At 58.3% G+C, this 57671-nt stretch carries 51 protein-coding genes and 2 pseudogenes (2 of these 53 running past the window's edge); 27 read left to right on the top strand and 26 right to left on the bottom strand.

Going from position 1 to position 57671, the window contains the following annotated elements; genetic code table 11:
- The 11 genes from CWE01_RS25130 to CWE01_RS25080 all read left to right on the top strand — a co-directional run.
- Nucleotides 1-423, top strand: partial view of a DUF2946 domain-containing protein gene (locus CWE01_RS25130; protein WP_100943241.1) — the 3' portion only. Its footprint begins 42 nt before the window's first position; 423 of the gene's 465 nt are visible here — the last part of the coding sequence; its start codon lies beyond the left edge, outside the window; its stop codon occupies nucleotides 421-423.
- An 84-nt stretch (nucleotides 424-507) separates the two neighbouring features.
- Nucleotides 508-1533: a hypothetical protein gene (locus tag CWE01_RS25125; protein ID WP_100943240.1), complete on the top strand. Its 1026-nt coding sequence runs from the start codon at nucleotides 508-510 to the stop codon at nucleotides 1531-1533.
- 50 nt (nucleotides 1534-1583) lie between these two features.
- Nucleotides 1584-2063: a peroxiredoxin gene (locus CWE01_RS25120; RefSeq protein ID WP_256579409.1), complete on the top strand. Its 480-nt coding sequence runs from the start codon at nucleotides 1584-1586 to the stop codon at nucleotides 2061-2063.
- A 339-nt stretch (nucleotides 2064-2402) separates the two neighbouring features.
- Nucleotides 2403-3887: a carbohydrate porin gene (locus CWE01_RS25115; RefSeq protein WP_218176802.1), complete on the top strand. Its 1485-nt coding sequence runs from the start codon at nucleotides 2403-2405 to the stop codon at nucleotides 3885-3887.
- 110 nt (nucleotides 3888-3997) lie between these two features.
- Nucleotides 3998-5137 carry a hypothetical protein gene (locus CWE01_RS25110; RefSeq protein ID WP_100943237.1) on the top strand — a complete coding sequence of 380 codons (1140 nt, stop codon included), beginning with the start codon at nucleotides 3998-4000 and terminating at the stop codon, nucleotides 5135-5137.
- Complete coding sequence (gene efeB / locus CWE01_RS25105) at nucleotides 5134-6438, top strand: iron uptake transporter deferrochelatase/peroxidase subunit (protein WP_100943236.1); 1305 nt, start codon at nucleotides 5134-5136, stop codon at nucleotides 6436-6438. The genes CWE01_RS25110 and efeB overlap by 4 nt, the downstream gene beginning before the upstream one ends.
- A 78-nt stretch (nucleotides 6439-6516) precedes the next feature.
- Entirely contained in the window at nucleotides 6517-7542 is a 1026-nt protein-coding gene (locus CWE01_RS25100) for an iron ABC transporter substrate-binding protein (RefSeq protein WP_100943235.1), read from the top strand.
- Entirely contained in the window at nucleotides 7543-9123 is a 1581-nt protein-coding gene (locus tag CWE01_RS25095; RefSeq protein WP_100943234.1) for an iron ABC transporter permease, read from the top strand.
- Nucleotides 9124-9131: 8 nt separating this feature from the next.
- The gene (locus CWE01_RS25090) at nucleotides 9132-10202 is read left to right on the top strand and encodes an ABC transporter ATP-binding protein (protein ID WP_100943233.1); all 1071 of its coding nucleotides are present in this window, start codon (nucleotides 9132-9134) and stop codon (nucleotides 10200-10202) included.
- A gap of 70 nt (nucleotides 10203-10272) precedes the next feature.
- Nucleotides 10273-10734, top strand: coding sequence for a lysylphosphatidylglycerol synthase transmembrane domain-containing protein (locus CWE01_RS25085; RefSeq protein ID WP_256346610.1), 462 nt, complete (start codon nucleotides 10273-10275; stop codon nucleotides 10732-10734).
- Nucleotides 10735-11115: 381 nt separating this feature from the next.
- Nucleotides 11116-11742: a dienelactone hydrolase family protein gene (locus CWE01_RS25080; protein ID WP_100943232.1), complete on the top strand. Its 627-nt coding sequence runs from the start codon at nucleotides 11116-11118 to the stop codon at nucleotides 11740-11742.
- 47 nt (nucleotides 11743-11789) lie between these two features.
- Here the strand turns inward: CWE01_RS25080 and CWE01_RS25075 are convergent, their stop codons facing one another.
- Nucleotides 11790-12776, bottom strand: a complete 987-nt coding sequence (locus CWE01_RS25075; protein WP_100943231.1) for an alpha/beta fold hydrolase — start codon at nucleotides 12774-12776, stop codon at nucleotides 11790-11792.
- A gap of 388 nt (nucleotides 12777-13164) precedes the next feature.
- Here CWE01_RS25075 and CWE01_RS25070 point away from each other — a divergent pair, with 388 nt between their 5' ends.
- A complete protein-coding gene (locus tag CWE01_RS25070; protein WP_100943230.1) occupies nucleotides 13165-14133 on the top strand; it encodes an isopenicillin N synthase family oxygenase in 969 nt (322 codons plus the stop codon).
- A 63-nt stretch (nucleotides 14134-14196) separates the two neighbouring features.
- On the opposite strand, the gene CWE01_RS25065 is transcribed toward CWE01_RS25070, so the two are convergent.
- From CWE01_RS25065 to tkt, 6 genes are all read right to left on the bottom strand, one after another.
- Entirely contained in the window at nucleotides 14197-14967 is a 771-nt protein-coding gene (locus tag CWE01_RS25065) for an ABC transporter substrate-binding protein (RefSeq protein ID WP_100943229.1), read from the bottom strand.
- A gap of 153 nt (nucleotides 14968-15120) precedes the next feature.
- Complete coding sequence (locus CWE01_RS25060) at nucleotides 15121-16509, bottom strand: heavy metal sensor histidine kinase (protein WP_100943228.1); 1389 nt, start codon at nucleotides 16507-16509, stop codon at nucleotides 15121-15123.
- The gene (locus CWE01_RS25055; RefSeq protein ID WP_100943227.1) at nucleotides 16506-17177 is read right to left on the bottom strand and encodes a heavy metal response regulator transcription factor; all 672 of its coding nucleotides are present in this window, start codon (nucleotides 17175-17177) and stop codon (nucleotides 16506-16508) included. Before CWE01_RS25055 ends, CWE01_RS25060 begins: the two co-directional genes overlap by 4 nt.
- Before the next feature lie 145 nt (nucleotides 17178-17322).
- Entirely contained in the window at nucleotides 17323-17577 is a 255-nt protein-coding gene (locus tag CWE01_RS25050; protein WP_100943226.1) for a DUF2790 domain-containing protein, read from the bottom strand.
- A 184-nt stretch (nucleotides 17578-17761) separates the two neighbouring features.
- Nucleotides 17762-17995, bottom strand: coding sequence for a hypothetical protein (locus tag CWE01_RS25045; protein ID WP_100943225.1), 234 nt, complete (start codon nucleotides 17993-17995; stop codon nucleotides 17762-17764).
- A gap of 34 nt (nucleotides 17996-18029) precedes the next feature.
- Nucleotides 18030-20081: a transketolase gene (tkt, locus tag CWE01_RS25040; protein ID WP_100943224.1), complete on the bottom strand. Its 2052-nt coding sequence runs from the start codon at nucleotides 20079-20081 to the stop codon at nucleotides 18030-18032.
- Nucleotides 20082-20473: 392 nt separating this feature from the next.
- Between tkt and CWE01_RS25035 the strand changes: the two genes are divergently transcribed.
- From CWE01_RS25035 to CWE01_RS33965, 10 genes are all read left to right on the top strand, one after another.
- Nucleotides 20474-23128 carry a glycosyltransferase gene (locus CWE01_RS25035; RefSeq protein WP_100943286.1) on the top strand — a complete coding sequence of 885 codons (2655 nt, stop codon included), beginning with the start codon at nucleotides 20474-20476 and terminating at the stop codon, nucleotides 23126-23128.
- Nucleotides 23128-24567, top strand: coding sequence for a radical SAM protein (locus CWE01_RS25030; protein ID WP_100943223.1), 1440 nt, complete (start codon nucleotides 23128-23130; stop codon nucleotides 24565-24567). The genes CWE01_RS25035 and CWE01_RS25030 overlap by 1 nt, the downstream gene beginning before the upstream one ends.
- 12 nt (nucleotides 24568-24579) lie before the next feature.
- Complete coding sequence (locus CWE01_RS25025) at nucleotides 24580-25383, top strand: hypothetical protein (protein ID WP_100943222.1); 804 nt, start codon at nucleotides 24580-24582, stop codon at nucleotides 25381-25383.
- Nucleotides 25380-26543 carry an MFS transporter gene (locus CWE01_RS25020; protein WP_100943221.1) on the top strand — a complete coding sequence of 388 codons (1164 nt, stop codon included), beginning with the start codon at nucleotides 25380-25382 and terminating at the stop codon, nucleotides 26541-26543. The genes CWE01_RS25025 and CWE01_RS25020 overlap by 4 nt, the downstream gene beginning before the upstream one ends.
- Nucleotides 26544-26588: 45 nt before the next feature.
- Complete coding sequence (locus CWE01_RS25015; RefSeq protein ID WP_100943220.1) at nucleotides 26589-27386, top strand: hypothetical protein; 798 nt, start codon at nucleotides 26589-26591, stop codon at nucleotides 27384-27386.
- 210 nt (nucleotides 27387-27596) lie between these two features.
- Nucleotides 27597-28343: a substrate-binding domain-containing protein gene (locus CWE01_RS25010; protein ID WP_100943219.1), complete on the top strand. Its 747-nt coding sequence runs from the start codon at nucleotides 27597-27599 to the stop codon at nucleotides 28341-28343.
- Between the two features lie 5 nt (nucleotides 28344-28348).
- Nucleotides 28349-28639 (top strand): hypothetical protein, encoded by a 291-nt coding sequence (locus tag CWE01_RS33390; protein ID WP_157815274.1) that lies wholly within the window; start codon nucleotides 28349-28351, stop codon nucleotides 28637-28639.
- A 116-nt stretch (nucleotides 28640-28755) separates the two neighbouring features.
- Complete coding sequence (locus CWE01_RS25000; RefSeq protein ID WP_100943217.1) at nucleotides 28756-29538, top strand: SDR family NAD(P)-dependent oxidoreductase; 783 nt, start codon at nucleotides 28756-28758, stop codon at nucleotides 29536-29538.
- A 656-nt stretch (nucleotides 29539-30194) separates the two neighbouring features.
- Nucleotides 30195-30527 (top strand): DUF4427 domain-containing protein, encoded by a 333-nt coding sequence (locus CWE01_RS33385; protein ID WP_157815273.1) that lies wholly within the window; start codon nucleotides 30195-30197, stop codon nucleotides 30525-30527.
- Nucleotides 30528-30707: 180 nt separating this feature from the next.
- On the top strand, nucleotides 30708-32390 hold the full coding sequence (locus tag CWE01_RS33965; RefSeq protein ID WP_100943216.1) for a hypothetical protein: 1683 nt from the start codon (nucleotides 30708-30710) through the stop codon (nucleotides 32388-32390).
- Nucleotides 32391-32898: 508 nt separating this feature from the next.
- On the opposite strand, the gene CWE01_RS33380 is transcribed toward CWE01_RS33965, so the two are convergent.
- Complete coding sequence (locus tag CWE01_RS33380) at nucleotides 32899-33081, bottom strand: hypothetical protein (RefSeq protein ID WP_157815272.1); 183 nt, start codon at nucleotides 33079-33081, stop codon at nucleotides 32899-32901.
- Between the two features lie 557 nt (nucleotides 33082-33638).
- On the opposite strand from CWE01_RS33380, the pseudogene CWE01_RS24985 reads away from it, so the two are divergent.
- Together CWE01_RS24985 and CWE01_RS24980 are read left to right on the top strand one after the other, a co-directional pair.
- Nucleotides 33639-33764 (top strand): annotated as a pseudogene (locus CWE01_RS24985) (AAA family ATPase); the annotation flags it as partial.
- Nucleotides 33765-33946: 182 nt separating this feature from the next.
- On the top strand, nucleotides 33947-36985 hold the full coding sequence (locus CWE01_RS24980) for an SIR2 family protein (protein ID WP_100943214.1): 3039 nt from the start codon (nucleotides 33947-33949) through the stop codon (nucleotides 36983-36985).
- A gap of 609 nt (nucleotides 36986-37594) precedes the next feature.
- Here CWE01_RS24980 and CWE01_RS24975 read toward each other — a convergent pair.
- Nucleotides 37595-37945 (bottom strand): hypothetical protein, encoded by a 351-nt coding sequence (locus tag CWE01_RS24975; protein WP_100943213.1) that lies wholly within the window; start codon nucleotides 37943-37945, stop codon nucleotides 37595-37597.
- A gap of 218 nt (nucleotides 37946-38163) precedes the next feature.
- Entirely contained in the window at nucleotides 38164-38835 is a 672-nt protein-coding gene (locus CWE01_RS24970; protein ID WP_177410512.1) for a hypothetical protein, read from the bottom strand.
- A gap of 342 nt (nucleotides 38836-39177) precedes the next feature.
- Between CWE01_RS24970 and CWE01_RS24965 the strand changes: the two genes are divergently transcribed.
- Both CWE01_RS24965 and CWE01_RS24960 read left to right on the top strand, forming a co-directional pair.
- Nucleotides 39178-40074 (top strand): MFS transporter, encoded by an 897-nt coding sequence (locus CWE01_RS24965; protein ID WP_371917160.1) that lies wholly within the window; start codon nucleotides 39178-39180, stop codon nucleotides 40072-40074.
- A 144-nt stretch (nucleotides 40075-40218) separates the two neighbouring features.
- Entirely contained in the window at nucleotides 40219-41013 is a 795-nt protein-coding gene (locus CWE01_RS24960; protein ID WP_100943212.1) for a nitrilase-related carbon-nitrogen hydrolase, read from the top strand.
- A gap of 147 nt (nucleotides 41014-41160) precedes the next feature.
- Here CWE01_RS24960 and CWE01_RS24955 read toward each other — a convergent pair whose 3' ends face one another.
- From CWE01_RS24955 to CWE01_RS34380, 3 genes and pseudogenes are all read right to left on the bottom strand, one after another.
- Nucleotides 41161-42081: a substrate-binding domain-containing protein gene (locus CWE01_RS24955; protein WP_100943211.1), complete on the bottom strand. Its 921-nt coding sequence runs from the start codon at nucleotides 42079-42081 to the stop codon at nucleotides 41161-41163.
- Between the two features lie 17 nt (nucleotides 42082-42098).
- Entirely contained in the window at nucleotides 42099-42854 is a 756-nt protein-coding gene (locus CWE01_RS34385; protein ID WP_370868275.1) for a methyl-accepting chemotaxis protein, read from the bottom strand.
- 102 nt (nucleotides 42855-42956) lie between these two features.
- Nucleotides 42957-43376, bottom strand: a pseudogene (locus tag CWE01_RS34380) (HAMP domain-containing protein); the annotation flags it as partial.
- A gap of 926 nt (nucleotides 43377-44302) precedes the next feature.
- Here CWE01_RS34380 and CWE01_RS24945 point away from each other — a divergent pair.
- Nucleotides 44303-44929, top strand: coding sequence for a class I SAM-dependent methyltransferase (locus CWE01_RS24945; protein WP_100943209.1), 627 nt, complete (start codon nucleotides 44303-44305; stop codon nucleotides 44927-44929).
- Between the two features lie 29 nt (nucleotides 44930-44958).
- On the opposite strand, the gene CWE01_RS24940 is transcribed toward CWE01_RS24945, so the two are convergent.
- From CWE01_RS24940 to CWE01_RS24880, 13 genes are all read right to left on the bottom strand, one after another.
- A complete protein-coding gene (locus CWE01_RS24940; protein WP_100943208.1) occupies nucleotides 44959-45765 on the bottom strand; it encodes a PRC-barrel domain-containing protein in 807 nt (268 codons plus the stop codon).
- A 169-nt stretch (nucleotides 45766-45934) separates the two neighbouring features.
- Complete coding sequence (locus CWE01_RS24935; RefSeq protein ID WP_100943207.1) at nucleotides 45935-46813, bottom strand: F0F1 ATP synthase subunit gamma; 879 nt, start codon at nucleotides 46811-46813, stop codon at nucleotides 45935-45937.
- On the bottom strand, nucleotides 46810-48357 hold the full coding sequence (locus tag CWE01_RS24930; RefSeq protein WP_100943206.1) for an alternate F1F0 ATPase, F1 subunit alpha: 1548 nt from the start codon (nucleotides 48355-48357) through the stop codon (nucleotides 46810-46812). Before CWE01_RS24930 ends, CWE01_RS24935 begins: the two co-directional genes overlap by 4 nt.
- Nucleotides 48347-49153 (bottom strand): F0F1 ATP synthase subunit delta, encoded by an 807-nt coding sequence (locus CWE01_RS24925; RefSeq protein ID WP_100943205.1) that lies wholly within the window; start codon nucleotides 49151-49153, stop codon nucleotides 48347-48349. Before CWE01_RS24925 ends, CWE01_RS24930 begins: the two co-directional genes overlap by 11 nt.
- Before the next feature lie 3 nt (nucleotides 49154-49156).
- Nucleotides 49157-49438, bottom strand: a complete 282-nt coding sequence (locus CWE01_RS24920; RefSeq protein WP_100943204.1) for a F0F1 ATP synthase subunit C — start codon at nucleotides 49436-49438, stop codon at nucleotides 49157-49159.
- Nucleotides 49439-49440: 2 nt separating this feature from the next.
- Nucleotides 49441-50157: a F0F1 ATP synthase subunit A gene (locus tag CWE01_RS24915; protein ID WP_100943203.1), complete on the bottom strand. Its 717-nt coding sequence runs from the start codon at nucleotides 50155-50157 to the stop codon at nucleotides 49441-49443.
- Entirely contained in the window at nucleotides 50147-50446 is a 300-nt protein-coding gene (locus CWE01_RS24910) for an ATP synthase subunit I (protein WP_100943202.1), read from the bottom strand. The genes CWE01_RS24915 and CWE01_RS24910 overlap by 11 nt, the downstream gene beginning before the upstream one ends.
- On the bottom strand, nucleotides 50436-50771 hold the full coding sequence (locus tag CWE01_RS24905; RefSeq protein WP_100943201.1) for an AtpZ/AtpI family protein: 336 nt from the start codon (nucleotides 50769-50771) through the stop codon (nucleotides 50436-50438). The genes CWE01_RS24910 and CWE01_RS24905 overlap by 11 nt, the downstream gene beginning before the upstream one ends.
- Nucleotides 50764-51168, bottom strand: coding sequence for a F0F1 ATP synthase subunit epsilon (locus CWE01_RS24900; RefSeq protein WP_100943200.1), 405 nt, complete (start codon nucleotides 51166-51168; stop codon nucleotides 50764-50766). The genes CWE01_RS24905 and CWE01_RS24900 overlap by 8 nt, the downstream gene beginning before the upstream one ends.
- Nucleotides 51143-52570 (bottom strand): F0F1 ATP synthase subunit beta, encoded by a 1428-nt coding sequence (gene atpD, locus CWE01_RS24895; RefSeq protein ID WP_100943199.1) that lies wholly within the window; start codon nucleotides 52568-52570, stop codon nucleotides 51143-51145. The genes CWE01_RS24900 and atpD overlap by 26 nt, the downstream gene beginning before the upstream one ends.
- Nucleotides 52571-52766: 196 nt before the next feature.
- On the bottom strand, nucleotides 52767-53984 hold the full coding sequence (locus CWE01_RS24890) for an acetate/propionate family kinase (protein ID WP_100943198.1): 1218 nt from the start codon (nucleotides 53982-53984) through the stop codon (nucleotides 52767-52769).
- Nucleotides 53972-56338: a phosphoketolase gene (locus CWE01_RS24885; protein WP_100943197.1), complete on the bottom strand. Its 2367-nt coding sequence runs from the start codon at nucleotides 56336-56338 to the stop codon at nucleotides 53972-53974. Before CWE01_RS24885 ends, CWE01_RS24890 begins: the two co-directional genes overlap by 13 nt.
- A gap of 24 nt (nucleotides 56339-56362) precedes the next feature.
- A protein-coding gene (locus tag CWE01_RS24880; protein WP_100943196.1) for an NAD(P)H-hydrate dehydratase crosses the window boundary here: on the bottom strand, nucleotides 56363-57671 show its 3' portion. 179 nt of this gene lie beyond the right edge of the window; the window shows 1309 of its 1488 coding nt (coding positions 180-1488); its start codon lies beyond the right edge, outside the window; its stop codon occupies nucleotides 56363-56365.

The raw sequence follows: 57671 nt of genomic DNA, 5'->3' as shown, positions 1-57671 counted from the left end.
TTGTCACCCTTGGCGCCAATAACCATCAGCGACGTCACTTTCGTGTCCATGCCCCGGTTTTCCCACTCATTGCGTCAGCTTGCCATTTGCCTGGCCATGCTTGCGGCGTTGCTGCCGAGCGTGATGCTGTTGCTGCCGGCTGCCCATGGGCAGCCGATGATGATGGGCGAGCATTGCAACATGGTTGGCATGACCGGACACGACACGTCCTCCGGCAGCCGCGATCCCTCGCCAGACCAGTATCACGAATGCCATTGCCTGCTGTGTGTCGTCCATGCGGTCGATATCGGTTTACCCCCCAGCGTCGTTCAATGGCAGCTTTCCGGCCGCGCTGACGTTGTGCTGGTGCAAGCGATCCTGCCACCCTATGTCAGCGCAGTCTGGCTGATCTCCAAGCCGCGCGGCCCCCCCGTGTTTTCCTGATTTCCTTGCGATGGCAAATCCTCCCCAGCCTGTTTGGGAGGTTTGCCCCTATGCGTTGCAACTTAATCCAGGAATGCCAACCCCATGGTCATGCCATCACTGCGCCGTACCCGTCGAAGCCTATTGCCGTTCGCGGCCTTGTCTGTCACCGCTTTATTCCCACACCTCGCGCTGGCCTGTGCCAGCTGCGGCTGCACCCTCAGCTCCGATTGGGACAATCTGGGCATCAGCAGCTCGTCGGGGTTGAAACTGGACCTGCGTTACGACTATCTGAACCAGAACCAATTGCGTAGTGGTAGCCACAGTATTTCTCCAGGCGCCGCGAGCCAGATCTCCAACAACGGCAACCCACAGGAAGTGGAGAAGTACACGCGCAATGATTACCTGACCATGGGCCTGGACTACAGCTTCAATGCGAGCTGGGGCGTGGATCTGCAGGTGCCGTATATCTTTCGCAGCCATAACACCCTGGGCACGGCATCGGATGGTGTTACCCCAGGCGATGGCGGTGGCCAGTACAGCTCCAGAACATCCAGCCTTGGTGACGTCAAGGTCATCGGTCGTTATCAGGGGTTCACTCCGCAGCACAACCTGGGGCTGTTGTTCGGCTTGAAACTGCCCACCGGGGCACATGATGATACCGCCGCGTCGACCGACCCGACCGCTCCAGGCCCGGTCGCGATAGATCGTGGCCTGCAGCCTGGAACCGGGACCACCGATGGCATCCTGGGTGTCTATTACATGGATACCCTGAACAAGAACTGGGACTACTTCGGCCAGGCCCTGCTGCAAAAGGCGCTTGATTCAAGTGATCACTATCGCCCTGGCGACGGCGTCAATCTGAATGTCGGCCTGCGCTACATGGGCAATGCCTACGCCATGCCGCAGCTCCAGTTGAATGTGCGACATGTCGAGCGCGATGTCGGGGCCAATGCCGACACCGTCAGTACCGGTGGCACCCTGGCTTACCTCAGCCCGGGCGTGACGGTGCCGGTCGGCAGGAAAACCTCCCTCTACAGTTTCGTGCAAGTGCCGGTGTACCAGAATGTCAACGGTGTGCAGCTTGCTCCGCGCTATACCGCGACCATCGGCGCCCGATACTCGTTCTAGTGATCCATGACACGGAGAGAAAGTAGATGTGCGCAAAAAGACTACTGCCATTGTTCGCGCTCTGTTGCAGCCTGGTGTGTCTGCCCGCATGGGCGATTGATGTGGGTGAGCACGCGCCGAATCTGACGGCGAAAACCCTGGATGGCGAGACCTTTGACCTGCGCAAACAGGCAGGCCAGGTGGTCATTGTGAATTTCTGGGCTTCCTGGTGCGAGCCGTGCCGGGCAGAAATGCCGGCCATGGAAGCCTATTACCAACAGCACAAAGGTGAAGGGCTGAAGATTATTGCGATCAGCATGGATGAGCCGGAAGACGACGCCATGGTGCACAAAGTCATGGCCGCCTACAGCTATCCCGCGGCGCTCCAGCGGGATGCCGATTTCAAGGAATTTGGCCGGGTCTGGCGCATGCCCATGACCTATGTCATCGATAGGCAGGGCGTAGTGCGCAAGGATGGCAGCGTGGGCGATCCGAAAATTGATCGGCCGCTGCTGGATCGGTTGGTGAACCCATTACTGGCGGCGCATTAGCACCGGCAGCCTGAAAACCGCCGAGTGCTCCGGCACTCGGACCGGCCTTATCCCGCTATAGCGAACCTTGTTCTGGGAATAACCTCATGTTTTTTCCGGCCCGTGCCGGGGAGGGTGGCTATTTGTCGCCCTGGGAGGCCCGGGCCAGAGCCTGGGGAAAAAGTTTCATGTTCGGGAGGTGAAGTTTCATCTGAAACAAATTGTATTAAAAAAAAGTCGGGCCTACCATGCGCACAATTCGAGACGGGTTCTCATTTAGATTCTCATTTTGGTCCTTTTGCTGCGGGTTGAGCGTGTTTTCCGCGTTGCAACAAGGATCAAGTCCTTATGGAGTCATCGATGCGCGCAATGTCGTACCACCGATCCACCCAGCGTGTTGTTCTGTCGACCGCACTGGCTTGTTCTGTCGCCTGGCTATGGATTACTCCCGCCAGCGCGGCACAAGCCGCACCGACTGCTAATCCCTCTGTAGCAGCCGACGACGTCAACCCCGCGGATCTGCCTGAAGCCGACCTGGCGATCAAGGCCGAGCCTGCTGGTCAGTGGACCGGTTTCCTGACGCGCCAGAACATGCTTGGCGATATCGGCGGGCTGCGCTCCAGCCTCGCAGCGTACGGTGTGACCCTGGGTCTGACGGAAACCAGCGAATACCTGAACAATGCCAAGGGCGGCTTGAATCGCGGCGGGGACTATGACGGTCTCACTACCGCGACCCTGAAGCTCGACACCCTCAAGCTCTTCGGCCTGGCCGGCGGTACCCTGAACATCAGCGCCTTGAGCGTTCACGGGAAAAACCTCAGTGCCGACAAGCTGGGCACCCTGCAGACCGCCAGCGGTATCGAAGCGGACACCGGGACCCGCCTGTGGGAAGCCTGGTACCAGCAGAAGTTCTTCGATGAGGCCCTGGACTTCCGGGTAGGCCAGCAAAGCATCGACCAGGAGTTCATGGTCAGCCAGTACGCCAGTACCCTCGTCAATACCATGTTCGGCTGGCCGGCAGTGCCGTCCTACGACATGCCGGCCGGTGGCCCGGCCTATCCGTTGTCGGCCCTGGGTATCCGTGTTCGGGTCCACCCGACCGATGCGATCACCGTACTCGCGGGCGTCTATGACGGTAACCCGGCCGGCACCAACGACGGTGACCCGCAACGGCAGAACGCCCACGGCACCAACTTCGACCTGCACACCGGCGCGCTGTACATCTCCGAACTGCAGTACGCCGTCAACCCGGCCTCGCTGGGTCAGACGGAGACCGCCAACCCTGGTCTGCCGGGCCTCTACAAACTCGGCGCCTGGTACAACACGCAGAACTTTGCCGACCAGCGCTACGGCACCGACGGGCTGTCGCTCGGCGATCCAAACAGCAATGGCACCGCGCTCGAGCATTCGGGCAACTACAGCGTCTACGCCGTGGCCGACCAGATGATCTGGCGCCAGGCCCCGGACAGCATGCGTTCGGTCGGTGTGTTCACCCGCCTGATGGGTGCACCGGGCGATCGTAACCTGATCAGCTTCAGTGCCAACGCCGGTGTAACCCTGGCCGCGCCTTTCGAAGGTCGCGATGCCGATACGGTCAGCCTGGCACTGGGCTACGTCAAGGTCGGCAGTGGCGCCGCGGGTCTGGATCTCGACAGCGGCAACCGCGTGCGCAATGGCGAGACCTTTCTTGAAGCGACCTACCAGTATCAGCTGACCCCTTGGCTGCAACTGCAACCGGACATTCAGTACACGCTCAATCCAGGGGCGGGCCAGAACCCGAACGATCCGACGCTGAGAATGGGCGACACGCTGGTCTGGGGCCTGCGCACCAACATCACCCTCTAGACCGGATGCTGGCCGGGCGCTTGTCGCCCGCCGAAGCGCACCGATCCGCTTTGTTTGATTTCGGCCCTGCCTGACAGGGCCTGTCGACTTCGAGAAATCAGGAGTATTGCATGACGTATTCGAGCCTGCCGCGTCTGGGCAAAGGCCTTGTGGCCCTGGCCACGCTATTGACCTTCAACGTCGCCCTGCCGGCACACGCGGATGACGCCCAGGGTTTTCTGACGGGCATTCACAAGCACCAGCCCCTGACGTCCACGGTCCCGGAGAATGGCGACCAGAACCCGTACGCCATTGCCGTGGCGCCGGTGTCCGCCGGGAAAATCCAGAAGGATGACGTGCTGGTCGACAACTTCAACAACGCCGCCAACCTGCAGGGCGTCGGTACGACCATTGTCGATTACAACCCGACCACCAAGCAGCTGTCGTTGTTTGCCCAATTGCCCCATGACCTGCCGCAGTGCCCGGGTGGCGTCGGCCTCAGCACCGCGATGACCATGCTCAAGAGTGGCTGGGTGATCGTCGGCAGCACCCCGAGCAATGACGGGACCACCGACACCAAGGGCGCCGGTTGCCTGGTGGTGCTCGACCCGAACGGCAAGGTCGTCGATGTCTGGTCCGGTCCGAATATCAACGACCCGTGGGGCAACATGGCGGTGATCGACAACGGTTCCACCGCGACCTTGTTTGTCAGCAACGCCGGCTTTGGTATCGGCAGCGCCAAGGGCACGCCACCGGTGGTGATCCAGTCCACGGTACTGCGCCTTGACCTGAAGATCCCGGAAGGCAAGCCACCGGTGATCGCCAACCAGACCGTGGTCGGCAGCGGCTTCAGCGCCCAGGCTGACAAAGGTGTATTCCTCGTTGGCCCGACTGGCCTGGCGATGGGCAAGGACGACAAGCTCTATGTCTCCGATACCCTGGCCAACCGCATCAGCGAAATCTGGGATGCCACCACCCGTACCACCAGCGCCGGTGTCGGCCGCACGCTGACCAAAGATGGCATGTTGCTGCGTCCGCTGGCGCTGACCACCGCACCTAATGGTCACCTGCTGACCACCAACGGTTTGAACGGCAAGGTCGTGGAAATCGACCCGGAAACCGGCAAGCAGCTCTTTGCCCAGTGGATCGACGCCAACAAGGCCCAGACACCGCCGGGTAACGGCGACCTGTTCGGCCTGGTCATGACCCCCAGCGGTGACGGTTTCTACTACGTCGAAGACGACGTGAACATGCTGGTCCTGGCCAAATGAGTACGCACGACGACAGCGCCCCGGGCCTGTCCCGTCGTCGTTTCCTTGGCGCAGCCGGCAGCCTGGCTGTTGCTGCGGGCGTGATCGGTTCGGGCGGTGTTGCCGCCGCCGAGAGCCTGGCAAAGCCCAAGGCTGGCCAGGCGCTGCCCGCGGTCGAGCCGTTCTTTGGCTTGCACCAGGGCGGTATCGTCACGCCGCAGCAGACCCACTCTCTGTTTGCCGCGTTCGATCTGGAAGCCACTGCACGGGCGGACGTGATCGCGCTGCTCAAGCGCTGGACCGTCGCGGCCAATCGCATGAGCCATGGCGAGACCGCACAGCCGCTGGCGGTGCCCAAGGATGCCGCGCCTCTGGACGGCGGTTCGGCCGAGGGGCTCAGGCCGTCCCGTCTGACCGTGACTTTCGGCTTCGGTCCGGGCTTGTTTGTCAGCAGCGATGGCAAGGACCGTTATGGCCTGGCATCACGGCGCCCTGAGGCGCTGGTCGATCTGCCGAAATTCAACGGTGACCAACTGGTACCGGAGAAGTGCGGCGGCGACCTGAGCATCCAGGTCTGTGCCGATGATCCGCAGGTGGCTTTCCATGCCCTGCGCGAGCTGCTTGCCCTGGCGGATGGCGTGGCCCTGATCAAGTGGATGCAGTCCGGTTTTACCAGCCCCCCGGCTGGCGGTGGCACCACCCGTAACCTGATGGGCTTCAAGGACGGCACCAACAATCCATCGACTCGCGACAGCAAGATGATGGACCAGGTGGTCTGGGTCGGCGATGAAGGCGGCTGGATGAAGGCGGGCTCCTATGTCGTGGTGCGGCGCATCCGTATCGCGCTGGAGCACTGGGACAGGACGGAGCTGGGCTTCCAGGAAGAAGTGGTCGGCCGTGACAAGGCCAGCGGCGCGCCGCTGGGCCAAGCCCACGAAACCGACCCGCTGGATCTTGACGCGCAGGACAAGGACGGCAACTCGGTCATCCCGGACAACGCCCATGCGCGCTTGTCCGCCGCCGCGGAAAACGACGGTGCGCAGATCCTGCGCCGTGCCTATTCCTACAACGACGGCGTGGGTTTTTATGCCGAGCGTTGGCCGCCATGGCGCCAGGGCATGATGCTCGATGCCGGGTTGTTCTTCGTGGCTTACCAGCGCGACCCGCGTAGCGGCTTTATCAAGATCAACAAGAAACTGGCCACCCAGGACATCATGAACCAGTTCACCACCCATGTGGGGAGTGGCATCTTTGCCTGCCCACCGGGTGCCAGCGAAGGTTCGTTCATCGGTGCCGGGTTGTTCGAAGGGCTCGAAAGCTAAGAGCTGTCGGGCAGGGTGCAGCCATTATCGGCCTGCGCCCCTTTGGCTGTAATCATCGCTGTATTGGGAGTATTTCGAATGTCTTTCAAGGTTTTCAACAACACGCTGCCGCGCGCTTTCCAACTCGCCTGCCTGGCAGCCGCGATGCTGACTTGCGGTGTCTCTCAGGCGGCTTCGCTGACCCTGTACAGTGCCCAGCATGAGCAGACCGTCAATCAGCTGGTCAAGGATTTCGAAAAGCAGACCGGCATCTCGGTAAAAGTGCGCACCGGTGAAGGTCCGGAACTGGCGGCGCAACTGTTGGCCGAAGGCAGTGCTTCGCCTGCCGACGTGTACTTCACCGAAAACTCTCCCGAGTTGATGTTGCTGGAAGAGAAGGGCCTGTTGGCACCTGTGCAACCCGCCACCTTGTCGACTATCCCGGCGCGCTACAGCTCGCCGAGCGGCGATTGGGTCGGTGTGTTGGCCCGTGAGAACGTGCTGGCTTACAACACCAAGCTGGTCAACCCGGCTGAATTGCCAGCCTCGCTGCTCGACCTGGCCGAGCCGGCCTGGAAAGGCAAGGTGGCCATTGCTCCCGCCGATGCCGACTTCCTGCCCCTGGTCAGCGCGATGCTGGCGCTCAAGGGCGAAGCCACCACCTTGCAGTGGCTCAAGGGCCTGCGCACCAACTCGCAGATTTTCAACGATGACGAAGGCGTTACCGCTGCCGTCAACCGTGGCGGTGTTGCCGTCGGTGTGATCAACAGCTACTACTGGGCACGCCTGCACACCGAAGTCGGTGACAAAGGGACCCACAGTGCGCTTTATCACTTTGCTCACGCGGATGTCGGTGCGTTGATCAACGTGTCGGGCGTCGCGGTCCTGAAAACCGCCCGCAATCAGGAAGCGGCGAACAAGTTCGTCGCTTACCTGACCAGCGAAGGCGCACAGCAACTGATGGCCAGCAACAAGGTGACCTACGAGTACCCGCTGCGTGCCGGCGTCGCTCCCGATCCTCTGCTGATGCCATTCAACCAACTGACGCCGCCCGCGCTGGATATGAAAACCCTGGGTGACGATAGCCACGCGGTCAAGTTGCTGCGCCAGGCCGGCCTGCTGTAAATGGCCAATGCGACCATCGCGGTCAAGTCCGAACGGCGTACGCCCTTCGGACTTTTGCTTGTCTGTGTGGCCGTGGCACTGCTGGTGCTGGCGCCGCTGGCCTTCACCCTGAAGCAGGCAACGAGCTTCAGCTTCGATGATGCGGTCGAGTTGCTGTTCCGGCCAATCGTCGGCGAGCTGGCGGTCAATACCTTGCTGATTGTCGTGGCGGCGACGTTCGCCTCGGCCCTGATCGGTACGGCGGTGGCCTGGTTCGTCGAGCGCACCCATCTGCCGGGTCGAGGTGCCTGGGCGGTGCTCGCGGCGGTGCCGCTGGCCATGCCACCCTTTATCACCAGCTATGCGTGGGTCTCCTTGAGCCTGTCGTTGCAGGATTTCTCCGGTGCCTTGCTGGTGGTCACCACCGCCTACTTTCCACTGGTCTACCTTCCGGTTTCCGCTGCGCTCAGGGGCATGGACCCGGCGCTGGAGGAAACCGCCCGTTCCCTCGGGCTGGGGCCGTGGCGCTGCTTCTTTCGCGTAGTGCTGCCGCAACTCAAGCCGGCATTGCTGGGCGGGGTACTGCTGGTTGCCCTCAGCGTGCTGTCCGAGTTTGGCGCGTTCGCGCTGCTGCGTTTTCGGACCTTTACCACCGAGATCTACGCCGAATATCGTGCCAGCTTCGACGGTGCCGGCGCGGCCCTGCTGGCCTGCGTCCTGGTGCTGCTGTGCCTGATCTGCCTGGTGGCGGAGTTCAAGGTGCGCGGCCTTGCGCGTTATGACCGGCTCGACCGTGGTACACGCCGATCGGCCACCCGCTACGAACTGGGCCGGGCGAAATGGCTGGTATGGATCGGGTTTGCCGGTTTGACCGTGACCACCCTGGGCGTTCCCCTCGGGATGATCGGCTACTGGCTGCTGCAGCACAGTGAGGCCGCTGTGACGCCCGCCGAGTTCTCGATGGAGCAATTGATCAGCACGACCTGTGCATCCTTGGGCTTTGGCCTGGCCGGGGCGCTGCTCACCACCTTGCTCGCGTTGCCCCTGGGCTTTTTGCTGGCGCGCTTTCCGGGCCGTATCAGTACTTTGCTGGAGCGTATTTCCTATCTGGGGCAGGGCGTACCGGGTATCGTCATCGCCCTGGCGGTGATTTCGATCTCGATCCGCTTCATCCAGCCGCTTTACCAGAGTGCGGCGCTGTTGGTCCTGACCTATTCGATCCTGTTCCTGCCACTGGCCCTGGTCGGTGTGCACGCCACGCTGGTGCAGATCGAACCCCGTCTTGAAGACACGGCCCGCTCGTTGGGCCTGCGTTGGTGGCAAACGGCATGGCGGGTGATCCTGCCGCTGGCCGGACCGGGTATCGGGGCCGCGGCCTCGATGGTGTTTATCACCATCGTCACGGAGCTGACCGCCACCTTGTTGCTGTCGCCCATCGGCACCCACACGCTCGCCACGCAAGTCTGGGTCGATACCTCGGCGATGGCCTTTGCCGCTGCCGCGCCGTATGCCGCCATGCTGGTCGGTATTTCACTGTTTTCCACCTGGCTGCTGATGTCGCTGTTCGGCAAATCGGCAGTGCTGGGTAGCTTCCAATCATAGGGATCGACATGGCTGATGTAGAAATTCGCGGCCTGCGCAAGACGTTTGGCCACACCCCTGTATTGCGTGGCGTCGATTTGTCGGTGGCGTCCGGCAGCCTGGTGGCGATTCTTGGCCCGTCCGGCAGCGGCAAGACCACGTTGTTGCGGCTGCTCTGTGGCTTCGAGCGCGGTGATGCGGGGACGATCCAGATCAATGGCCAGCGGGTCAGCGGCCCCGGGGTGTTTGTTCCGTCCGAGAAGCGCCATATCGGTTATGTGCCACAGGAAGGCGCGTTGTTCCCGCACCTGTCGGTGGCTGAAAACATCGTCTTTGGCCTTTCACGGCAGCTGCGCAAGAGCCGTCACCGCGTCGCCGAGTTGCTCGAGCTGGTCGGCTTGCCCGGGGACTTTGCCAACCGCTCGCCGCATTCGTTGTCCGGTGGGCAGCAGCAACGGGTAGCGCTGGCACGGGCACTCGCACCCGCGCCGGCCCTGGTCCTGCTCGATGAGCCGTTTTCTTCGCTGGATGCCGCGTTGCGCGTGGAAACCCGGCAAGCGGTGGCGCAGGCCTTGTCGGCGGCCGGCGCCACGGCGTTGCTGGTCACCCACGATCAGTCCGAGGCCTTGTCGATGGGCAGCCAGGTCGCAGTGTTGTGGAAGGGGGAACTGGTGCAAGTGGCGAGCCCCGAGCAGTTGTACCGGATGCCGGTGAGCCCTGAGCTGGCCCGTTTTGTCGGCGATGCCATGCTGTTGCCGGGCATCGTCAAGGGCGCTGGTGTCCTGTGCGCCCTCGGCTCCTTGCGTCTGATGGCGGCACTGCCCGACGGACCGGCGCAGGTATTACTGCGGCCAGAGCAGATCAGGCTTTCACCGCTACTTGACAGCCAGGACAGCGGCGCCGCCCGGGCGCGGGGCAGGGTGCTGAAAGTGGACTACTACGGGCACGATGCCTGTGTGCACCTGAGTCTCTCGGATGATACGGCCGTATCGACCACGCTGATTGCGCGGTTGCCCGGTCATCTATGCCCGCGGCCGGGTGATGAGGTGGCCATCAGCGTCGAGGGGGAGGTGCTGGCCTATGGCGTTTTTCGTGATTGATATGGGTCAAGCAAACTCGTCAATACTGGGCCAGAATCAAGCCATCCGCTGAACTGCCCAGGGGCATGGCATGTCTGTTGAACCGCCCACACCAGCTATCTCCCCGCCGCAAGAGAAAGCAGCTGGTCAGCATTACAGTCGCCTTGCCCTGTGGCTGACCTGGCTGCTGGGCGCGGCGATGCTGGCGACAGTCATTGCGGTTGCACTGCGGTTCGCTGAAGTCGAATCCTTCGCGCGATTGCTGACTCAGGCGCAACCGTTATGGCTTGTCGCTGCCTTCGCTCTTCAAGCCCTGACCTATGTGGCGCAGGGGCAGACTTTTCGTGTGGTGCTCAAGGCCGGCGGGCAGCACCTGTCACTCTGGGATGCGGGCAAGCTCAGCCTGATGAAGCTGTTCGTCGACCAGGCCCTGCCATCCTCGGTAGTCAGCGGGGCCTTTGCGGTGGTCGCCTCCTTTGTGCGACTTGGATTCGCCAAGCCGGTGGTTCTGGCCTGCCTGGTGCTGGATCTGTCCGCCTACATCGTGCCGTGAGCCTGGAACCTTGTCCATGAAAGCTGCGCAATGTCGTGTCTTTTTGTTGATCCAGGTCAACGTTGCCGCTGTCATTCCATAGAGACTGCAAGGGCATATCCGTTGCCGATCCAATCAGGGGAGCAACCTGATGCTGTCTCGGTTGCCAGTCTCCTGCTGACCGAATTAATCATGACCGACATTCCGGAAAAGGAACCTCCTGGATACGAACCGACCAGCGTAATCGCTTGAGGAGGTTTTCCAGTGCCCCAGAGTCTTTCATCGCAAACTTCCAAAACCTCGGATGCTGAGGTCGTGATCTGTTGCCACGGAGCTGGCGGCGAGCATCCGTTCGCGGCAGACGCATCGGGGCCAGAGCCTCAATCTCGAACGCTGGACCTGATGGATGTCGAGTTATCAGCCGACTTGCTGCTGCCGATGAATGCCATCGGCCTGGTGGTCTTCGTCCATGGCAGCGGTCGTACCTGCCCACCTAATCGGCTGGTTGCACAGGCCCTTGCCAGGCGGGGACTGGGGACATTGCTGCTCGATCTGCTCACGGAGACAGAACAACGCCTGGACAACCTGACCCGTGAACTGCGTTTCGATATCGCCTTGCTGGGTAGCCGACTGGTAGAGGTGGTCGACTGGGTCGACCGGGACCTGGCGTTGCATTCTTTACGGATCGGTCTGTTTGGCGCCAGTACTGGCGCCGCCGCGGCACTGTTGGCGGCGGCGGAACGCCCTGATCGGATACACGCAGTGGTCAGTCGGGGAGGACGGACCGACCTGGCAACAGTGGTGCTGCCTCGTGTGAAGGCCCCGACCTTGCAGATCGTCGGAGCACAGGATCCCCTGGTATTCAGCCTGAACTTCCAAAGCAGTTACGTCCTGCGCTGTGAACAGCGCCTGGAGGTCGTCGCGGGGGCGACGCATCTTTTTGAAGAAGCCGGTGCCCTTGGGGAAGTCGCCAGGCTCGCTGGCGAGTGGTTCGAGAAGTATTTGCAGATGGAGTTGGTCACCCTTTGACGGGTTTTGAACACCCAACCCAGGGGCGGCCTCCCTTCAAATAGCTTTCAAAGATGATCGGCATCGATAATGGCCTTGGCAAAGGCCTGTGGATCTTCCTGCGGCAGGTTGTGGCCGATCCCACCCTGGATAAACCGGTACTCATATTTGCCGGTGAAGCGCTTGGCATAGTCCTCGGCGGCGGGATGCGGCGCGCCGTTGGCGTCGCCCTCAAGGGTGATGGTCGGCACGCCGATGGAGGGGGCCTTGGCCAATTTCTGCTCCAGAGGATCGTATTGGGTTTCGCCCTGAATCAGGCCTAAACGCCAGCGATAGTTGAAGATCGTAATGGCGACATGGTCTGGGTTATCCAGGGCGGCGGCGCTGCGATTGAAAGTCGCGTCGTCGAAGGCCCATTTCGGCGAAGCCGTTTGCCAGATCAGCTTGGCGAAGTCGTGGGTGTTCTTTTCATAGCCGGCACGACCCCGTTCCGTGGCGAAGTAGTACTGGTACCACCATTGCAGCTCGGCCTTGGGTGGCAGCGGGGTCTTGCCGGCTTCCTGGTTACCGATCAGATAACCGCTGACCGAGACCAGCACCTTGACCCGCTCCGGCCAGAGCGCCGAGACGATGTCCGCCGAGCGCGCACCCCAATCGTAGCCGCCGAGCACGGCCTGCTTGATCTTCGGGGCGTCCATGAAGTCGATGACATCACTGGCCAGCGCGGCGGGTTGGCCGTTGCGAACGGTGTTGGCGGAGAGGAAGTGCGTATCGCCGTAGCCCCGTGCGTAGGGCATGAGTACCCGGTAACCCTTTGCCGCCAGTAACGGCGCGACTTTGTCATAGCTGTGAATGTCGTAGGGCCAGCCGTGCAGGAGAATGACCACCGGCCCCTCGGCAGGGCCTGTTTCGGCGTAGGCCACGTCCAGTAATCCGGCGTTGATATGCTTGAGCGGGCCGAACGGGGAGGAGGGGGCTACGCTGCTACTCGCATCTGTTGCGGTCTTGCTGTCGTTGGTTTGCGCGTTGGCCAGGCCGAGGACACCGAACTGCATCACCGTGACCTTGAGACACGCTGTGATACACAACGGCTTCTGCTCCCGACGGGTATCCACGGTTGCGTGCTGCCTATACAGGGAAGGGAGAAACGCTTAAAAAAATCCTGGGAACGTCAAGCAATGACATTTCGGAAGCCCGGATGTGTAACCGAAAACCGCACCAGATACGCGCTCGCTGCACGCTGTTGGGGCGTATGGAAACCAATGATCACGGGGTTATTAACCGGATCAAGGGTCTTTGGCAGCAGGCGGGCGCTTTGGCATGGGGGGCGCTGGGGGAGCAAGGGGGAGCGGCACGGTAAATGCTTTTAGCTGTATATACAGGGTCGCAGCTCTTGCGCCGCGCCCCCAACCGTGACCCAGCACCATGGCCCCAGGAGTGAATATGTCTTCCAGTATCCGTCTGCCGCTGATCGATATGTCCGGTGTTCGTGAAGGTGACAAGGCGAGTATTCGTCGAGCCGCCGAGGCCATCCAGACCGCCTGCTGCGATATCGGCTTCTTCTACATCATCAATCACGGTGTACCGCAGCCGGTGATCGACAGGGCGATGTCAGCCGCCGCGGAGTTCTTTGCCTATCCGACCGAGGTCAAGCGCGAGGCGGCGGTCAATAAGCGCCATCGTGGCTGGCACGCATTGGGCGGGGCAACCATGTACGAAGCCAGCAAACCCGACCACAAGGAGTTTTTCAGTATCGGGCTTGAGCTGGCCGAAGAGGATCCCAGCGTACTCGCCGGCGAGGCGCTGCGCGGACCGAACCAGTGGCCGGCATTTATGCCGTCGTTGCGCGAGGTCCTGGCCGAGTACTATCAGGAAATCGGCAAGGCCGGGGCAGACCTGTTGAGGGTGGTGGCGGTCGGGTTGGGGATTGACGAACATTTCTTCATCGACAAATACACCAAGCCTTTGCAGCGCACCCAGATGGTTTATTACCCGCCGCAACCGGCCCAGGCCGAGGCCGATCAATTCGGGGTTGCGCCTCACACCGATTACGGCTGCATCACCTTGCTGTATCAGGACAACAGCGGCGGTTTGCAGGTCCGCGAGCTGGGCTCCAACAGCTGGATCGATGCCACGCCGATTCCGGGCAGCCTGGTGGTGAATGTCGGCGATCTGTTGGCGCGCTGGTCCAACAATCGCTTTCGTTCGACCTTGCACCGGGTGATCAATCGCTCAGGCCATGAGCGCTACTCCATCGCGACCTTCTATGACCCGACCTATGGCGCCCTGGTCGACCCCTGTGAGCTGGGCATCGACTCGGCGTTGAGTCTGTATCCACCAGTGGCGGCGGGGGACTACATACTCAAGAGAATCGATGACTCGATGGCGTATCGCAAGGGCAAGGCGCCATGAGTTGAGTGAATGCCGTGAGCGGTGGGGAAGATGGTACGTACAAAAGGGGTTACCCTTCGCGATTCACTGTTGCGACAGGTACTCCTTTTGTATCCGTGCCAGAGTCCCGTCACGGCGCAGCGCTTCAATCGCTTCGCGCAAGGCGTGGACCTGTTCGGCGGAGCATTGCTTCGAGCAGGCCAGATAGAGGTCTATCGTGCTCAGGGCGGGGCTCATAAGCAGCTTACGGCTAGATACCCTGGACCAGATGTACTGGCTCTCGGGGACGCCGTTGAACCAGGCATCGATACGACCTTTCAAAAGCATTTGCGCGGGATTTTCACCAATGGTCAACGGGTGGATCTGTTTGTCGCTGAAACCTTGGGCGCGGAGGATTTCCTCTTGTGCGCTGCCCAGGCCTACACCGATCACATGGTAGATCCTCTTGGCTTCGGCGAAACTGCTCACCCGGTGCTCAAGGCTGAAAAAAGCGCGGCCCATGCTCATGATGGGCGCGATCCAGGTGAAGTGATCTTCGCGCTCGGGCGTACGTGACAAGGGGGCAATCAAGAGGTCCTGCTTCTCACTGACGTATTTTTGCGATCTGGCCCAAGGCAGCACCTGTATATGAGCGGCATAGCCGGCTTTGGCAATGGCCATCAGCGCGGCATCTCCGAGGATGCCATGACCCTTGGCGTCGTCGACAAGCGTCAGCGGAGGGGCGTCGATGATAAACAGGTCGATTGGTAACGGGGCAGCCCACGCGTGATAGCTCAGCAGCAGGCACGCCGCCAGACAGAGCCTGGCAAGCGCCTGGGTACGAGTTTTATGGGCTACGCATGTGATCTGGCTCATGACTTGATCTCTCAAGTACGGCAGGCAGCTCCCGGAAATGCCCGGAGAAATCATGGCGACCGCAGACTTAGCGTAGCGCGGATTTTAGAGAAGGCTGAAGTCGGGCGCCAAAGTCGCCAAGGGCGAAATGAAGGGTGATCGACTCCCGCCGATTTATTGCTCGCGCATCGGGAAGAACAGCTCGAAGCAGGTCAGGCCATCCTTGCTGGTGACTTGGTAGAGACCGCTGTGCAGTTGCATGATGGTCGCTACGATCGACAGGCCCAAACCGTTGGAATGGGCCGAGCGCTCACGCGATTGATCAACCCGGTAGAAACGCTCGAACAGTCTTGGCAGATGTTCCGCCGGGATGGTTGGGCCGTGGTTGTGCACACGCAGATGGATACCGGTTGCGGCCGGTATGGCCTGGATCAACAGTTCGGAATGCGGCGCTCCGTACTTGATCGCGTTGGCACACAGATTCGCCAGGGCGCGGCGCAGCAGGACGGGCTCAGCCCAGATAATCCCTTCGCCCTCTGCACGGATGGTGATGTCGGCATCGGCCGCCAGACCTTCAAAATAGTCAGCCATGCGTTCCACTTCTTCAGCGGCGTCCAACTCCTCGCGCTGCTGGCGGGCACTGCTGGGGTCGGTGCGCGCGAGGAAGAGCATGTTGTCGAGCATGCGCGCCAAGCGTTCCAGCTCTTCTACATTGGAGGCCAGTAGCTGCTGATAATGTTCAACGCTGCGGTCCTGCTGCATGGCGACCTGGGTTTCACCCAGCAGGTTGTTGATGGGGGTGCGCAGTTCATGGGCCATGTCCGTGGAAACCTGGGCCAGTTGCTCAAAGCCCTTGCCCAGGCGCTCGAGCATGGTATTGAAAGAGTCGATCATCGGTAACAGCTCCTTCGGGGCACCCTGGCTGTCGAGTCGTTCAGTCAGGTTGCCGATACCGATACCATGGGCGTGCTGCGCCAGGCGCCTCAACGGCAGCAAACCACGGTAAACCATCAGCCAGCCAGCCAGGGCCAGGACAATCGCCGCCAGGCTGGCGAGGATATAGACACTGAGACGGTAGCTGGCCAGCACCGCGGTACGTTCGGTCATCAAGCGGCCAATGGTCAATTGCAGCTTGCCCGAGTCGATACTCGCAGACACCGCGGCGAACGGCGCACCATCGACTTCCGCCACTTTATGGACATCGCTCAGCTCCAGGGTCTGCTCCATCGCGACCGGAACCAACTGGGGAATATCAAGATTTCCGGGGTTGACCACGAGTAATGGAGGCCCCCCTGGAGCACCGATACTGAGTACGGATTCACGATTGCCCATCATGTTCTGAAACAGCGCGGGCTTGGTCCTGATCAGATCCCGGGTATTGCTGTCATTGAGCAGGTTACGTAACTGATTGACGCGGAAGACGAGGGCGGCTTCGTCACGGTGTATCAGCTCGCTCTCCAGTTCGCGGTACAGCTCGACCCCCATGGTCGCCAGCAGGGCAAAGGCCAGCAAGGCAAATACCACGGCCAGGCGCAGCGTCAGGGAATAATGACGACGCTTCATGGTTGTGTATCGAAGCGGTAGCCAATGCCACGCACGCTGTGGATCAGCTTGAGCTGGAAAGGATCGTCGATTTTCAGGCGCAGGCGGCGCACTGCCACGTCCACCACGTTGGTGTCACTGTCAAAATTCATGTCCCAGACGCGGGAGGCGATCAGTGAGCGAGAAAGCACCTGGCCCTGATGCGTGGCAAACAGGTGGAGCAGGGCAAACTCCTTGTTGGTCAGCGTTACTCGCACGCCGGCGCGGGTGACGCGGCGTTTGATGACATCGATCTGCAGGTCGTCGATCTGCAGTTGCTCTTCTTCCCGGGTCGGACCGCGTCGGGTCAGCGTGCGCAGGCGGGCGACCAGCTCGGCGAAAGAGAAGGGCTTGATCAGGTAGTCGTCGGCACCCAGCTCCAGGCCTTTGATACGGTCGGCGATATCGTCCCGTGCGGTCAGGAACAGGACCGGCGTGTCGGCCTCCTTGCGCAGGCGGCGCAGCACTTCCCAGCCGTCCATCTTCGGCATCATCACGTCCAGCACGATGACGTCGAAGGACGTTTCCAGGGCCTGGTGCAAACCGTCCACGCCATCGCGGGCCAGGCTGACGGAGTAACCTTGCTCCTGCAGGCCATTGAGCAAATAGTTACCCGCCTTGGGTTCGTCTTCCACTACCAGGATATTCATGGGTATTACCTTGGTTCAGTTTCGATATTCGACTCACGAAAGCGGACCAGAACGCCGCGAGCAGGTGGCGCGAGTATAGCCCGATCATCAGCTGATACCGCGTATGGCCCCTGCTCCTTGTCAGTCATGTTGGTCAAACTCCCCATCAGTTTTCGTTCGAGCAGTTCCCTTGAACCTGATAGTCCAACACATGTTCGCGACCCTGGTGATCCAGGTAATCGAACTTCGCCGGAATCACACCGCATTGATCCGAGAGGTCGGTGGTGGACAGGACTTTCGCCACGTCCATCTGGACGAAAAAACCAGCCTTGTCATGAATCGCCGCTGGACTGTCGGTGGTGCTGGCGAAGGCTGAACCGGTGGCGAGGAGGGCGGCGAATCCGAGCATAAGAAGTTTCATGGCATTGTCTCTCTGTCTGAGTGGGCTGCCTGTTGTCTGGCAGTGGGTTCACAATAACGAGGCCACTCAAACAGCCGACGAACAAAACAATGACAAAGTTGTAATGCAAGCTCGTCCGAGACCAGTGCCTGTGAGCACCGGTTCGGATCGAGACGAAGGGGGGAGGGGTTGGCTGTAAGAGCCTTTACCTGACGGGATGCGCTGCTGCTTTGCATTCCGCCAGGAAAGCCCTTCCCATGGGTGTCATTTGAGCAGCGCTGTAAGCCAACTGCGGATGGCTGACGTCGGCCACCGCTTGCGCGTAGTTGAAGCTGATCAAGCGTTCCAGCGTATCGACCTCGGCAGGATCCCTGATCTCACTTTTGCCCTGGGCGATTTCATTCAGGAGACTGTAGAAGGCGGTGTCTTGTTTGTTCACGATCGAGCCTCTTTTACGGGGTTGTTCCTGCTGATTACGGCCGTGCCAGTAGCGCCTTGGCACGGGCGCAGACATTGTCGAGGGTGAAGCCGTATTCGCGCAGCAGGACATCGGCCGGTGCCGAGGCGCCGAAACGTTCCACCCCTAACATGTCGCCATTACTACCAATATAGCGCTCCCAGCCTTGCCGCACGCCCAATTCGACCGCCAGCCGCGCGCCGACCGAAGGCGGCAGTACGGCGTCGCGCTCGGCCTGGGGCAGGGCCTCGAACAACTCCCAACTCGGCATCGAGACACAACGCACGGCGATGCCTTCACCCTCCAGGCGTTCGCCCGCCGCCAGGATCAAGGCGACTTCCGAGCCGCTGGCGATCAGGATCAGTTCGGGTTCGCGGCTCGCCTTGTCGTTCAGCACATAGGCGCCGCGCCGTAACCCATCGGCCGCGGCGTAGCGGTTGCGGTCCAGGGTGGGCAACGCTTGCCGGGTCAGGACCAGCAGGACAGGGCGGTCACGGGTGGTCATGGCAACCTGCCAGGCCACTGCGGTTTCATTGGCGTCGGCGGGGCGGATCAACAGCAGGTTCGGGATGGCGCGCAGGCTCGCCAGGTGTTCGACCGGCTGATGGGTCGGGCCGTCCTCGCCGAGGGCCAGGCTGTCGTGGGTGAACACATGCACCACGTGCAGGCCCATCAGTGCCGCCAGGCGCACGGGCGGGCGCATGTAGTCGGAGAAGACCAGGAAGGTCGCGCCATAGGCGATGTAACCGCCATGGGCGGCCAGGCCGTTGACGATGGCGCCCATCGCGTGCTCGCGTACACCGAAGTGCAGGTTGCGACCGACCTGGCTCCAGCCGCTGGCGTCGGAGCCTTGTTGATCCGTGCCCGACATTGGCGCCGGGTTGAAGTCACCGAGGCCCTTGAGCGCTGTTTTCGTCGAGGGGTCGAGGTCGGCGGAACCTCCGATCAGCGCCGGCAGCCGTGGCGCGATGGCGTTCATCACCTTGGCGCCGGCGTCGCGTGTGGCCAGGCCCTTGGCATCGGTGGGAAACACTGGAATGTCCGCCTCCCAGCCTGGCGGCAGTTCACCGCTCAGACGCTGCTGCAGTTCATGGGAGAGTTCTGCAAAGGCCTGGGTGTAGGCGTCCATGCGCGCACGCCAGTCGGCTTCATTACGTGCCCCGCGTTCCACGGCATGGCGAAAGTGCGCCAAGGCGGCGTCGGGTACCAGGAAGTCCGGTTCGGTGGGCCAGCCGAGTTTTTCCTTGGTCTTGCGCACGGCGTCCACGCCGAGGGGCGAGCCATGGGCTTTGAAAGTGTCTTGCTCGGGTGAGCCGTAGCCGATATGGGTACGTACCAGAATCAACGACGGCCGCGTCGTTTGTTCCCGAGCCGCCTGCAAGGCGGTCTCTATTGCGACGAGATCGTTGCCATCCTCCACCGACACCGTGTGCCAGCCGTAGGCCTCGAAGCGCGCCGCGCGATTTTCCGAGAACGTCATGGCGGTGCCGGCGGCGAGGGTGACGGCGTTGTCGTCGTAGAGGCAGGTGAGCTTGCTCAGCCCCAGGTGGCCGGCGAGTGAGGCGGCCTCGCTGGCCACGCCCTCCATCAGGTCGCCATCGCCGACAAGCGCGTAGGTATGGTGATCGACGACCGTGTGACCGGGACGGTTGTAGGTCGCCGCCAGTTGCGCCTCGGCCATCGCCATGCCGACCGCGTTGGCCAGGCCCTGGCCCAGCGGCCCGGTGGTGGTTTCCACGCCGGGCGTGTGCCCGCGCTCGGGATGTCCCGGTGTCTTGCTGCCCCATTGGCGGAACTGCTTGATGTCGTCCAGCGTCAGCTCGTAGCCGCTGAGGTGCAGCAGGCTGTAGAGCAGTGCCGAACCGTGCCCGGCGCTGAGCACGAAACGATCGCGGTCAGGCCATTGTGGGTTGTGCGGGTTGAACCTGAGCCAGCGGGTCCACAACACATAGGCCATCGGCGCGGCGCCGAGGGGCAAACCGGGATGGCCGCTGTCGGCTTTTTGCACCATGTCCACCGAGAGGAAACGCAGAGTGTCGATGCATTGCTGGTCGAGTTCGCTGGTCATGAGGGTCTCTCGATAAGGTGAGGAATAGAGGGGGTAACTGTAGATCGCTTATCAGTGGATCAACCGGGTGCCGAAGGGTTTCATTTATTTCAGGCCCGTTGGGCCATTACGGGGAGGGCAGGGGCCTCGTGACAGGCGGTCTTTTGCGCGGATGCCGGTGTTGTCCTGGAGATTGGAAATACCCTGTCCCCCTTTCCCGGGTCATGAATAAATAAAACCAAATACTCGTCTGTATGAGTTGTTGATTCAACTCGTACAGACGAGTATTTTAATTTCGAGAGGCCACTTATGGCGCTCTCATAAAACAAAAAACGGATAAAAGCATGATCTAAGGCTAGCAGTTTCGAGTGCGTGGTAATCAATGACTTCCTATTGGTTTGAGGGGTATGAGCATGCATGCTGGAGCCATATTTATATCATTTGATGCTGTCGCGGTATCGGGCATTACGGTCGAAGCGTTAAAGATGGCCAAGTGCCTTGAGCAGAGTGAGATTACTTCCTATCTTGACCTGGGCTATGACATCAAGATCGACAAAGGCAATTTCAACAAGCCTTATGATCACGAAAAAAACACCTATCAAGGGGTGTTTACCCTGGTTCGTATCGAAGACATAGAGACTGTCCCGCATTACAGCCGGGATTTCATAGAGCACTCCCACAGTGTGTTGATCGGTCAAAAGACTTCGGCTTCTGTGCAAGAACAGGAACAGCTTCTAATCGCCATTCGCGAGTCGTCACAGGCACTGGCCCAGCGAATGGTTGAGTTCTGGGAAACCCTGAACATTCGTTATGTGATTGTTGAAAACGGCACGCTGCCGGAAAACATCATTTATACCCAAGCCTTGTACCTGGCCATCGAAGCCTATGGGGAAAAGCATGGCATGGGGAATTTCGTCATCTGGCGCGATCATGACCTGATGTGGAACAGTGAAAAGACCGTGATGAAATACGGCCCGGAGCCGTACCCCCACGCCGTCAAGCCGGTTCAATCCCGCTACATCACCTATGTGACCCTCAATCATCATCTGAAGCACAAACTCGAGGAATGGTGCGATCACGCCGTCGACGTCAAGGTCAGGAAGAACACCTATGACTTCAGCGGGCAGGGGACCTGTACGAACATCAAGGAGAGCCTGGATATCCGCGCCAGCGATGTCCTGATTGCCCGCACGACCCGTATCATTCCGCAAAAACGACAGGACAGGGATATCTACCTGGTCCACCGGCTGAACGCGCTTTTTGCTCGTAACGGTAGCCGTCGAAGGGTGTATCTCGCGGTCGCTGGCGATCCCCATGAACATCCCGGTTACTTTGAAGCATTGAATAAGCTGGCCAGGGAACTACAGGTCGAGGCCTTTATCAAGTTTGTCGGGGCGTTGCCCCATGACTATATGCCGACGAAGGAGAAGTCCACGACCATTGAGGACTTGTATTACTCCTGTGACCTGGTTTCCTTTCTCACTTCCTGGGGATATGACAGCTACGGCAATCCCGTGGGGGAGGCGATCAGCAGCCAACGCTGCTACATCACGACCCGCTACGAATATTATCAGGAGGTCTATGGCCAGCACGGCTTTGAAGCGCCGGTCATGTCTATATCGGAAGCGCAGGATGGCCTGCCTGATGATGCTTTTATTGACGAGGTCTATCAGTTACTGAATAACAAGGCGCTGATGGCAGAGGTGGCTGATAAAAACTTCTCCATTGGTCAGCAGGTGCTCTCCAATAACGTGATTGGCATGCTGGACTTGAGTCCTACTGGAGGAAATATGCGTGAGGCTGTCTTTGTGTCGGTCGTGCTGCCGGTTTATAACGAAAGTGACCGCATTGATAGTGTATTGGACTCGCTGTTCAATCAGAAAACCCAGGGTGGCCTGATCACTCACGCCACCTATGAACTGATCTTCGTGGATAACAATTCCACGGATGACTCAGTGGAGAAAATCAACGCCTTCAAGGCTGAAAATCCATCCCTGGATATTCACGTTATCCGGGAGACCATCCAGGGTGTTTCGTCCGCCAGAAAACGCGGCATGGATTATGCCTCTTTGCGTTCAAAACAGCGCGATATCCGCCTGGGTGTCGAAAACAAGCACTACATTGCTTCCGCCGATGCGGACTGCACCGTGGACCCTTACTGGTTGCACGCGCTGATTGAAAAAATGGTCGAGGAAAACGGCGATCTGGGCACCTGTAATTACTATTACAACGAAGCGTCCTTTCGCCAACGACCGAACCTGCTCAACGAGATCCAGAAGACCCTGCGCTGCCGCGAGATGTCGTTTTCACTGTTTGGCGGCTTTCCGGACGGCAAGGGGTTTGCCGTCGAACGGGGCCTCTACGACAAAGTCGGCGGCATCGAGATTTTCTACCAGTTGAACAACGGCCGCTTTGTCGAACACCTCTCCGATGACTGGGATTTCGGCATTCGGGTGATCGCCTGGGGCGGCAAGCCGGTCTACGCCCATGATTCGCGTATCGAGATCAACAGCCGTCGGGTGGATACCATTCTCGATGAGGTGATTACCGGCAACGCCTATGGGCAGGACGGAATCATCATCATGAAGGACGTACGCCCCGACGTCGAAGAGCAAACGCCAACGCTGCGTGACACCACGCCTGTGCAGTCACAACAGGCCTGGGATTACTCGATCAAAGACTATGTGCCCAAAAACATCGTGCTGCCGGCGCTGCTCAACCCGCAGATTTTGCTGGAAAGCCCGGCGGTCCGTGAGTTCTTCAGCGGGCCGGTGGCTGATCGTTTGTATCAGCGTATCCATGAAATAAAACAGGGCTCCCGGGTCATCGATTTCAAACCGATTCACGCCTACAAGACCCCGTCCTACCGCCTCTATTTCGAGTTCCGCGAAGAGATTTTCAGTGCCCTGCGCCGTGCCGTTGGCGAGGACATCGGCTTCCCGCCGCCATTGCCAGCCTGCTTCGATGGGGTCAAACCGGAAGATTTCGAACGCTTTGCCTACTACTTCTCCGAAGACCGTGAATCCGGTGAAGCCCATAACTACTTTGCGAACGGAGGGGTATTTTGATGAATGGCGAAGCTCTGGGCTCACTGAACGATATCGACCCGAACTATCCAACACCGCGGGTCTACGAGTTTCTCTCGCGTCCCGATAACAGCGCCTTTCTGGAGTACGTGTTCAACGACCCGTTCGGCTGCCATGTTTTCCCCGGCGATATCCCCGACTATCCGCTGTCCTCTTTTTTCGCCGACATGGATCGCGACATCAAACAGGCCAAGCAGATCCACCTGTGGGCCTATATTCCCACCTGCCGCTACCGTTGCCATTTCTGCCAGTACCCGACGGTTATCTTGAACCCCAAGGCCGCCTCGTCGCAGCAGGTGTTCCGGGATCTGGTGGATTACAACATCAAAGAGGCCACGATGTGGCTTCAGAAAGTCCCTGGCCTGGCTCAGGCGGAAGTGGGCGAATTCAACATCTTCGGCGGTACGCCGTCGCTGCTGCCAGAGGCGGAACTGCGTCGTCTGATGGCGTTCTACCGGAGCCATTTCAACTTCTCGGCTTCCACCCTGCGCTTTGAGGGCGAGCCGGGCACCCTGAACAAACCCTATCTGTCGCTCTTGAAGGAGCTGGGTTTCAGCAAGATCAGCTTCGGCACCCAGTCCTTCAATGACCGCATCATTTCGGCCTGCGGACGCATGCACTCCGCTGATGAGTGCGTGGAAACCATCCATCACGCCCGTGAAATCGGTCTGGACTGGGTCAGCGTCGACCTTATCTACGGCATGCTCGGCCAGAGCGTGGATGATGTGAAATACGACATGGAGAAGTCCCTCGAGCTCGAGCTTTCCCATGTGGTCATCAGCAAGCTGCACATGGAAGAGTTCATGAAGACCCGCACGGGGGTGTCCGGGGAGAAAGAAAGCCATTGGCAGAGAAAAGGGCTGATCAGCGTCAACGACATGACCTTCCCGGGCCTTGGCAAGCAGTATCAGATGCGCGAGCTGGTGGAGCAGCACCTGTCAGCCGGTTATCGCGAGCACCCGACCATGTACTTCCACCAGAACCATCGGCAGCCGGAGAAATGGAAAGGGCTTATCACCGATCTCGATAAACAGTACCCGGAAGTGGCAATCGGCCTCGGTGGCAGCTCGAAATGCACGGGCTCTGAAGCCATCAACATCACCGGCTACAACAAGTACAAGCAAGCGCTTGATGAAGGCCGTTTGCCGATTGATGAAAGCCGGGGTTTCTCGCCGCTCCAGCGCGAAGTGAATGCTTTCAAGATGGCTCTTTCCACGCTGATCCCGGTGAACGACCAGGTCTTCAAGCTGCGCTTCGAAGGCAGAAGCTTTTACGACAATCCGATTATCAGCCGCACGCTCAAAACCCTGGTCGACAAGGCACTGATTCGCGTCGATGGCGATCTCGTCAGCCTGACGCCCAATGGCGTGACGTTGGTCGAAGCCGTCATCAATACCCAGTTCGTGACGCCGCAGGCCTGAGGAGGGCATCAGATGCAACAGCCAAACACCTCATCCGCGCCGGTCTTCAGCCTGTACTACATCGCTATCGATACTGAAGCCGGCGTGACGCCAGAACAGTTTGAAAGCTTTGTGCGTCAGAAGGGCGTGCAGATTCCCAGCTATCCGGGCTGGAGCTGGACCTTGTTGCGTGGCTTGCGCGGCGAGCGGGCAGGGCAGTACCTGATGCTGTTTGAGATCGACAGCTCGGCGGAGCGCGACCGCTACGTGGCCGCGGATGGCAATAAAACCGAACTGGCCCGTCAGTTCTGGCGCGAACATCCCGAAGCCTTGGATATTCTCGGCGAGTGGAAACGTTACGGCACCTTCAGCGAACTGCCGACCCTTTACACCGATTATCGACTGCTGGCGGAAAACACCAAAAGCACCGTGCCCCATGGCCCACGTTACCAGGAGCGGGCGGGGGAGGAGCCTGTCGCGCGGGTGATCGGCATCCACAATCTCGCGCTGCGCCCGGACGTCCAGGCGCAGACCTTCGAGACGTTCATTGCGCAAAACCACCACCGTATCGAGGACTATCCTGACTGGAAATTCCGCTTGCTCAAAGGCGAGCGGGGTAACCGTCTGGACCAGTACGTGGTGCTGATGGAGATAGCGAGCCTGAAGGCCCTCGATGTGTTTTATCCGGAGCCGGATATTGCCACGGATGAAGCGGCGAAATTTGCCCGGGCACACCGGGATACCAAGCAGATGTACGAAGAGTGGAAGCAACTGGCCTCGTTTTCCGGCTCGCCACAGATCTACACCGACTATCTGTCAGTGGCGCAAAGCCTGTGAGTACAAATGTATCCCTCTCGCAGGGCGGCGAGAATCTTCGCCAACAGCACGCCACGCGCAGCATCTTTTTTATTGCCGGGCTGGGAATGGCCTCATGGGCGCCGCTGATTCCGTTTGTCAAAGCCCGGCTCGATATTGATGACGGCACACTGGGCCTGCTGCTGTTTTGTATTGCCGCGGGCTCTATGCTGGTGATGCCCTTTGCCGGGCGAGCCATCGCCAGGTTCGGCTGTCGGACGCTGATCCTTGCCTGCGCAGCGGTCTTCTGTTTGATCATGCCGTTCATGATGTACGCCACCTCTGCCCTGGAGATTGGCGGCGCATTGCTGGTTTTTGGCGCGGTGAACGGCCTGTTGGACGTGTCGATGAATGCCCAGGCGGTGATTGTCGAACGTGACAGCGGGCAGGCGAGGATGTCCGGGTTTCATGGTTTTTACAGCATCGGCTGCGTAGCAGGGGCAGGGGGCGTCAGCCTGTTGCTGTGGGCGGGGCTCATGCCTCTGCAGGCGATTTTCCTGATCGTGCTGCTGATCGCGCTTGTCGTGACGATGTCTTCCGGTCACCTGCTTGCAAAGCAGCCACAGGAAACCGGCGAGTCTGGCGGCACGTTCCAGGCGCTCTCACATCCGGGGATTCTATTCATTGCCGTGCTGTGCTTTTTCATCTTCCTGATCGAGGGCGCGATGCTGGACTGGTCAGCCGTCTTCCTTCACACGGAGCGCGGCATGGAGAAAAGCCATGCCGGTTTTGGCTACACCCTTTATGCCATCGCCGTCGCGCTGGGCCGGTTGTACGGCGATCGCCTGGTCAACGCGGTTGGTCGGCAACGCATGCTGATAATGGGCGGCTCGTGCGCGGCAGTCGGGTTGCTGCTGATCGTCTCGGTCGATCTCCCTGGCGTCGCCCTTGTCGGGTTCATCCTGGCGGGCATTGGCCTGTCCAATATCATCCCGATTCTGTTCACCGCTGCCGGCAACCAGCCGGATGTGCCGTCGAGCTTCGCGCTTTCGGCCGTGACCCTTATCGGCTACACGGGCTTGTTGAGCGGCCCGGCGCTTATCGGGTTTGTTGCCCACCATTCCAGTCTGACCACGGCTTTCAGTGCGGGTGTGGTGATCATGCTGCTGGTCTGTTCCAGTGCCCGACGCATTGCGCGTTGAGGGACTGACGGGGCTGTCCTGACGTTGTTAATCAATGGAGTTTTTATGAGTCAATTATCCGGTCCGGTTTTCAGCCTGCACTACATTGGCCTCAATCTGAAAAAAGGCGTGACGGCTGAACATTTCGAAAGTTTCGTGCGCGAACAGGGTGTCGGGATCCCGGCTTATCCGGGCTGGCACTGGACCTTATTGAAAGGGCTGCGCGGTGAAAGGGAAAACCAGTATCTGATGTTGCATGAGGCACCCAGCGCGGAAGAGTACGCCCAGTACATTGACCGCAACGGCGATCAGACCGCCCGGGCGCGGGATTTCTGGCGAGAACATCCGCGGGCACAGGCTCTGATTGCCGAGTGGAAAACCTTCTCAACCTTCGCCGAGCTGCCAACCATCTTTTCGTACTATTCAACGGTGGCCGAGAACACCAACAGCTCACTGCCGGAGGGCCCTAACTACCAGGTCGTTGCGGGTCAGAAAACGGTGGCCCGCGTGGTAGGTATCCACAATCTGGCCCTGCGTTCCGGCGTGGCGCCGGAAACCTTCGAGGCGTTCATCACCGGCAATATTCACCGCGTGGAAGACTACCCGGGCTGGAAGTTTCATATGCTCAAGGGGCAGGGCGGCAGTCGCCTCGACCAATACGCCGTGATGCTGGAAATCGAAAGCCTGGAGTCCCTGAACTCCTTCCACCCCGAGCTGGACGTTTCGACGGAAAAGGCCCTGACGTTCGTACGCGAGCATCAGGAGAGCGAGCGTATGTACGACGAGTGGCGTGAACTGGCGTCTTTCTCCGGGGCGCCGCAGCTCTATACCGACTACATCACCATCGCCGGCAACGGTGGCTGAACCGCAAGCGGCGAATTGAGCCCGTAGGCATGAAGGACGCTTGGCGGAGAGGCTTATTCCATCAGGCCGTGTGTATTTTTCTGGCGGCTGATCAAGAGTATGGGATTGGTTGAAATGCGCTTGACCCAGGGCTAGTCTCATCCGGCCTCAGTGTTGTCCTCACCAGAGGGCGATGTTCCCGGGGTTCTAGCGTGATCTTTAGGTGGGGTTATGAAGTCGAAACTTGCAGTCGCTGTTTTTTTGCTGACAGCTTTCAACGGTGCGCAAGCCGCTGAAATCAAGGTGTTGACCACGGGAGCATTCAAGCCGGTTTTATTGGCTATCGCGCCGGAGCTTGAGGCTTCGAAACATATTGCCCTGAACATATCTAACGGTACTGCTGGGGAACTGAACAAAAGGATTGAGTCAGGGGAGAAGTTTGATGTGGCGATTCTTACGGATTCGCTGGTCAGCAAGTTCGAGGCCGCCGGGAGTTTGGACAAGGGGACTGCGAAGAACGTCGCGAAGGTCGGTATCGGTGTGGCCGTCCCGTTGAACGCTCCGAAGCCAGTGATTTCCACGGTCAACGACTTCAAGTCCATGCTGCATTCTGAGGCAAAAATTGCTTATATCGACCCTAAGTCTGGAGGCTCATCGGGCATCTACCTGACTGGGTTATTCGATAAGCTGGGCGTTTCTGAAGAGGTTGCCAGAAAGGCTGTCCTGGTGAAGGGTGGGCTGGTGGGTACGAAGCTCGTCGACGGTGAGGCAAGCGTTGCCATTCATCAAATCAGCGAATTATTGGCTGTACCAGGCATCCAGTTTGTTGGAGCGCTCCCGGCCGAAATCCAAAGCTATACGACCTATACGGCAGCAATGGCTAAAGATTCTCGGCATGCAAAGGACTCGCTTGAGTTGATCAAAGCGTTGGGTGAAGAAAAAGCCGTGAGTTTATTGCAGGCCAAAGGGATGGAGTGAGCTCCATGCCCTTGTTGATTGTGCGTGGTCTAGTGACCAGGGATCCCGAACGCGACTTTCACGTCGTGGATGTAGATCTGCCAGGCAATCAACGCAAACACTGTTTGTATCGCAGCCAGTCCCAAACCACCCCAAATGATCCCAATCGCGATTTCGTAGGCCAGGCGGCGTTCCGGAGTCTTTCTGGTCACCCTTGGTTCGTCATCGTCACGTTCAGCGCGCATTTTCTGTCCTTGGCGTTTTTGAAGGCCGCTGCTGATCGTACAGCAATTGCTGACATGCTCGAACGCTTCTGAGCTTTAATCCATGTGGCTCGATGACGTTCCTCACGGGTGGTACCGGCGCCAGGGTTTGGCCTGGCCGCAGTAAGGTCAACTCCCGTGTTCATCAACCCTACGCTGAGGAAAACAACATGAATCGCTTCGCAGGCAAAGTTGTAGTCGTGACAGGGGCCGGGACGGGCATTGGGGCCGCTACAGCCCGCCGGTTCTTATCCGAGGGCGCATCGGTGGTGCTCAACGGCCGCCGCGAACACAAGCTCGCCAAAACAGTGGAAGGAGCCGATCCGACAAAGGTGATGCTCCATCCTGGCGACATCTCGGACGAGACGTACGTCAAGCGGCTCATAGCCGACACAGTCGCCAAGTTCGGCCGGCTGGACGTACTGGTCAACAACGCCGGCTTCGCCATCTTTGGCCCATTCGCCCAGCTTTCCACGGAGGACTGGCGGCGACAGATCGCCACTGACCTGGACGGAGTCTATTTCGGCTGCCGCGAGGCATTGCCTCACTTGCTCGCCACCAAGGGCTCAATCGTCAATGTATCGTCAGCCTCCGGCCTGGGTGGTGACTGGGGAGGAAGCGGGTACAACGCAGCGAAGGGGGCGGTCACTAATCTGACCCGGTCGCTCGCCCTGGAGTACGCCGCTCGGAATGTCCGGGTAAACGCCGTCGCTCCCAGCCTCACCAGCACCGATGCGACGGCAGATATCGAGAAGAACGAGGCCATCATGTCGGCGTTTCGCGCCCGTCTGCCTGCCGGTCGGCAGGCATCACCGGACGAGGTCGCGGCTGTCATTGCGTTTCTGGCCAGTGATGACGCCAGCTTCGTCAACGGGGTAATCATACCGGTCGACGGCGGCTTGGCCGCATCTAACGGCCAGCCAAACTTTCTCGCGATGTTCGGGGAGGACTGATACGCCCGGCACTGCGCCACGGTCTCTTTGGTGTTTATCGTTTCCTGTGAGAAGCATCGGGCGAACGCTTGTCGGCTTGCTGACACCGTCGCTCGATGTTGCTGGGGCGTTTTTGCCCGTAGTGGTGAAGCGGCTCGGTTCAGAGCGCGGAACCGACGCAAGCAGTCATACCAGCGTAGTGGCTTGGCTTAGGTACCATGAGGTTACGTCGATTTATGCAAGCTCAGGGCCCATAGGTCTCAATCCATGATTTCACAAAGTAGGAATGTTTGAATGGCTGTGCACCTCATTACTCTTTGAATTTATTTTGTTTTTAGAAAAGCACCGTGTATTTATGTTGCGATAAGCAAAAATCTGGCTTTGTTGCACAAAGCTACTTATTTATACGCAACACTTTTTGATTAACTCAGCCGACGGACGGATGAATAATTGCGGCAAACGTTGCAGTTGCCACCCAGGTTCTGATATGGACGGGGTTCAAAGACGAGCTTCGGCATGCAGAGGCAGAGCTGAATAAGGCGAGATACCAGCTTCAGACAGTCAATGCGCACCACTAGCGAAGGCCCTCGGAACCTGGCTTCGGGAAAAGGCTTCCTGATTGCAGTCCGGCAATGATCATGCGCACCAGGGAGGACGCGCAATGAGTCAGTAGAGACGTGCGAGGGCGGGAAAGGGGTTGCTGTTGGCTCTGGTTCGAGGGCAACACCCACCCGTATGTCAGAGCCCTGGCTGGCCAGGTCAAACCGAACCGCAAAGGGTGCTATCTCGCTCCGTTGAACTGCCTGAACTGCGCTCGTGATCTTCGTGAGCGCGAGAACATCGTCTTGGCATTATCAAATCAATTGCGAGAGAGATCCGGTACCCGGAGCAGCTACTTCAGTGTGCGGAACTCGTTTTCCCCCGATGATGACCCTGCCTATGCTGGCAAGAATTGGGGAGGAGGGTACTTCATCTTGCCTAGGCCGGATGAGGAGGACGAGGGCTGGTAGGCTCTTGGGCTCTGCTTGTGTCGCTGATGGAGACACCGGCGCTTTTCTATGATGGGCTACTGCGCAGCGTTAGGGTGTGCCACCCAGGTATCCGAAACCTTTACCTCACCCGACGTTGCATGAGCTTCGGCCCCGGCCATATCCTAACCCGACGTTCGGCATCAGGCGTGGAGCGCGGCCATGGAAGACAGAGAACACTGGTTTACGTTGTTGGCGGAGAAGGACTGGGAGGCGATTGGCAAGCTTCTTTACCAGAAAAAGAAGGCCAAGGTGCAGGATCCCTATCTGGCTCAAATGACCGGCTTCTTTGAGACCGAGTTCTTCTCCTTCGCTGAACCACTTCCGCCCGCTGAGCGCTCAAGGCAATTCGAGTCCACCAACCTGCTCATTGAGCTGAACCAGCATGGCTTCAGCCAGGGCTTTGTGGATCGCTTCGTTGATGAGCGACTGAAGCTGATGCAAGAGACCAACCACTCCGCACTGCTCAACTATGCCCAAACCCATCAGCATCGCCCGCTGGCCAAGGACATCATCCAGTCTTTCCTAAAGGCCAAGCCAGAAGCGGTTTCAGCGAGCCTTCGGGGAAACATGACTGTCCGGGCGACAGAGGTGACGCCCGGAAGGCCAAAGACCATCCGCTTGTTCAAGTCCAAGCAGGAAGAGAACTTTTACGAGGCGGTGCGGCGGGTCTTCCCCACTCACCATCCGTACCCCAATGTAGCCTTGAGCTGCGTTCTCGATTACCAGGCCATCAAGGATCAGCTGTCGGAACAAGCCAAGTCCTACTTCTTCCGAGGTATTGTCGACAGCGTTCTGTTCGACGTGGGCAGCGGCTACGTGCCGGTGTACTTCATCGAGCTGGACAGCAGCTTCCATGATGATCCTCAGGCGCAGGTCCACTCGCACGAAGGCTTGATCAAAGACGGGCCTCTGCCCAAAGCAGTTTCCGCCTTGTGCCTCATTTCCGCATCGACCCAGTGCGGCTTAGCACATCAGTGGGTCAAAGTGAATAGCGCTCCGCCTAAGCGGGTTGCGACCATACTTTCCTTTGAGCGCTCATCGAATTCCTGCTCAGTCTTGCACACGTTGAAGCAGCCCGACGATTTCGAAATGCTCGGGGAAGGCGAAGCCGGCGGGATCCGTCTGATTCGGATCCATGGTGAGCGGTTCGTCGCTGAGCACAGTGAAACCAAGGCGCTGAACATCGGTACCGATCATGCGCCAGCCTTGCTGCAATCCAAGTTCTACTCATTCATGGGGGCCAACCTGTTCAGCTGCTACGCCCATGACCGGCCTGGGTTGAGGCCACGGACAGTGTGCGTCGATAAAGACAACCTGGTGGCTGCCGACGACTTCGGGGTGTGGTTCGATAGGGTATTGTTGGAGGAGGCTGTCGCGTCGACCCGCTGGATCATCCACGATGACGACGCGGCCAGCGAAGCCTTGGCCGACCGGGCGATAGCTTACCTGGCGTCCTGTGGCGTCACGGTCGAGAACAAAGTGTCCTTTGATAAATTCGATGCCAGCATGAAGTTTGACGGGTCTGTCATCGTCCTTGCCTCTGCTGCTGAGCGTGGGTCTCGCCTGCAAAGCGTGAGCCGTCGCCTGCGTACCGCCCAGCAGTCCGGCACCCGGCTGTACATCACCGGTGCACTCTTCGGACGCAGCTATGTGCTGATGAAGGATCTGCAGAGCAACCTGACGCAAGCCGCCATGGAGTTCGTGATGGCGTTGGCGATCGGAAAGATCCGCCTGCACAAGGACGTCGATAGTCGGCTGCGGGCCGGCCTGATTGAAGTCTTGACGCCGCATGTGCCGGAGATCATTTACCTGCTCGATCCTGATTCCGAGCCGCCGTTGTGATCAATATCCGCTAAACCCGTTGCTTGCCGGTATTCGTTGCCGGCGCGCTCAACTCGGCTCATGGATGAGCTACGCCCTCATGGCCCCTGTACTCGGATTGAGCGCTTGGGCAAGGGCTGCCGATGGGGCGAAAATAATTTGTGAAATTGATGGCGAGTGAGTAAGGTTTGCTAGGTGACATCACATGGGAGTCCTTATGGACGATCACTCATCATCAGTGCGACCCGTACGCTCAAGGCGGCATGGTTCACGCAAACTGGACGCGGTCACGGCGCAGTTGAAAGCTGAGTTCGCTTGGCGTGCGCGTGAAGGGTTACGGACTTACATGTCCCGGTTTACTGAGTCCGCCATCGAAAAAAAACGGCGCCCCAAGACCTTCTTTGAGCGTCACGGTGTACCGAATGGCACTTTTGTTTGTGTCAGTTTTATCGGCTTTTTGGGAAGGGGGTGGGAGCAGCTGCGGGCTCTGGACACAGTCCTAAGCGAATCAGGCCAGCCTGACCCCGGTTCACCCCAGCACAGCTTCAGGAAAAGCATCCTCGCGTTTTTCCGAATCATCCTTGCCCACATAATCAAACTCCAGGCCCGTGCTCTTCGGGCTGTACTCACTGTTCCTCTCTTCCTTGACGGCCCAGAGATGAGCGGTTTCAAGCATCGCCTCCGCTAAGCCCTTTCGAAAATCTGCGAACAAAGAACTTCGTCGAAACTATTTCGAATAGGCACCATCATGCTCATCAAAAAGCCTTGCACCTGCGGTGCGCGCTCTAATAAGCGCTGCCCGCTACATTCGTCCGTACCTCGCCGACGTACTTTTCAGCGCCCCCGGCAGTCCCCTGAACTGTCCAAGGTGAAGAGATGGGGGGCGCATGTAAGCGTCATTCTGGGCGTCCTTAACGTGGCGGCAGCGCTTCTGAAAGTGCTCCTCCATCTCGTCAAATTTTGGTGAGATTGAGCTTTCCATGACCTATACCCGCTGCAGATGCCTATTCTGCGGCGGGTACGGCGTTTGACTGGAACTGCGCGAGGCCATTGGATATGCGACTAAGGTCTAAGGGGTGGGTGGTGGCACTTGGCTTGCTCGCCCTGTTTGACCTCGCCATCATCTCTAGCTCAGGGTTTTCTGCGAGGTTAGTCAACTGCGCTCTGGATCTTGATGTCGGCAAACTTATAGATGCGGGCTTTATTAAGCGCATCCGCCAGCGTCAGCGGGCGGTTGCGTCAATCGGCTTTCAGCGCCTGCTCCAGCGTGTCGTGGAAACAGACAACGAGTCCTACCGCCTGCAACATAGCACCTTGGCCGCCCAGACAAAGATCAAATCGCGAGAACGAAAGCGCAAGGGCGAAGATGGTATCGAGGACGATGAACCGTTCTGATCTGCACCGTAAACACCCTGCCGCATGCCTACATGTGGTGGTGCCCGATGCGTCTTCAACCAAGACACTACTGCTAAGCTTTATCCACAATTGCTGGGACAAAAATCAGCAATCCGCCCTCGGGGGGTCAGTTTTCAATCAGCGCCAACACATCTCAGCATCTCCAATTGGAAGCTATTACAATGGATATGAACAACACGGCTTTAAATCTGGAATACGCAAGCAAACGCATCAAACCGAGCAAAGACACCATCTTGGTCATCGGCACAGGCATGAGTATGGGGCTGACCGATGGACAAGTCCCCCAGCTTGCCTGGACTGGGCTGATTCGAAGCGGATTTCGCTACGCTGTCGAGATCGGGAAAATCCAACAGGCCAGCGCTGAGAACTGGCTCAAGCTTTTAGACGGGTCGCCGACCACTACCGAGATCTTGCATGTGGCCGGTTTCCTGTCGGGTAGCCTGTCCAACGGCGATGGTTACGATTACGCCGCATGGCTGACAAAAGAGTTCAGTGAAGTCGAGATTCACAACGAGGCGCTTGCCAATACCGTCAGAGCTTTATCGGACGCAGGGGTAAAAATTTGCACTCTCAACTATGACTCGCTACTAGAGAATGTCACCAACCTTTCACCCGTGTATATGACCGAGTCAGATGAGGTCATCGAGTGGTTCAAAGGCGAGCGTAAAGGCATTCTTCACCTACACGGCCACTGGAAGAAGCCCGACACCTGCATTCTGAGCAGTGGAGATTATGAAACCACGATACAAAGCAGTACACGCAACTTCTTCCAGCAGCACCTGACAGTGTTTGAAAACCTAGTGTTCTTAGGTTGCGGAGGCACGTTTGAAGACCCTAATTTCGACAAAACGCTCAGCTGGCTGAGAAAAGAGCTCAAGTCGACCAAGCACTCTACTTTTGCACTGATCAAGGATTCAGAAGTCACTGCGCGTAAAGCGGATGCAGCATGGAAAAATATCGTCGAGCCAATCGGCTTCGGCACGAATCATTCGTCTCTTGGGCAATTCCTTGATGGACTGTTCCACGAGGTTACAAGTCAGAACCGTGGGGCGTACCCAGACCTGCGAGGCAACACCGCTATCCAACGTATGGAACAAGGGCAAAAGACCGCCACCCTGGATGGCATTCATAGCCCGCTCCCCCCAGCGCCTCAAGCTCACAGCGTCAGGCACGCCCAGTCATTCCAAGCGGAGCAGATCCTGAATCTCCACAGACGCTTGTGGTTGGCTGCTGACTGGGGGATGGAAGAAGATGAATTCATTTCCGCACTGATCGCACGTATATCTAACAAAACCAACAAGGTTTATTCAGTAAACATTGGCAACTACACCGACAAAGCATCCTTCTATCGCCAAATCGAAGAGCTTTTGGGCGCTTCATTCGAATCATTCTGTAGCACCTTGTCGCTCATTGACCAGCCTTACTTGCTTCTAAGGGACGTTCCGCTCGACACCTGTGACGACAAGGAAAAACTCCAAGCCGATCTCCTAAGCCTGACGGATATTCTAACTTCCTTTTGCCCGAATCTCCGGATGATTTTAATAAGTCGGAATCTGCCCGCCTGGAGAAACGAGGCGGTCGAGCTGACTGCTTTGGACGGTGCCGATACCAGGGCGTACATCGAGTCACACCTTCTCTACCAAGGCGGCTTGGGCAACGATGATTTCACGCAGCTTTATGAACACACCAACGGCGTCCCTCGGATCATCAAGGAAGCGCTGGATAAGCTTGTCGTCGCATCACTGGAAGAGATCATCAGTGAGCGAGGCAGCTCACGCATCAATCTGACGGGCCGCTTCGGAGACTCCATCAAGGCACTGTCAACTGCGAAGGAAATCGAAAAGCGCTATGCATTTTCTCTGCTTAAGAGCTTGGCTGTGTTCCCTTACGGCGAATATCTGGACAACATCAAGCGGGTCGATAGATCGAAGAAATATTCGATTGATCACGTGGTCATCCTCCAGCGAGAAGGTTTCATTTATGTGGAGGATCAGGACAGCTTCGGCCACACCGGCACCCGGGGTTCTAAAAAAAGGCTCATCGTCACCCGTCCTGTGAGGCAGTGGCTCGCCCAAGAGATGAAGCCCAAGGAAATCGCGAAGATCAAAAATCAGGCCTACCAGCTCTACTTCGGTGAAGATTGGGAGACCCTGAATCCCAAGCTGCATCATATCTTCAAGGCGAATGACATCAGCGAAAAATCGTCCGAGATCAACAACGCCAAGTACTTAATCGTTGAAGTCTTCGTCGAAGGCAAATCCAACGAAAGGTGGCGTACTGTTGGTATGGAACTCGCCTCGCAGTTCTGCGCGACAGTGAGCAAAAAATCTTATTACAAGGTCGTGCAGGACTTGTATATCGCGCTGAAGTCGATGCTAGATAGCTGGGATAAGGATCAAAAATACTGGTTCTTTATTTACTTATGCGCGCAGTCGATCCGGATGGTTGGTGACAAGGCAAATGCTGGTGAGGCACTCCAAATGCTACTGGGGTGCCAGGATCACATTGATCAGCCAAAGCTGATAGGTTCGATCAAGCTGCATATTGCTATGATCTATTCAGGGAGGAAAGATCATACCCAAGCTGTTGAGTATGCGACTCAGGCGCAGAAGCTGAGCAAGGGCAGCGTCGCGATGCAGGCCGCCCACATCGCGCTTTCAAACAGTGATATCTCCACCAGAGAAGCTGATATATCAAAGATCCAGGCTAAGGCAAAAACCAAAGCAAGCACGCTGTACGCCAATATTGCGTTAGATCGTGCTGATGATCTCGAAGCTCCTGCCAAAGCCGAAATGCTCAAAGAGCTTGTCGAGTACTGTCACGAGAACAAAGACTTGTATAACCAAATCCGGGCGACGCTCGCCTACGCAGACTCACTTATGACAGTCCGCGGTTCGCTCGACGCTAATGAAATCTCCACGCTCATCAGCATTTACCACCATCTATACCATGACAATCTGACGCCACTTCATTCAAAATGCCACCGCATCCTCTGGGCGGCTTTTGAGGTAAATAATGACTACATCAACCTGCTTCAGCTATTCAAGTACAGTTCACTCTACTGGCGGTTGCGTGACGAGCAGAAACCTGAGCTTGAAGCGGTGAATAAGTTTAAAACTCTTGGTCTTCCCGAAACCATGCCCGAGCGTGATTCCGCAGTATCGTATTACTACGGAAGACTCGCAACGATCGAGATCTAAGCTTCTTCCGGGCTCGGCGATGCCGAGCCCGTTCTGTAGTCGCAGGCACATACGGTGTTTTCTGAGTCACTGTGAACAACTGCGCGTTACTTGGAGGGGCAGCGATTCAAACACTTCCGCCTCGGAGTCCAATGTCTTCGAATACGGTAGTGACGACTCAGGAGGAACTGGGAACGCTTCGCTACACCAAGTTCGTAGGATTGCTCCTACAAGTGCCGTCGCAACGACCTCGCAGCGCCAATCATTGCCCGACGCCGCATGCGCAACGTCATGCGGTCTGCATCTCCGTGCTTAAGTACGAATTCCGTCTCAGTATTCGAGAGAGCTATAAACTTGAAGGGGGGAGTACTGTGCAGCATGGAGCAGTGCCAGGACTGGAGGGCAAAAAATAGTCATTCGTTCAGGAATTTCGGGCGGGGCAGCCGTTGACGACTCTTCCCACCCAAGGGCTTTCGCATTACTTCACACAATCGCTCTGCAGGCCCTTCAAGCTCTTCTGGAGATACTCGATTGATTGCACACATTGTGCCCGGCTGGAGGAACTGATTGCAGAAGGAGTGCTCTGCCCAATTAGTTTGTCGCTTTGATCAGGGGAGGGGAGAGTGGCGTCTAGTCAGGCTTAGGCTCTTTGAGGTTGGACAAGACCATCAGCGTATGTTCGTCATAATGAGAAAAAAATCGTTGCCATGCACGAAGGCCTCCCAACTCGCCCACAGCTAGGATAATAGCCTTGTGAGAGGCCGTGAGCAGAGCGACTTGCCGCTCTAAATCTTCTATACGCTCGTCTTTCATTGCAAGACTGGCTATCAACCGTTTTTGAGAGTTCTTTTTAGCTCGCTCTACCCATTGGTTTCGGGCCATTTGCATTTGTTGATAGTGAGCAATTAGGTCTCTGCGAAATGTGTCTCGCGTGAGAGTGGAAACGGCGCCGGCAGTTATTCTCTCATCGTTTTCTAGCATGGACTCGAGAACGCTAAGTCGATTGTCATCAAGATTAACCGCATTTACGGTGCGGCGTACAGGTTTGCTCGGTGCTGGCATATTGACTCCGCTAGGCACGTAACAGGGTTTAGCGCAAAAGCGACTAGCCTTCAAATAAGTCTATTTGATGGACCTGCACCGACAAATCCGGACCATCCGGAAAAGGCTTTTCACCTGGTCGACATGCCAATGCTCTATCAATATTTTCTAACGTTTTTTTGCATGATCCGGTAGCTCTCGACAAAGGTCCTGATGAGGCTGGCCAACGCTGGCGGCACAGGCAGCTGCCGGGCGGCATTGTTGTTTTTTAGGCTGGGCTGTTCTTGGCGCGGATCACGCTGATACGGATTGTCGCCGACGTTTAGCCAGTTCACAGTTTCTACGGTCGGGGTGAAGCGTTTTTCGCTTTTTAATGCATCCATAGGCAGCACCAGGGTTTCACCGCGGCGTAATCCAAGATGCAACATGAGTAGGCACAATACGTAATTACGCCAGCGTAACATACTGTTTCTAAAGGGATTATTAACCGAGTATGGATCAATGATCTGGTAAAACTCATCCAGCACTGGGGCCATACCCAGCGAGTCAAACAGCTTCTCCAGACGCTCCAGGCGCATGCTCAGCAGCCAAAGCATGTCAGGATCGGCATGACTTTTCACCAGGCGCTGAACACAACTTTTGACGAAAACGTAGGCCACACGCCAGTTGGGATGGTAGTTGGCGGCAGTCTGGGCACCATGATTTCTGGCCGTGATGAAAGACGTCTCAAGACAGGCTTCACGCTCATCGAATTTGAGCTCCGCAATCAAGCAATCAAGGCAGTCAGCCTGGTACAGCCGTCTGGCCGACTGGTACAGCTGTTCGATCACGGAGTGGACGGCGCCAAGCTGGCACCGTCCAGCGAAGACCAGACTGTCGACCAATAGCGCGGTCGTTCACGGTCATCGGTCAACAACCAACCAACGAGTCCGGATGGCACGGAAATGTCTTTCAAATGAACAACAGTCATAAGCGCAACAGCTGAAGCTGCTCCTTATGGTAGGAAGCGAGCGCAACACACACGAACACGCCTTTCCTTCGCATAATGTATATTATGTTAAATCAAGTATGTTCATAAGATCCTACTGATATCAGCCTCAGACGTTGCGCCTTGAATTTCTGTCGCCTCCTCAAATCGAACCCGCGGACGCTCTCCTTGGAGCGTCTCATCGATTGCACTTCTGCTGCTGTTCGGCCGCGTACTCCTGGGCATCAGTATCGGCGGTTTCTGGGCCACTGCCATTGCCCTCAGCGGCCGCCTGGCCCCCAAGGGAGTCGGCGTAGCCCAGGCCACCTCGATCATCATGGTGGGTGTGACATTGGCCACCGTACTGGGTGTGCCCGTAGGCACCTGGCTGAGTGGCCTGATGGGCTGGCGCATGACCTTCCTGGTCACCGCGCTGTTGGGCGTACCGGTGCTACTGGCGCAGATATTCCTGCTACCGCGGCTCACCCCGGAAAAGGCCATTCGCATCAGCGACCTGCCGGCCTTGTTCATCAATCCACAATCACGGGTTGGCTTGATCGCTGTACTGCTGATTGGCCTGGCGCACTTTGCCGCGTACACCTATGTCGCTCCATTCTTCAAACACAGCGCAGGCTTCGACGGGCCGACTATTGGCTCACTGCTGCTGCTCTATGGCGTGGCCGGGGTAATGGGTAATATTTTCGCTGGCTTCGCCGCCAACCGCAGCGTACGTCACACCCTGTTGCTGGTCGCCCTGATGATCGGCACCAGCACCGCTCTGTTTCCCTACTTCGCCACGGGCATGACCGGCGCAGCGATGCTGATAGCGCTCTGGGGCTTCGCCTTCGGCGCCTTCCCGGCCTGCGCCAGCATCTGGATGTTTGTGGTTGCGCCCAAGGATGTGGAGCGCGGCATGCCGCTCTTCGTCGCCTTGTTCCAGGTGATTATTGCCCTGGGCTCGTTCTTTGGCGGGCAGATCGTCGACCAACTGGGCAGTTCGGTGCTGTTGAGCCTGGCGACCGCCCTGGTGGGCTGCGGTTTTGTTACGGTGCTTGTGCTGGGGCGTAACGTCAGTAATAGCCTGGCGGCCCAACCCGGCTAGTATGCGTCCGGCCATCAAACGGCCCTACGCTGACACAACTCGGGTGGCCTGCCTGACATCCGGCAAGGGTATAGTTCAGCTTGACGCCGCCCAAGGGAAGATAAGCCCGGGCCCAGAAAACCTCCATAATGGTTTGACAACTTTATGCTGACCGCGTTTTTGCAGTACCCTGTTTCATTTGGCGATCCAGCAGCAAACTTTAGGAAGATTCGCGATAGTGTAGACTTGGCGCGATTTGATCTCTTGGTCATGCCCGAGCTTTGCACCATCGGTTATTTTCATGACTCGCGTGAAGCATTGTCTCTTCATGCTGAATCGGCGCTTGATGGGCTGACAGCGCAGTTCCTACTGCAACTATCGGCCGACAAGAATGCAACGCTAATTGCTGGCATCGCTGAGCGTGACGGCGATCACATCTACAACACGGCGATTGTCGTATCGCGAGGGCGCTGGCTGGGAAAACAACGCAAGTGCCACCTGTCACGCATAGAAAAGCCTCTCTTCACCCCAGGCGATTCATTAGCGTGTTTCGATGACGGAATCTGCCGTTTTGGCGTTCTTACTTGTTTTGACCTTTGGATGCCAGAAGCCGCTCGTCTGTTGGTGCGTCAAGGAGCACAGTTATTGTGCTGTCCAGCCAACTATGGTGGACCTTGGACAACCCAACTTGCGCGCATTCGCGCAATGGAAAACGCCACTCCGCTAATCTGTGCCAATCGTACCGGTGTGGAAATGTATGCAGGCGTAGAGGCTACATTCAGAGGTGAAAGCCAAATTGTCGGGCCTATGGGAGAAGTTTGGACATCCGCCACAGAAGAGACTGCGCTTGGCTTGTCGATAATCGACCCAACTGCGCACATCCTCAAAGCGAATCCTATGTGCGATGACTTGATGGAAGAGGCAAGTCGCTATGCTTTATCAGGCCCACACCCAAAATGAAAAAGCCACGTCTGGCGGCAAACGAGCAACCTGAAAGACAGGAGATTCAGGCCATTACGGCAAAACCTTAGTGTACGATTTTTCCGAATTCTGATGCTGGACGAGACATGGAGGTTGCCGCCCCTACCCCGTCCTGACTCACCAGTCTCATTCAAACTCCTGACGATTCTCCGGAGTAATCAGCTTGAACGGCACCCAGATCAACGGTGAATCCAGACTCTCCCCCCTGGCCAGACGCAACGCAACCTCCACCGCGCCATTCGCCTGGCCGATGGCGTCCTGGAACACACTCACGGCCATCTTGCCGTCGGCCATCAGCTTCAAACCGTCGGGCGTCCCATCAATTCCACCAACCCAATAGTCCTTGGCATTTTTGCCAGCCTTTTCCAGCCCCATGATCGCGCCAATGGCCATCTCATCGTTATTGGCCGCGATGATCGAAAAGTCCACGCCCGCCTTCACCCAATCAATAACAATGGCAGCTGCCTGGCTACGCTCCCAGTTACCGACTTTCTTCTGCACCACTTTCATGTTCGGGTACTTGGCGACGACCTTCTCCACGTCTTCGGTGCGCATCAACGAGGACTTGTTGTTTGGGTCCCCCACCAGGATCACCACATTGCCCTTGTAGTTGGCGCGACGAGCCAACTCTTCCATTTGCAGCGTGCCCGACTCCAATTCATCGGATCCGACAAATGCCGTCTGCGCCGGCCATTTATCGGGACCTGGGTTGCGGTTGACGAACACCAGCGGGATTTTCGCCGCACTGGCCAAGCGCAGCATTTCAGGGGCGCTCTTGGCATTGACCATCGCGACTACTATGGCGTCTACCTTGGAATTGACCAGGTTACGAAACTGGCGCATCTGCAACTCGGCGCTGTCATGACCATCCTCCATGAAGATATCGGCATCCAGCACGGCGGCGTGTTTCTGCACGCCATTGCGCAGGATGGTCTGGAAGTTGTCATCGTATTTGGCCATGGCCACGCCCAACAACGGCGTGGCGGCCTGGGCCAAACCGGCCGTAAGGAAACTGATACCCAAGGCAAGCGTCAACCACTGTTTCATGTTCGGTCTCCCCGGCGTCATACGCTGAAATGATGGAGCAGCTCACGCTGCACCTTGGCCATGTCCGACAGGCCCTGGCTGCTGCTGGCCGTACGCTCGGCCCCCTCGGCGGCCTGTTGGGCGGAGTCGTTGATCTGGGTGACCATGCGGCTGGTTTCCTGCACCGTGGCACTCTGTTCCTCGGTGGCGGCAGCGATCTGAATGTTCATGTCACGGATGGTGCCCACCGCCTCGCCCATCGCCACCAGCAACTCATCGGCGCCAGAGGCCAAGGTCACGCAGTTGTTGGATTGCACCTGGCTTTCGTTCATCACTTGCACGGCGGAATGAATCTTGCCCTGCATCTGGCCGATCATTTCCTGGATTTCGCTGGTCGACGCCTGGGTGCGGCTGGCCAGTGAGCGCACTTCGTCAGCCACCACCGCAAAGCCCCGGCCTTGCTCGCCGGCACGGGCCGCTTCAATGGCGGCGTTGAGCGCCAACAGGTTGGTCTGTTCGGCAATGGTGCGAATCGCATCGACGATACTGTCGATGTTCTGGCCATATTTCTGCAGTTCGTCGGTGACCGCCGAAGCCTTGTTCACCTGCTCGGCCTGCTGGCGGATATTGACGATGGTCTCGGCCACCCGCTGCTGCACCTTGTGAGTCAGCTCGCTGGTGTCGTCCACCGCGCTACGGGTGTCCTGTGCGCGCCGCGCGACTTCTTCGACGGTACTCTCCATCTCGGTCATGGCCGAAGCGGCGGAATGCAGGCGATCTTTCTGTTCATCCACTACCCGCGTGGTCTGCTCGCTGACCACCGCGTTATCGCTCGCGGACTGGGCCAGGGTATCGGCGGAGCCGATCAGCTCACGGAAGGTGGTCTGCAAGGACTGGGTCAGTTCGTTGAGGTAACCGCCGAGTTCACCGAATTCATCTTTGCGGCTGACATCGAAGCGTACCCGCATGTCACCCCGGGTAAGCTGCTTCAACACCTCGCGAAAGGCCGCCAACGGCCGACGCAGGCTGAAGGCTACCCACGTACCGATCACCAAAGCAGCCAACACCGCCAGCACACAGACGATCAACAGCAGGCTGAGGCTGTTGCTGATGGTCGCGTCGGCATCGCTCTTCGCCGCGCTGGCCACGTCAAGAGACTGGCTACCGAATTCGCCGATCTTGTCCAGCGTGGCCAGCAGGCGGGTTTCCGTCGCCAGGCGTTGTTCGCGAACATGGTCGGCCAGGGTCGCTTCCTGCTGAAAGGCACGGTACAGCCCATCACTGCCGGTCAGGTCGTTGAGCAGACGGTTGACCATGACCGCGACGATGCGCCCTACCCTGGGGTCAACAGCCAAAAATGCCTGGACCCGCGAGTTAATCACTTCGTCCTGCAGGTTAAGCAGACGCTGCAAGGTCACGATATCTGGCTTGGCGGCGTGGGCGGCCAGACTGTCGTAGGATTTGTTGACCTCCAGCAACAGCTTCTCCGCTGCGGCCAGGTGTTCATCGGCACCGGCACTGCGCTCACGGGCGATATAGTCGCGCAGATAGCTGGTCAGCTGGACTCCCTGGCTGCTGCTGTAACCTTGCAACTCGTGGGTCTGGGCAACTTGCGCCACATACTGGCGATGGGTCTCCATCAGGTTCTGCGCCTGTTCGACATAAGCCGCACTGAGTTGGCGTTGTTGAGCAAGGTTGTCGCGTAGCTGCGGGTGATCGCCGATATAGCTCGGAATACTCTCGAGCAATTGAGTAAAGCGCGCCAGGCTGTCGTTGAACGGCTGCTTGCCGTCGTCGATCTGCTTGGGGTCGTTGCTGATCAGAACCGCCAGCAGTGCCTGGTTGGCCCTGAGGATATGAACGTAAAGCTCGCTGGCGGCCCGGCTCAATGGCGCAGATTGGCCGGTGATGATCGTCAAGCGTTCGCTGATCGAGTGGGTGCTTTGATAGCTGATGCCTACCATGGTGAGCAACACCACCAACAACAGGGCAAATCCGCCAATCACTCGCTGAAGAATGGTCATGGCTATCCTCTTTATTTTTATACGGACTCAGGCACGAGTGGCAGGGAGCACGGATCTTGGCGGTTTCTTGATGACCTGGAATATCTATCGGCGTGGCAATAGCCAACTTTAGGCTCCACGGCACATCCTCGCAGGCGGTTGACACTCACATCATCACGCAATATTTTAAGTTACGTGAAATGTGACCGTAGACGCACGCTATTGGAGCCATGACCACCATGACTGAGTTCTGGGAAACCGCCTTCGCCGGGAATCAACTGATGTGGGGGCTGGATCCAACCACTTCTGCCCTGCTCGCCAAGGAGCACTTTGCCCAAATGGGCGTCAAGGATGTCCTGATACCCGGGATCGGATACGGCAGGAACGCAAAGGTGTTTCTTGATCAGGGGATGTCAGTCACCGGGATCGAGATATCCGACACGGCAATCGCTCTCGCCCGATCGCAACTCGACCTGCAGATCCCGATCTACCACGGCTCGGTGTCGGACATGCCGTACGACGACAATTTGTACGACGGCATCTTCTGCTACGGGCTCATCTATCTCCTGGATGCCGAGGGACGGGCGAAGCTCATTCGAGACTGCTACCGCCAGCTCAGCCCTGGTGGGCAGATGATCTTCACCGTCATCTCGAAGAAAGCCCCTATGTATGGCCAAGGCGCAAGGCTTGGCGAGGATTGGTACGAGCGGATGCCCGGCCTGAAGATGTTCTTCTACGATACCGCCTCGGTTGAGCGGGAGTTCGGCCAGCATGGGCTGGTCGAGTTCTCCGAGATCGATGAACCCACGCCCGGCGGTGGGTCTTTCCCATTCATCAATGTGGTTTGCAAGAAAGACTCAGCGTGAGCGACCGCTAGTGCGGTACGCTGAACCTCTCACTCCTTTCGTTCGATCACGGTTTCAACCAGCCAATAGCCTGCTCGCCCATAGTGGTTGTATAGATTCGACTCCCGTTCCCGGTTCAACTTCTCTGAGGACTCATACGTAGGCGACGTCTTGACCGCGGCTTGCTTGAGGTCCACAAAAACGGTGCTGTCCCGCCAGGACACCGAATCGATCCACTCGGGAGCAATCAGCACCTTGTGCCCCAGCCACCAGTTGCTTGTGTTGACCACAAGGTACTGAATCGCCCAGGTTTCTTCGTTGATCAGCAGGCTTTCGACATGCCCGACCTCACCATCGGGGGCTTTGATGTGATACCCGATAATGGCCTTGCAACTGCGTAAATGGTGGTCGTCACCCAGATGGCTCGCCCGTTCGGCCTCTGCATGCGCTTCACGGGCATGCTCCTCTTCGGCCTGTCCGGCCAGGAGCCCGAAGCCACCCGGGTACATTCCGTTGTTCCACGTGCCCGCACGCCCCCAGTAGTACGGATAACTGTAGTAACCGAGGTATTGCATCTCGTGCTGCCGGGAGACAGGCTTGTCCGTATCGATGTCGGGGCTGTTTTTGACTTGCTCCCTGGTGAGTGCAACGAGTAGCCGTTGTGACATCCAATCGGCATGTTGAATGGCAATTGGCGAGATCAGCACCTTGCGACTGAATAGCCAGGCCCCGGTATCGACGATGAAGTATCGGACCACCCATGTCTCATCATCGAAGTAGAAGTCTTTCACTTCGCCGATATCACCATCGGTGGCACCAATGGTGTAGTCCTCCAGGTCTTGCATACTTCGCAACATAGGGCTTTCCTTTCGTAAAGCACCGATCGATGTTCCCGGTGCATGGAACCTCAGTAGGCCGAGCACTCGACTTGACCCAGGACATTGTGCGTCTTGCCCCTTCCGGCGTCTGTTCGCTGCCGCACTCTGTCGATGGGCCCGCTAACGCGCAGACCGGGTAACGGACGAACTACCGGTCATAGGCTTCAAAACCTGAAATGACATCGAACAATTCTTCGTCAATAGCGCTCTGGCGCAGTCGATGAAAATCACCGCCAAGACGTTCCAATAGTTCGCCGATATTTTTTTCAGCACGTTGCATGGCAGCCAGACGGCTGGCATTTTCACTGGCCAGGGATTCAGCACAGCTGCGAAATAACGACACAAATAGATATTCGCGAATAAACGCGAATAAAGTCTGTTCGCCGCCAGGCTGCATTTGTGGAAGGTTATTGCTTGGCCAGCCCTTGTTGGCCAACTCGCATCGCCACGCATCATCCAGCGGTAACATGCGCTGACTGACCGGTTCGTAGAGTGCCCCTGATTTGGGGCGGTTGTGAAACAAGTAAACCTGCCCGATCTCTCCCCTCTCACGCTGGCTTTCAATCTCAAGCAGGATCTGGCCGACCAAGGGGGTGATCGCGACGATGGCGTTCGGGAGGGTGAAGCTGGTGGAGGCGCTCAACGGGCTGTCTTCAAGGCGTGACCGGATGCGCTCGCCGATAGCCCAGACCATTTTCCTGCCCGGCAGCGCTTCCAGCGTTTCAATCACAAACTCGACGAGAATATCGTTGAACTGACCGACCAGTCCCTGATCGGAGCCAAAAACCACCGCACATACCGTACCTGCATGCTGGAGTTTTGGCTGCACGGAGGTACTTGATCGACTCTGGCGGAAACAGGCGAGCAGCCCGAGTTGAACAGTGCGGTCATAGTCCTCCAACGAGTGCATGGCGCTTTCGTACTGGCTGATGTTCGACGCTGCCATCGCTTTCATTGTCCGTACCACGGACTCGAGATCGCCGGCACTGGCGATCTTGCGGCGCAGACCCACTGCGGTATTGCTCATGACGGAGCCTTGGTGTCGGGCTCTGGCGGCAAGCCTGCCACTGCCTGCCTGGCCAGTTCGGTAATCAGAGCCCTGTGCGCATCGCTCAGTTTTTCGGTGGTTTCCAGGCTGGCCGTCAGCTCGGCGGGAATATTGGCCGCAGCGGCCCAAACGGCCTGCTCGGCTTCGCCCATGCGGGCCAGTGGCACCGGGTCGAACAGTCCCGCAGTCAACGCCAATAAAACGGTGATTTGCACGGATACCGGCAAGGGTGAGGACTCTTGCTGCATGAGGCAGGCACGAATCCGCCGGCCATGTTCGATCAGTTGGCGGGTTGCTTCGTCCAGGCGGGCACCAAAGCGCGCGAAGGTTTCGAGTTCCTCGAACTGGGCATAGGCCAGCTTCAGATCACCGGCCACCGCTCGATAGGCAGCGCTTTGCGCTTTGCCGCCGACACGTGAAACCGACTTGCTGACATCAACTGCCGGCAGTACTCCGAGTTCAAAAAGCGAAGGCGACAGATAAATCTGGCCGTCCGTGATGGAAATCAGATTGGTCGGGATGTAGGCGGAAATATCCTGGGCGGCGGTTTCGATGATAGGCAAGGCTGTCAGCGAACCTCCGCCGAGTTCCGGGCGCAAGTGAGTGCTCCGTTCGAGCAGGCGCGAGTGGATATAGAAAATATCGCCGGGAAAGGCTTCACGCCCGGGGGGGCGACGCAGCAACAGCGAAATCTCCCGATAGGCCTGCGCATGCTGGGTCAGGTCATCGTAGACCACCAGCACGTCGTGACCTTGCTCCATAAAATACTCGGCAATACTGGTCGCTGCGTAGGGCGCAATATAGGCAAGCCCCGGCGGGTTGTTGCCCTCACTGATGATCACCACGGTGTAAGGCAGCGCACCTTTTTCCCGCAGGGTGTCGATAATCTTGGCAACGCCGGAAGCGCGCTGCCCAATGGCGCAATAGACGCAAATGACGTTCTTGTCGCGCTGATTGATGATGGTATCAAGTGCAATCGTCGTCTTGCCGGTCTGCCGATCGCCGAGAATCAGTTCGCGTTGTCCACGTCCGACCGGGATCAGCGCATCGATCACCTTGATGCCGGTTTGCAGCGGAACAGTGACCGGAGCCCGGTCCATGATGGCGGCGGCCGGTCGTTCCAGAGGCAAACGGGTTCCAGTCAATAGCGGCGCCAAGCCATCCAGGGGGCGCCCCGTCGGATCGATAGTGCGCCCCAGCAAGGCCTCACCCACTGGAATATCGACGACATGCCCTCCACGTTCTACCGGGTCGCCGGCTTGCAGATTCCAGTAATCGCCGAGCAGGACAACGCCAATTTCATCTTCATCGATATTGAAGGCGATGCCCTTGATGCCTCCCGGAAATATCAGAACCTCCTCGAAACCAACACCAGGCAAGCCAGAAACCTTGGCGATACCAGGCGCGACGCTAAGAATCCGTCCGACCTCTCGAGGTTCCAACTGCGGCACAAATGCCTCTGTCGCTTCACGTATGCGGCTAAAGGTCTGATCCAGAACCGTCTCCAGCCGCTCAATGGGCATCTGCGTCGTCCTTCCCGAGGGCGGGGTTCGCCGATGTCTTCACATCGAACAGGTCGTCGAGAGCGTTTTCCATCTCCGTCAGATGGTGCGTGATACTCCAGGCCACCTTATGTCCCTCGGTACACAGTTCGATACCGCAGATCAATTGCTCAGCGGTTTCGAAACGCACAGGAACGTCGGCCCCCAGTAGTACCTGGAGTTGCGCTTCGATAGCGGACTGCTGCGCTACGGATAGATCACAGGCGGTACGAACGACAATCGGCAGTCCTTTGTTGTCCAGCAGTGTGCTGCTCAGCGCTTGCTTCGCGTCGGTACCCAGGGCCTGCAGTCGCTCGATAAAAGTAGCGACCATTCGCTCTTCCAGTGTCGCGCCGGCCAGATCGCTCAACGCCTTGCGGGCAACGGCAAAGACTTCCTGTCGTGTGCGGCGGAAAATTTCCTGATGCAGTTCTTGCGCTTCATTGCGCAGGCTCTCCCGCTGCCGGGTGCTCAGGTCGGTGGTTTCCTGATGTGCGGCATCGAGCAGGCGCTGGCGCTCGGTGTTCGCCGCTTCCGTTGCCTGACTGAGCAACGCTGCCCGCTCCTTGTCGAAAGCGGCGTTCTTGCGCTGAAATTCCTCACGCTCCTGCCCTGCCCCGACTTTTTCGGCGTCGGCGTCAGCCAGTTCCTTGGCTATACGCTGTTCGCGGGCGTCAACGGCATCGAGTATCGGACGATAGAGAAAACGCTTGAGCAACCACACCAGTATCAGGAAGTTGAGGATCTGCGCGCCGACAGTGAACCAGTCGATAAGCATGATCTACTTTCCAGCGACCTGGGCGATGGCGTGGCTCCAGAATGGGTTGGCAAAAATCAGAATCATCGATACCACGAAGCAATATATGGCCACCGACTCGACCATGGCCAAGCCGACAAACAGGGTCCGGGTAATGGTTGCCGATGCGTCGGGCTGTTGGGCCAGGGCGCTGAGCGCGGTGGCGACTGCGCGCCCTTCTCCGAGCGCCGGGCCGATACTGCCGATGGCAATGGTAAGGCCAGAGGTAATGATCGAAGCCACCGCAATAATTGTCATGCTGTCCATGGTCACACCTTCCGGGGGGCATTGGTTGAAGTGGGTTCGGGCTTTCCGGGCGACTTGCGCGATCGCGTCGCTGCGGCGATGTAGACCGCGGCCAGGATGCTGAAAATGTAGGCCTGCACCATGCCGGTCAACAGCCCCAACGCACTCATGAGGATGGGAAAGAGAAAGGGCGTAATGGTCAGCAAGATCGCCAGAATCATCGTGCCACTCATCATGTTGCCGAACAGGCGCGCAGCCAGCGCCAGCGTGCGCGACAATTCGCTGACGATATTGAAGGGCAACATGACGATCGTTGGCTTGAGGTAGGCGTTCAGGTATTCACGCAGTCCGCATTCAGCGATACCGAACAACGGCACGGCAATGAAGACACAAACAGCCAGCGCCGTTGTGGTCGACAAGGAACCGGTCGGCGGCTCATAGCCGGGAACAATGGTGAACAGGCTGGCCGTTCCCACGAAAAGGAACAGGGTGCCAAGAAAGCCCAGATACTGACGCGGCTGCACCAGGCCCACCTCGCCAATCTGCGTGACGATGCCAGTCACAACCATTTCCAGGAGGTTCTGCCAGCGGCTGCGCTCCAGGTCTTTGGATAGACGACGCGTGACCAGATGGGAGCCCAGCGTCAGCACGAGCATCAGCCCCCAGGTGAAGGCGATGGTGGCGTTGATCTTGAACAAGCCGTATTGCCACAAGACAATGTCGTCAGGGCTAAGGTGCATGATCCCCCTCCAGCGCCGTGACAGCCGGGCGGGACATCCGCGTTATGAGCAGGCGTGCCACGGCAAAGCCAAGCAATGCCGCCAGCCAGCGCTGCCACGCTTCGCCGCAGGCCAGATAGAAACCGACCAGTACGATTGCCGTGCGCAACAGCAGGCTGGCGAAAAACCACAACCCTGCCCACTTCGACGACATCGCCCGTTGAACAGTCCACCACAGGCCGCCAAAGAACAGGATGCCCAGCAGCAGGCCTGCCAGCAGCGGCACCAGGAGCCCCAGATCATTCATCATCGTCCGCCTCCTGTTCATGTATTTCCTGCTCCTCTTTGGTCACCCAGTGCCAGGCGTTAAAACAGCCCAGCACCAAACCGGCGGCCATGAGTGCCAACGTCCATGAGCGTCCGCCCGGATGGCGGTCATCCAGCCACAGGCCCAATGCCGCACCGAGCAGGGTCGGAATCGCCACCGACCAACCGATCAATCCCATCATGCCGAACCCTGACCAGACCGTACGCGTTACCCGGCGTTGAGCCTTGATTTTGCGTGCAGCCTTGATGCCGACTTGCCGACTGAAATCGTTCTCGCCGGGAGCCGGTTTTTTGTCTTCCTCACCCATGATGCAGGGCCGCAAAACGACGGATGAAGCCGCTTTCCAGTTTGGCGAGCGCCGAACGAACGCTTTTCTCTTGCTCGTGCCGGCTCAGGAACTCTTGTTCGATCACCTTGTGGAGCTCTCCAAGCTCCCTATCGCCAATGGCATCACGAACAGAAATCAGCACTTCACGACCGGTTTTAACCAGTACGCCTTCATCAATCGCCAGGCAGACCTCGCCTCCACTCACCGTTTCGTAAGTCAGGATGCCCGGCACCAGGGCGGCGGCACAGTCAAGTCGGTTAGGCAGCAGGCCAAACGCCCCCCCGCTTGATTCGGCAACGATGCGCAACACATCCAGCTTCTCGGCGAAGACCTTGAATGGCAGGAGAATTTTAAGATGCATGCTGGTTGACGGCATTTTTCCCCTCCGGCGCTTTCTTGTCCGTGACCTCGTTGATGTTGCCAATCATGTACAACGCCGACTCCGGCACGTCCTTGAACTCGTCTTGCAGGATGCGCTCACAGCCGTCAAGGGCGTCCTTGAGGCTGACGAGCTTGCCCTTCATACCCGTAAATTGTTCCGTGGTGAAAAACGGCTGGGTGAGAAAGCGCTCCAGTCGCCGGGCACGCCCCACCACTTTGCGGTCTTCGCTGGACAACTGCTCCAGACCGAGCATGGCGATGATGTCCTTGAGATCGGCATACTGGGCAAGGGTGTGACGAACTTCCTGGGCCAATGTGTAATGTCGAATTCCGATGACGCCGGGCGTTGCCATTTTCGAGTTTGACTGCAGTGGGTCGATGGCCGGAAAGAGCCCTTCGCTGGCCCGCTTGCGAGAGAGCACGATGGAAGCCGAAAGGTGCGAGAACGTGTGCATCGCTGCCGGATCGGTGAAATCGTCTGCCGGCACATAAACCGCCTGAATCGAAGTAATGGCGCCGCTATCCGTATTGGCGATGCGGTCTTCCAGTTGTGCCAGCTCGGTGCCCAGGGTCGGCTGATAACCCAGGCGGGCCGGCATCTGCCCCATCAACCCGGAAATCTCCATACCGGCCTGAATGAAGCGGAAGATGTTATCCACCAGCAGCAGTACGTCACGATGTTCCTCGTCACGGAAATATTCGGCCATGGTCAGCGCCGCGTGACCCACTCGGAAGCGAGCCCCCGGAGGCTCGTTCATCTGGCCGAATACCATCACCATGTTGTCGAGTACGCCGGCTGCCTTCATGTCACGATAGAGTTCTTCGCCCTCGCGACATCGCTCGCCAATACCGCAGAAAATGCTGACCCCCTCATGCTGGCCAACCATGTTGTGGATCATCTCGGTCAGCAGCACGGTCTTGCCCACCCCGGCACCACCGAACAAACCCGCTTTACCGCCACGCTCCAGGGGCATGAGAACGTCAATGACCTTGACACCCGTCTCGAAAACTTCGGATTGGGTCGTACGGTGCTCCAGTGCCGGCGGCGAATGATGCACGCTGCGCCAACTGACCTCTGGCGCAGGCAAGCGGTCGATGGCATTGCCGAAGACGTCGAACATCCGTGACAGGATGGCCTTGCCGATGGGCGCCAATAGCGGCCCACCACTGTCCGCAACCTGCATCCCACGGGCAAGCCCCTGGGTTGGAGTCAAGGCAATGCCGCGCACAGATTGCGCGTCGAGCTGGGCAAAGACTTCAATGAGAACCTTGCCATCACTCCCCGTGTGCAATAAGGAGTGTATGGGCGGAAGCCGGGACTTGAAGTGAACATCGACCACGCTGCCACGTACTGAAACGATGACGCCAATGTTCGAAAAGTTGGCAATGTTTTTCACGCGCCACCCTGTTGCATAGTATCAAGACAAGTTCAACGTCCTCATCATAGTTGCGGCAAAGAGTCCAAGGTAGTATCGGAATATACTCATGGGGTGTTCGTTAAAGAGAGAAAATATCCATCAGGAAAGATGGCTTCGCCTTTGCAGACAAAAAAGTCATGAGCATAAATACTCACTGATGATCGCCAACTGCCCATCAGGGAATGAGTTGCCAGGTAGCAAGGGCTATTTCATCGTCCTCCTGGGAGGCAAGAACTCGCACCGTGCAGCTCGACTCGCAGGTGCTGATCAGTTCACTGGCCGACTCGTTTTGCGCGCAGCCCAGAACCAGGCCGGTCCAGGCCAGCCCTGCGCAAATCTGCGCGCGGACCTCTGAATCGTTTTCGCCGATTCCGCCTGTAAATACCAGCGTGTCGATACCTCCGAGGACCGCCATCATCGCGGCGATCTGTTTATAGGCGCAGTAGCAGAACATCTCGATCGCCAGTCGTGCGTCAGACTGGGTCGGGCGCGCGCTCTTTAGTGTGCGCATGTCACCGCTGAGTCCGGAGATGCCAAGCAAACCGGCTCGGCGATTGACCAAGTCCTCGACGGCTGCCACATCAAGCCCTTTCTGGCGTATCAGGTAGATCAGAACCCCGGGATCCAAATCACCACTGCGGGTGCTCATGATCATCCCGCCGCTGGGTGTCAGGCCCATGCTGGTGTCTACTGACTGGCCAGCACGTACTGCGGTAATGCTTGCCCCGTTACCCAGGTGGGCAATGATCAGGCGCTCGGGCAGATCACGCGCCAGACGCCTGACAATCGACTGGCAAGACAGCCCGTGAAAGCCATAACGCTGGATCCCTTGTGCGCGAAGCTCTTCAGGCAACGCCAGTACATGGGCGATCGCAGGCATTTGTGCATGAAAGCCCGTATCAAAACACACCACTTGCAGCACACCGGGGAAATGCCCCGCTGTTTCATGAATGACAGACAGCGCCGCCGGTGTGTGCAAGGGGGCGAAGGCTGCCACCTGTTGCAACTGCTCAAGCACCTGCTGGTCGACAACACAGGGCTGACGTAACACGGGGCCGCCGTGAACGACGCGATGCCCGATGCCGTCAAGCCCCCCAAACCGCGTCTGTTCCAGCAAGCGCTCAATCTCATGCAGCGCTTGCTTCGTGGTGATCATGGGCATGGCCAGCCCGGCTAACGTTCGATGCTCTGCGTCGATCGCATCGAAACGCCCTGCCTGGGTCTCGAGCCCCTGGGCCTCACCGTCAATCAGTCTCTGGACTTGCCCCGCCGTGACTCGATAAACGCCGAACTTGAGCGACGACGAACCGCTGTTCAACGCCAGAATCAGCCGCTCCCGTTCAGGTCCTGGCTGGCCGTTCCGTGCGGCGCTCAGCCGCTTCAGACTGTCCATTGCCAGTCCCGCACATGCGGTAGATCTTCACCATGCTCACTGATGTAACGTTTGTGCCGCTCGATCATCGTCCAGTAACGCTCTCGCGCAGGGCCAACTTCATTGCGCAGGCGCGGGATGCGTTCAATAGCGTCCAGAGCCAACTGATAGCGGTCGAGATTGTTGAGCACCACCATGTCGAACGGCGTGGTCGTGGTGCCCTCGTCACGGAAACCGCGCACATGGAAGTTGTCATGATTGATCCGCTGGTACGTCAATTTGTGGATCAGCGCGGGGTACCCGTGAAAGGCGAATATCACCGGTCTGTCGGTGGTAAACAGTTCGGCGAAATCATCATCCTGCAGGCCATGGGGATGCTCGGAACGGGGTTGCAGGACCATCAGGTCGACCACGTTGACCACCCGGATTCGTATATCGGGAATGTACTCGCGTAACAGTGTGACGCTGGCCAGCGTCTCGAGGGTCGGTACGTCCCCCGCACAGGCCATGACCACATCAGGACCGCCTGCGTCCTCATTCCCCGCCCAGCCCCATATCCCCGCCCCGATCGCGCAATGTCGAACCGCCGAGGGCATGTCCAGCCATTGCCACTCCGGTTGTTTACCGGCAATGATCAGGTTGATGTAATCATGACTGCGCAAACAGTGATCGGAGACCGACAGTAGGCAATTGGCATCCGGTGGCAGGTAGATACGCACCGTGCCGGCTTTCTTGTTGGCGACGTGATCAATGAATCCGGGGTCCTGATGCGAAAAGCCATTGTGGTCCTGGCGCCAGGTGTGTGAAGTCAGAAGGTAGTTGAGGGACGCGATTGGCTCGCGCCAGGGGATCGCTTTCGATTCCTTGAGCCATTTCGCATATTGGTTGAACATCGAGTCTATGATGTGGATGAACGCCTCATAACAGGAAAACAGGCCATGGCGCCCGGTCAGCAAATAGCCCTCCAACCATCCTTGGCATAGGTGTTCGCTAAGGATCTCCATCACTCTGCCATCGGCGTCGAGATTGATATCGACCTCTTCAATCGCCGCCATCCAGGCTTTTCCTGTCACCTGATACACCGCGTCCAGCCGATTCGATGCGGTCTCGTCAGGTCCGAACAGCCGGAAGTTTGCCGATTCCAGATTGCGTTGCATGACATCGCGCAAATAGTTTCCCAGCACGCGAGTGGCTTCAGCCCGGACCTCCCCGGGCCTGGTCATGGGCACGGCATAATCGTGGAAGTGCGGCAGCAACAAGGGCCGCAGCAGCTCTCCCCCGTTGGCGTGAGGATTGGAACCCATTCGCTGATGGCCGGTCGGGGCCAGTTCGGCCAGCGCCACCTGCAGCTGGCCGTTACTGTCGAACAGTTCCTGCGGCCTATAGCTGCGCATCCAGGACTCAAGCTGCGCCAGATGTTCAGGCTTGCTGAAGTCGGCAATCGGCACCTGGTGCGCACGCCAGGTACCTTCAACCGGCTGCCCGTCAACGAACTTGGGCCCGGTCCAGCCTTTGGGGGTGCGCAGGATGATCATCGGCCAGGTCGGTCGTTGGGGGATCGCACTTTTGGGGGCCTGGCGGGCAGTCGCCTGGATCTCGCGAATGCTCTCCATGACGGTATCGAGTGTGGCGGCAAGTGCTTGATGAACCCGCATGGGGTCATCGCCTTCGACGAGATAAGGCTCGTAGCCGTAGCCACGCATGAGCGCGATCAATTCATCCTGAGGAATACGTGCCAACACACTCGGGTTGGCAATCTTGAAACCGTTTAGATGAAGAATTGGCAGCACGGCTCCGTCGCGGATCGGGTTAAGAAACTTGTTGGAGTGCCAGCTGGTTGCCAGCGCCCCTGTCTCGGCTTCACCATCACCAATCACACAGGCAACAATCAACTGCGGATTGTCGAAGGCCGCCCCGAAGGCATGCGCCAGGGAGTATCCCAGCTCTCCCCCTTCATGGATGGATCCTGGGACGTGCGCCGAGACATGGCTGGAGATCCCATTGGGCCAGGAGAACTGACGGAACAACCGGCGCAGCCCGTTACGATCACGCTCGATCGCTGGATAACGCTCGGTATACGAGCCTTCGAGATATGTTTGCGCCACGACACCCGGGCCGCCATGACCAGGCCCGGCAATGAAAATCATGTTGAGGTCATGGGCCTTGATCAGGCGATTGAGGTGCACATAGAGTAAATTCAACCCTGGTGTGGTGCCCCAATGCCCGAGCAAGCGAGGTTTGATGTGTTTGAGTTGCAAGGGTATTTCAAGCAGGGGATTGTCTTGCAGGTAAATCTGCCCGACTGACAGGTAGTTAGCCGCCCGCCAATAAGCATCCATATCAAGCAACTGTTGGGGGGTCAGTACCTGGCGCATCGTATTCTCCTGAAGGATTGGCTCTCAGTTGTACAACTGACGAAAAACAGCCGGCAGCAGATCCGGCAGATCTTCGGCCAGCAATCCGGGGCCGAATTCGGCCGCCGCCGCGCCATGCAGCCAGACACCCGCTGCGGCGCTGGCAAAGGCCGGCACTCCCTGGGCGAGCAAGCCCAGAATAATTCCGCTCAAGACATCGCCCGCGCCCGCGGTGGCCAAGGTTGAGGGGGCATTGGCATTGATGATTGCCCTGCCATCGGGGGCTGCGATGATCGTGTCACTGCCCTTGAGGACCACCACAGCCCCGCTCCGCCGGGCTCCGGCCCGGGTGCGGGTCAGTTTGTCGCCAGCGGGATCGAATATCCGGCGGAATTCGCCCTCATGGGGCGTCAACACACAGGGACCGTTGATCGCTCGATCAAGTGCGCCCGGGTCATCCTGGAAGACCGTGAGTGCACCGGCGTCGATCACTGTCGGGCGTCTGGTGGCGAGCATGGCCAATACGTGCCCGAAGGTCTCCTTGTCAACGCTGGCACCGGGTCCGATCAACCAGGCGGAAAAACGACTGCCATTGAGCAAATGACCAAAGTCTTCCGGCGTCGCCCATGGGCGCACCATGATGCTGTTCAGCGCGGAGGCATAAACGGACAAGGCTATTTCAGGCACCACGATGGTGGTGAGCCCGGCCCCGGCTCTTGCTGCCCCCCTGGCGGCCATTCGGGCCGCGCCGGTCATTGGATAACCGCCAAATATCAATGCATGGCCCCGACTGTGTTTATCGGTATCAGCCCTGGCCCGCGGCAGGTCGGCCAACCACAACCCGGGGTGATTCTCAAAAGTCCGGGGGGCGATGACATCAAGCACCGCCTTGGGGGTGCCGATATCGACCACGATGACTTCGCCACAAAGGTCCCGCCCCGGTAACAGCAGGTGGCCCTGTTTCTTGCGGAAAAAAGTCACGGTCAGCACGGCCGGTACTGCCCCCAGCACTTCGCCGGTATCGCCCATCACCCCGCTGGGGGTATCGATTGCGATAATGGGCACCGTACCAAGACTGGCGACGGCAAGCGTTTCCAGCGCCTGGCCTTCCAGTGGGCGACTGAGACCGGCACCGAACAAAGCATCAACGATCAGTTCGGCGCCTCCGAGCACCAAGGGGGTCAAGGCTTCGACTTCCCCACCCCAACGCTGTGCATGTTGCCTGGCTTCGTCCTTCAGGCCGAATCGACTCCCCAGCATCGCCACCCTTACCGGCCAGCCGGCCTCCGCCAACACGTGCGCAGTGACAAACCCGTCGCCACCGTTGTTGCCCGGCCCGCACAACACCACTACC

The sequence above is a fragment of the Pseudomonas sp. QS1027 genome (assembly GCF_002814235.1).
GTDB lineage: Bacteria > Pseudomonadota > Gammaproteobacteria > Pseudomonadales > Pseudomonadaceae > Aquipseudomonas.
Note: the sequence above shows the minus strand (reverse complement) of the source record. Positions and strands in the feature narration are given on the sequence as shown.

Bases quoted from the DNA above. Each gene is read 5' to 3' on its own strand.
- CWE01_RS25090 (WP_100943233.1), top strand. From the start codon at position 9,132: ATGGCTGATGTAGAAATTCGCGGCCTGCGCAAGACGTTTGGCCACACC.
- efeB (WP_100943236.1), top strand. From the start codon at position 5,134: ATGAGTACGCACGACGACAGCGCCCCGGGCCTGTCCCGTCGTCGTTTC.
- CWE01_RS24945 (WP_100943209.1), top strand. From the start codon at position 44,303: ATGACTGAGTTCTGGGAAACCGCCTTCGCCGGGAATCAACTGATGTGG.
- CWE01_RS24975 (WP_100943213.1), bottom strand. From the start codon at position 37,945: ATGCTAGAAAACGATGAGAGAATAACTGCCGGCGCCGTTTCCACTCTC.
- CWE01_RS24935 (WP_100943207.1), bottom strand. From the start codon at position 46,813: ATGAGCAATACCGCAGTGGGTCTGCGCCGCAAGATCGCCAGTGCCGGC.
- CWE01_RS25100 (WP_100943235.1), top strand. From the start codon at position 6,517: ATGTCTTTCAAGGTTTTCAACAACACGCTGCCGCGCGCTTTCCAACTC.
- CWE01_RS24980 (WP_100943214.1), top strand. From the start codon at position 33,947: ATGGATATGAACAACACGGCTTTAAATCTGGAATACGCAAGCAAACGC.
- tkt (WP_100943224.1), bottom strand. From the start codon at position 20,081: ATGACCAGCGAACTCGACCAGCAATGCATCGACACTCTGCGTTTCCTC.
- CWE01_RS25025 (WP_100943222.1), top strand. From the start codon at position 24,580: ATGCAACAGCCAAACACCTCATCCGCGCCGGTCTTCAGCCTGTACTAC.
- CWE01_RS24940 (WP_100943208.1), bottom strand. From the start codon at position 45,765: ATGTTGCGAAGTATGCAAGACCTGGAGGACTACACCATTGGTGCCACC.
- CWE01_RS25085 (WP_256346610.1), top strand. From the start codon at position 10,273: ATGTCTGTTGAACCGCCCACACCAGCTATCTCCCCGCCGCAAGAGAAA.
- CWE01_RS25035 (WP_100943286.1), top strand. From the start codon at position 20,474: ATGCATGCTGGAGCCATATTTATATCATTTGATGCTGTCGCGGTATCG.
- CWE01_RS25125 (WP_100943240.1), top strand. From the start codon at position 508: ATGGTCATGCCATCACTGCGCCGTACCCGTCGAAGCCTATTGCCGTTC.
- CWE01_RS24920 (WP_100943204.1), bottom strand. From the start codon at position 49,438: ATGGACAGCATGACAATTATTGCGGTGGCTTCGATCATTACCTCTGGC.
- CWE01_RS24960 (WP_100943212.1), top strand. From the start codon at position 40,219: ATGCTGACCGCGTTTTTGCAGTACCCTGTTTCATTTGGCGATCCAGCA.
- CWE01_RS33390 (WP_157815274.1), top strand. From the start codon at position 28,349: ATGCCCTTGTTGATTGTGCGTGGTCTAGTGACCAGGGATCCCGAACGC.
- CWE01_RS24910 (WP_100943202.1), bottom strand. From the start codon at position 50,446: ATGATGAATGATCTGGGGCTCCTGGTGCCGCTGCTGGCAGGCCTGCTG.
- CWE01_RS25065 (WP_100943229.1), bottom strand. From the start codon at position 14,967: ATGAGCCAGATCACATGCGTAGCCCATAAAACTCGTACCCAGGCGCTT.
- CWE01_RS25015 (WP_100943220.1), top strand. From the start codon at position 26,589: ATGAGTCAATTATCCGGTCCGGTTTTCAGCCTGCACTACATTGGCCTC.
- CWE01_RS24925 (WP_100943205.1), bottom strand. From the start codon at position 49,153: ATGCTTATCGACTGGTTCACTGTCGGCGCGCAGATCCTCAACTTCCTG.
- CWE01_RS25095 (WP_100943234.1), top strand. From the start codon at position 7,543: ATGGCCAATGCGACCATCGCGGTCAAGTCCGAACGGCGTACGCCCTTC.
- CWE01_RS24890 (WP_100943198.1), bottom strand. From the start codon at position 53,984: ATGGACAGTCTGAAGCGGCTGAGCGCCGCACGGAACGGCCAGCCAGGA.
- CWE01_RS24955 (WP_100943211.1), bottom strand. From the start codon at position 42,081: ATGAAACAGTGGTTGACGCTTGCCTTGGGTATCAGTTTCCTTACGGCC.
- CWE01_RS25010 (WP_100943219.1), top strand. From the start codon at position 27,597: ATGAAGTCGAAACTTGCAGTCGCTGTTTTTTTGCTGACAGCTTTCAAC.
- CWE01_RS25075 (WP_100943231.1), bottom strand. From the start codon at position 12,776: ATGCAGTTCGGTGTCCTCGGCCTGGCCAACGCGCAAACCAACGACAGC.
- CWE01_RS25055 (WP_100943227.1), bottom strand. From the start codon at position 17,177: ATGAATATCCTGGTAGTGGAAGACGAACCCAAGGCGGGTAACTATTTG.
- CWE01_RS25110 (WP_100943237.1), top strand. From the start codon at position 3,998: ATGACGTATTCGAGCCTGCCGCGTCTGGGCAAAGGCCTTGTGGCCCTG.
- CWE01_RS24930 (WP_100943206.1), bottom strand. From the start codon at position 48,357: ATGCCCATTGAGCGGCTGGAGACGGTTCTGGATCAGACCTTTAGCCGC.
- CWE01_RS33965 (WP_100943216.1), top strand. From the start codon at position 30,708: ATGGAAGACAGAGAACACTGGTTTACGTTGTTGGCGGAGAAGGACTGG.
- CWE01_RS25050 (WP_100943226.1), bottom strand. From the start codon at position 17,577: ATGAAACTTCTTATGCTCGGATTCGCCGCCCTCCTCGCCACCGGTTCA.
- CWE01_RS25000 (WP_100943217.1), top strand. From the start codon at position 28,756: ATGAATCGCTTCGCAGGCAAAGTTGTAGTCGTGACAGGGGCCGGGACG.
- CWE01_RS25115 (WP_218176802.1), top strand. From the start codon at position 2,403: ATGCGCGCAATGTCGTACCACCGATCCACCCAGCGTGTTGTTCTGTCG.
- CWE01_RS24915 (WP_100943203.1), bottom strand. From the start codon at position 50,157: ATGCACCTTAGCCCTGACGACATTGTCTTGTGGCAATACGGCTTGTTC.
- CWE01_RS24885 (WP_100943197.1), bottom strand. From the start codon at position 56,338: ATGCGCCAGGTACTGACCCCCCAACAGTTGCTTGATATGGATGCTTAT.
- CWE01_RS25060 (WP_100943228.1), bottom strand. From the start codon at position 16,509: ATGAAGCGTCGTCATTATTCCCTGACGCTGCGCCTGGCCGTGGTATTT.
- CWE01_RS25080 (WP_100943232.1), top strand. From the start codon at position 11,116: ATGGATGTCGAGTTATCAGCCGACTTGCTGCTGCCGATGAATGCCATC.
- CWE01_RS25030 (WP_100943223.1), top strand. From the start codon at position 23,128: ATGAATGGCGAAGCTCTGGGCTCACTGAACGATATCGACCCGAACTAT.
- CWE01_RS24900 (WP_100943200.1), bottom strand. From the start codon at position 51,168: ATGCCGTCAACCAGCATGCATCTTAAAATTCTCCTGCCATTCAAGGTC.
- CWE01_RS25070 (WP_100943230.1), top strand. From the start codon at position 13,165: ATGTCTTCCAGTATCCGTCTGCCGCTGATCGATATGTCCGGTGTTCGT.
- CWE01_RS24905 (WP_100943201.1), bottom strand. From the start codon at position 50,771: ATGGGTGAGGAAGACAAAAAACCGGCTCCCGGCGAGAACGATTTCAGT.